General features: G+C 45.0%; 54 protein-coding genes and 1 pseudogene (1 of these 55 running past the window's edge). 37 read left to right on the forward strand and 18 right to left on the reverse strand.

Annotated elements, in window-relative coordinates; all coding sequences use genetic code 11:
- Window positions 1–40 precede the first annotated feature (40 nt).
- Window positions 41–304, reverse strand: coding sequence for a DUF370 domain-containing protein (locus H6G17_RS03200; RefSeq protein ID WP_015153886.1), 264 nt, complete (start codon window positions 302–304; stop codon window positions 41–43).
- A 339-nt stretch (window positions 305–643) separates the two neighbouring features.
- Here H6G17_RS03200 and H6G17_RS03205 point away from each other — a divergent pair, with 339 nt between their 5' ends.
- From H6G17_RS03205 to H6G17_RS03215, 3 genes are all read left to right on the forward strand, one after another.
- On the forward strand, window positions 644–2,386 hold the full coding sequence (locus tag H6G17_RS03205) for an NFACT RNA binding domain-containing protein (protein ID WP_192154077.1): 1,743 nt from the start codon (window positions 644–646) through the stop codon (window positions 2,384–2,386).
- Between the two features lie 12 nt (window positions 2,387–2,398).
- Complete coding sequence (locus tag H6G17_RS03210; RefSeq protein ID WP_192154079.1) at window positions 2,399–2,668, forward strand: hypothetical protein; 270 nt, start codon at window positions 2,399–2,401, stop codon at window positions 2,666–2,668.
- Window positions 2,669–2,819: 151 nt separating this feature from the next.
- Window positions 2,820–3,353 (forward strand): DUF5331 domain-containing protein, encoded by a 534-nt coding sequence (locus H6G17_RS03215; RefSeq protein WP_192154081.1) that lies wholly within the window; start codon window positions 2,820–2,822, stop codon window positions 3,351–3,353.
- A 2-nt stretch (window positions 3,354–3,355) separates the two neighbouring features.
- Here the strand turns inward: H6G17_RS03215 and H6G17_RS03220 are convergent, their stop codons facing one another.
- The 4 genes from H6G17_RS03220 to H6G17_RS03235 form a co-directional block, all read right to left on the reverse strand.
- Window positions 3,356–5,011, reverse strand: a complete 1,656-nt coding sequence (locus H6G17_RS03220) for an iron uptake porin (RefSeq protein WP_192154083.1) — start codon at window positions 5,009–5,011, stop codon at window positions 3,356–3,358.
- Between the two features lie 691 nt (window positions 5,012–5,702).
- Complete coding sequence (locus H6G17_RS03225; protein ID WP_192154085.1) at window positions 5,703–9,212, reverse strand: PAS domain S-box protein; 3,510 nt, start codon at window positions 9,210–9,212, stop codon at window positions 5,703–5,705.
- 224 nt (window positions 9,213–9,436) lie between these two features.
- Entirely contained in the window at window positions 9,437–9,601 is a 165-nt protein-coding gene (locus H6G17_RS03230; RefSeq protein ID WP_192154087.1) for a hypothetical protein, read from the reverse strand.
- Entirely contained in the window at window positions 9,598–11,094 is a 1,497-nt protein-coding gene (locus H6G17_RS03235; RefSeq protein WP_192154089.1) for an FGGY family carbohydrate kinase, read from the reverse strand. The genes H6G17_RS03230 and H6G17_RS03235 overlap by 4 nt, the downstream gene beginning before the upstream one ends.
- Between H6G17_RS03235 and H6G17_RS33870 the strand changes: the two genes are divergently transcribed.
- The 3 genes from H6G17_RS33870 to H6G17_RS03245 all read left to right on the forward strand — a co-directional run bounded on the left by H6G17_RS33870 (window position 11,093) and on the right by H6G17_RS03245 (window position 12,446).
- The gene (locus H6G17_RS33870; RefSeq protein ID WP_277875921.1) at window positions 11,093–11,221 is read left to right on the forward strand and encodes a hypothetical protein; all 129 of its coding nucleotides are present in this window, start codon (window positions 11,093–11,095) and stop codon (window positions 11,219–11,221) included. The genes H6G17_RS03235 and H6G17_RS33870 overlap by 2 nt on opposite strands.
- Window positions 11,222–11,327: 106 nt before the next feature.
- Window positions 11,328–11,780 carry an aminoglycoside 6'-N-acetyltransferase gene (gene aac(6') / locus H6G17_RS03240; RefSeq protein ID WP_192154091.1) on the forward strand — a complete coding sequence of 151 codons (453 nt, stop codon included), beginning with the start codon at window positions 11,328–11,330 and terminating at the stop codon, window positions 11,778–11,780.
- 78 nt (window positions 11,781–11,858) lie between these two features.
- Window positions 11,859–12,446, forward strand: coding sequence for a Uma2 family endonuclease (locus H6G17_RS03245; RefSeq protein ID WP_192154093.1), 588 nt, complete (start codon window positions 11,859–11,861; stop codon window positions 12,444–12,446).
- A 36-nt stretch (window positions 12,447–12,482) separates the two neighbouring features.
- Here the strand turns inward: H6G17_RS03245 and H6G17_RS03250 are convergent, their stop codons facing one another.
- Window positions 12,483–13,829: a gluconate:H+ symporter gene (locus H6G17_RS03250; protein WP_192154095.1), complete on the reverse strand. Its 1,347-nt coding sequence runs from the start codon at window positions 13,827–13,829 to the stop codon at window positions 12,483–12,485.
- Between the two features lie 1,004 nt (window positions 13,830–14,833).
- Between H6G17_RS03250 and H6G17_RS03255 the strand changes: the two genes are divergently transcribed.
- The 4 genes from H6G17_RS03255 (at window position 14,834) to H6G17_RS03270 (ending at window position 19,129) form a co-directional block, all read left to right on the forward strand.
- Window positions 14,834–16,084, forward strand: coding sequence for an ABC transporter substrate-binding protein (locus H6G17_RS03255; protein ID WP_347276405.1), 1,251 nt, complete (start codon window positions 14,834–14,836; stop codon window positions 16,082–16,084).
- 91 nt (window positions 16,085–16,175) lie between these two features.
- Complete coding sequence (locus H6G17_RS03260) at window positions 16,176–17,084, forward strand: sugar ABC transporter permease (RefSeq protein ID WP_192154099.1); 909 nt, start codon at window positions 16,176–16,178, stop codon at window positions 17,082–17,084.
- Window positions 17,085–17,086: 2 nt separating this feature from the next.
- Window positions 17,087–17,953, forward strand: a complete 867-nt coding sequence (locus H6G17_RS03265) for a carbohydrate ABC transporter permease (RefSeq protein ID WP_015153875.1) — start codon at window positions 17,087–17,089, stop codon at window positions 17,951–17,953.
- Window positions 17,954–18,025: 72 nt separating this feature from the next.
- Window positions 18,026–19,129, forward strand: a complete 1,104-nt coding sequence (locus H6G17_RS03270) for an ABC transporter ATP-binding protein (protein ID WP_192154102.1) — start codon at window positions 18,026–18,028, stop codon at window positions 19,127–19,129.
- A 44-nt stretch (window positions 19,130–19,173) separates the two neighbouring features.
- Here H6G17_RS03270 and H6G17_RS03275 read toward each other — a convergent pair whose 3' ends face one another.
- Window positions 19,174–20,076, reverse strand: a complete 903-nt coding sequence (locus H6G17_RS03275) for a S1 RNA-binding domain-containing protein (protein WP_192154104.1) — start codon at window positions 20,074–20,076, stop codon at window positions 19,174–19,176.
- Window positions 20,077–20,193: 117 nt separating this feature from the next.
- Complete coding sequence (locus tag H6G17_RS03280; RefSeq protein ID WP_192154106.1) at window positions 20,194–20,934, reverse strand: dienelactone hydrolase family protein; 741 nt, start codon at window positions 20,932–20,934, stop codon at window positions 20,194–20,196.
- Window positions 20,935–21,097: 163 nt separating this feature from the next.
- Here H6G17_RS03280 and H6G17_RS03285 point away from each other — a divergent pair, with 163 nt between their 5' ends.
- A complete protein-coding gene (locus tag H6G17_RS03285; protein WP_192154108.1) occupies window positions 21,098–22,081 on the forward strand; it encodes a GntR family transcriptional regulator in 984 nt (327 codons plus the stop codon).
- Between the two features lie 121 nt (window positions 22,082–22,202).
- The gene (locus tag H6G17_RS03290) at window positions 22,203–22,871 is read left to right on the forward strand and encodes a nitroreductase family protein (protein WP_192154110.1); all 669 of its coding nucleotides are present in this window, start codon (window positions 22,203–22,205) and stop codon (window positions 22,869–22,871) included.
- 88 nt (window positions 22,872–22,959) lie between these two features.
- Here H6G17_RS03290 and H6G17_RS03295 read toward each other — a convergent pair whose 3' ends face one another.
- The 5 genes from H6G17_RS03295 to H6G17_RS03315 all read right to left on the reverse strand — a co-directional run bounded on the left by H6G17_RS03295 (window position 22,960) and on the right by H6G17_RS03315 (window position 27,957).
- Window positions 22,960–23,880, reverse strand: coding sequence for an alpha/beta hydrolase (locus H6G17_RS03295; protein ID WP_192154112.1), 921 nt, complete (start codon window positions 23,878–23,880; stop codon window positions 22,960–22,962).
- Window positions 23,881–24,017: 137 nt separating this feature from the next.
- Window positions 24,018–25,358, reverse strand: a complete 1,341-nt coding sequence (gene clpX / locus H6G17_RS03300; RefSeq protein WP_192154114.1) for an ATP-dependent protease ATP-binding subunit ClpX — start codon at window positions 25,356–25,358, stop codon at window positions 24,018–24,020.
- Window positions 25,359–25,368: 10 nt separating this feature from the next.
- Window positions 25,369–26,067: an ATP-dependent Clp endopeptidase proteolytic subunit ClpP gene (clpP, locus tag H6G17_RS03305; RefSeq protein WP_192154116.1), complete on the reverse strand. Its 699-nt coding sequence runs from the start codon at window positions 26,065–26,067 to the stop codon at window positions 25,369–25,371.
- Window positions 26,068–26,272: 205 nt separating this feature from the next.
- Complete coding sequence (tig, locus tag H6G17_RS03310) at window positions 26,273–27,733, reverse strand: trigger factor (RefSeq protein WP_192154118.1); 1,461 nt, start codon at window positions 27,731–27,733, stop codon at window positions 26,273–26,275.
- A 74-nt stretch (window positions 27,734–27,807) separates the two neighbouring features.
- The gene (locus tag H6G17_RS03315; protein ID WP_192154120.1) at window positions 27,808–27,957 is read right to left on the reverse strand and encodes a hypothetical protein; all 150 of its coding nucleotides are present in this window, start codon (window positions 27,955–27,957) and stop codon (window positions 27,808–27,810) included.
- A gap of 420 nt (window positions 27,958–28,377) precedes the next feature.
- Here H6G17_RS03315 and H6G17_RS03320 point away from each other — a divergent pair, with 420 nt between their 5' ends.
- From H6G17_RS03320 to H6G17_RS03330, 3 genes are all read left to right on the forward strand, one after another.
- Complete coding sequence (locus tag H6G17_RS03320) at window positions 28,378–29,418, forward strand: aspartate-semialdehyde dehydrogenase (RefSeq protein ID WP_192154125.1); 1,041 nt, start codon at window positions 28,378–28,380, stop codon at window positions 29,416–29,418.
- An 88-nt stretch (window positions 29,419–29,506) separates the two neighbouring features.
- Window positions 29,507–30,391, forward strand: coding sequence for a 4-hydroxy-tetrahydrodipicolinate synthase (dapA, locus tag H6G17_RS03325; RefSeq protein WP_192154127.1), 885 nt, complete (start codon window positions 29,507–29,509; stop codon window positions 30,389–30,391).
- Window positions 30,392–30,578: 187 nt separating this feature from the next.
- A complete protein-coding gene (locus H6G17_RS03330) occupies window positions 30,579–32,348 on the forward strand; it encodes a ribonuclease J (RefSeq protein ID WP_192154129.1) in 1,770 nt (589 codons plus the stop codon).
- An 89-nt stretch (window positions 32,349–32,437) separates the two neighbouring features.
- On the opposite strand, the gene H6G17_RS03335 is transcribed toward H6G17_RS03330, so the two are convergent.
- Window positions 32,438–32,596 carry a hypothetical protein gene (locus H6G17_RS03335; protein ID WP_192154131.1) on the reverse strand — a complete coding sequence of 53 codons (159 nt, stop codon included), beginning with the start codon at window positions 32,594–32,596 and terminating at the stop codon, window positions 32,438–32,440.
- 580 nt (window positions 32,597–33,176) lie between these two features.
- Here H6G17_RS03335 and H6G17_RS03340 point away from each other — a divergent pair.
- The 4 genes from H6G17_RS03340 to H6G17_RS03355 all read left to right on the forward strand — a co-directional run bounded on the left by H6G17_RS03340 (window position 33,177) and on the right by H6G17_RS03355 (window position 35,818).
- On the forward strand, window positions 33,177–33,560 hold the full coding sequence (locus H6G17_RS03340; protein WP_106167527.1) for a Mo-dependent nitrogenase C-terminal domain-containing protein: 384 nt from the start codon (window positions 33,177–33,179) through the stop codon (window positions 33,558–33,560).
- A 215-nt stretch (window positions 33,561–33,775) separates the two neighbouring features.
- The gene (locus tag H6G17_RS03345) at window positions 33,776–34,744 is read left to right on the forward strand and encodes a hypothetical protein (RefSeq protein WP_192154133.1); all 969 of its coding nucleotides are present in this window, start codon (window positions 33,776–33,778) and stop codon (window positions 34,742–34,744) included.
- A gap of 159 nt (window positions 34,745–34,903) precedes the next feature.
- The gene (gene rpmF / locus H6G17_RS03350) at window positions 34,904–35,083 is read left to right on the forward strand and encodes a 50S ribosomal protein L32 (RefSeq protein WP_015153860.1); all 180 of its coding nucleotides are present in this window, start codon (window positions 34,904–34,906) and stop codon (window positions 35,081–35,083) included.
- A gap of 135 nt (window positions 35,084–35,218) precedes the next feature.
- Window positions 35,219–35,818: a sulfite oxidase-like oxidoreductase gene (locus H6G17_RS03355; protein WP_192154135.1), complete on the forward strand. Its 600-nt coding sequence runs from the start codon at window positions 35,219–35,221 to the stop codon at window positions 35,816–35,818.
- 120 nt (window positions 35,819–35,938) lie between these two features.
- Here the strand turns inward: H6G17_RS03355 and H6G17_RS03360 are convergent, their stop codons facing one another.
- Entirely contained in the window at window positions 35,939–36,310 is a 372-nt protein-coding gene (locus H6G17_RS03360; protein ID WP_192154136.1) for a DUF6335 family protein, read from the reverse strand.
- 254 nt (window positions 36,311–36,564) lie between these two features.
- On the opposite strand from H6G17_RS03360, the gene H6G17_RS03365 reads away from it, so the two are divergent.
- The 12 genes and pseudogenes from H6G17_RS03365 to H6G17_RS03420 all read left to right on the forward strand — a co-directional run bounded on the left by H6G17_RS03365 (window position 36,565) and on the right by H6G17_RS03420 (window position 48,589).
- Window positions 36,565–36,972, forward strand: coding sequence for a DUF2267 domain-containing protein (locus H6G17_RS03365; protein ID WP_192154137.1), 408 nt, complete (start codon window positions 36,565–36,567; stop codon window positions 36,970–36,972).
- Between the two features lie 51 nt (window positions 36,973–37,023).
- Window positions 37,024–38,118, forward strand: a complete 1,095-nt coding sequence (locus tag H6G17_RS03370; protein ID WP_192154138.1) for a DJ-1/PfpI/YhbO family deglycase/protease — start codon at window positions 37,024–37,026, stop codon at window positions 38,116–38,118.
- A 99-nt stretch (window positions 38,119–38,217) separates the two neighbouring features.
- On the forward strand, window positions 38,218–38,898 hold the full coding sequence (locus H6G17_RS03375; RefSeq protein WP_192154139.1) for an SRPBCC family protein: 681 nt from the start codon (window positions 38,218–38,220) through the stop codon (window positions 38,896–38,898).
- A gap of 54 nt (window positions 38,899–38,952) precedes the next feature.
- Window positions 38,953–40,122: a zinc-dependent alcohol dehydrogenase gene (locus H6G17_RS03380; protein WP_192154141.1), complete on the forward strand. Its 1,170-nt coding sequence runs from the start codon at window positions 38,953–38,955 to the stop codon at window positions 40,120–40,122.
- Between the two features lie 68 nt (window positions 40,123–40,190).
- Window positions 40,191–40,538: a hypothetical protein gene (locus tag H6G17_RS03385; RefSeq protein ID WP_192154143.1), complete on the forward strand. Its 348-nt coding sequence runs from the start codon at window positions 40,191–40,193 to the stop codon at window positions 40,536–40,538.
- 115 nt (window positions 40,539–40,653) lie between these two features.
- Window positions 40,654–41,823: a zinc-dependent alcohol dehydrogenase gene (locus tag H6G17_RS03390; RefSeq protein ID WP_192154145.1), complete on the forward strand. Its 1,170-nt coding sequence runs from the start codon at window positions 40,654–40,656 to the stop codon at window positions 41,821–41,823.
- A gap of 82 nt (window positions 41,824–41,905) precedes the next feature.
- Window positions 41,906–43,075: an L-dopachrome tautomerase-related protein gene (locus H6G17_RS03395; RefSeq protein ID WP_192154147.1), complete on the forward strand. Its 1,170-nt coding sequence runs from the start codon at window positions 41,906–41,908 to the stop codon at window positions 43,073–43,075.
- 58 nt (window positions 43,076–43,133) lie between these two features.
- Window positions 43,134–44,312, forward strand: coding sequence for a Gfo/Idh/MocA family oxidoreductase (locus tag H6G17_RS03400; protein WP_192154149.1), 1,179 nt, complete (start codon window positions 43,134–43,136; stop codon window positions 44,310–44,312).
- A 196-nt stretch (window positions 44,313–44,508) separates the two neighbouring features.
- The gene (locus tag H6G17_RS03405) at window positions 44,509–44,847 is read left to right on the forward strand and encodes a cupin domain-containing protein (RefSeq protein WP_192154151.1); all 339 of its coding nucleotides are present in this window, start codon (window positions 44,509–44,511) and stop codon (window positions 44,845–44,847) included.
- 470 nt (window positions 44,848–45,317) lie between these two features.
- Window positions 45,318–46,289: a manganese catalase family protein gene (locus H6G17_RS03410; RefSeq protein ID WP_192154153.1), complete on the forward strand. Its 972-nt coding sequence runs from the start codon at window positions 45,318–45,320 to the stop codon at window positions 46,287–46,289.
- A gap of 295 nt (window positions 46,290–46,584) precedes the next feature.
- Window positions 46,585–47,774, forward strand: a pseudogene (locus H6G17_RS34505) (nucleotide disphospho-sugar-binding domain-containing protein).
- A 53-nt stretch (window positions 47,775–47,827) separates the two neighbouring features.
- The gene (locus H6G17_RS03420; protein ID WP_192154155.1) at window positions 47,828–48,589 is read left to right on the forward strand and encodes a phytanoyl-CoA dioxygenase family protein; all 762 of its coding nucleotides are present in this window, start codon (window positions 47,828–47,830) and stop codon (window positions 48,587–48,589) included.
- Between the two features lie 129 nt (window positions 48,590–48,718).
- Here H6G17_RS03420 and H6G17_RS03425 read toward each other — a convergent pair whose 3' ends face one another.
- Window positions 48,719–49,513, reverse strand: coding sequence for a TIGR01548 family HAD-type hydrolase (locus H6G17_RS03425; protein ID WP_192154157.1), 795 nt, complete (start codon window positions 49,511–49,513; stop codon window positions 48,719–48,721).
- A gap of 88 nt (window positions 49,514–49,601) precedes the next feature.
- Between H6G17_RS03425 and H6G17_RS03430 the strand changes: the two genes are divergently transcribed.
- The 5 genes from H6G17_RS03430 (at window position 49,602) to H6G17_RS03450 (ending at window position 55,202) form a co-directional block, all read left to right on the forward strand.
- Complete coding sequence (locus H6G17_RS03430; RefSeq protein WP_071925429.1) at window positions 49,602–49,940, forward strand: 30S ribosomal protein PSRP-3; 339 nt, start codon at window positions 49,602–49,604, stop codon at window positions 49,938–49,940.
- Window positions 49,941–50,166: 226 nt separating this feature from the next.
- On the forward strand, window positions 50,167–50,841 hold the full coding sequence (locus tag H6G17_RS03435) for a response regulator transcription factor (RefSeq protein ID WP_192154159.1): 675 nt from the start codon (window positions 50,167–50,169) through the stop codon (window positions 50,839–50,841).
- Window positions 50,831–52,240: an ATP-binding protein gene (locus H6G17_RS03440; RefSeq protein WP_199316442.1), complete on the forward strand. Its 1,410-nt coding sequence runs from the start codon at window positions 50,831–50,833 to the stop codon at window positions 52,238–52,240. Before H6G17_RS03435 ends, H6G17_RS03440 begins: the two co-directional genes overlap by 11 nt.
- A 101-nt stretch (window positions 52,241–52,341) precedes the next feature.
- Complete coding sequence (locus H6G17_RS03445) at window positions 52,342–54,072, forward strand: ABC transporter ATP-binding protein/permease (RefSeq protein ID WP_192154161.1); 1,731 nt, start codon at window positions 52,342–52,344, stop codon at window positions 54,070–54,072.
- A 596-nt stretch (window positions 54,073–54,668) separates the two neighbouring features.
- Entirely contained in the window at window positions 54,669–55,202 is a 534-nt protein-coding gene (locus tag H6G17_RS03450; RefSeq protein ID WP_192154163.1) for a hypothetical protein, read from the forward strand.
- Between the two features lie 432 nt (window positions 55,203–55,634).
- On the opposite strand, the gene atpC is transcribed toward H6G17_RS03450, so the two are convergent.
- Window positions 55,635–56,054, reverse strand: coding sequence for an ATP synthase F1 subunit epsilon (gene atpC / locus H6G17_RS03455; RefSeq protein ID WP_192154166.1), 420 nt, complete (start codon window positions 56,052–56,054; stop codon window positions 55,635–55,637).
- Window positions 56,055–56,177: 123 nt separating this feature from the next.
- On the reverse strand, window positions 56,178–57,626 hold the full coding sequence (gene atpD / locus H6G17_RS03460) for a F0F1 ATP synthase subunit beta (protein WP_192154168.1): 1,449 nt from the start codon (window positions 57,624–57,626) through the stop codon (window positions 56,178–56,180).
- On the opposite strand from atpD, the gene H6G17_RS03465 reads away from it, so the two are divergent.
- Window positions 57,619–57,671 carry the 5' portion of a hypothetical protein gene (locus H6G17_RS03465; protein WP_192154170.1) on the forward strand. It continues 253 nt past the right edge of the window, so only the first 53 of its 306 coding nucleotides appear in the window; the start codon lies at window positions 57,619–57,621; its stop codon lies off the right edge, out of view. The genes atpD and H6G17_RS03465 overlap by 8 nt on opposite strands.

The raw sequence follows: 57,671 nt of genomic DNA on the forward strand, positions 1-57,671 counted from the left end.
AAACGAAATGGTTTATTTCACATACTACTGCTTCTCCAGCTCAATTGTCTCCATGATGGTCGCGACCGATCACAAATCGATTCGCCACTGTTTCCGGTTGGATTGCTGAGAGAATCACATGGCTGGAATCAGTTACGATCACAGCCCGCGTCCGCCGACCGTAGGTCGCATCGATTAGCTGTCCTCGATCCCGTGCGTCAGTAATGATACGCTTGATAGGTGCGGATTCTGGACTGACAATGGCAACGACTCGGTTAGCAGATACAATGTTGCCAAAACCGATGTTGATTAACTGAATGTCCATGATAAATTGACGCAAAAAATGCGGCGCGAGAGGCAAATAAATATCTACTTTTCATGGTATCTATAAAAATTTGGAGTTACAAGGCTAAAATCACCCAAAAACCAGGCTTTTTATTTAGTTCGAGCGCATTTTTATCCAATATCTATCTTTAGATATCCTTCAAAAGACAGAGAAAAGAAAAATTAGTTATTAGTTATCAGTTATCAGTTATCGGTAATCTGACTTCTGACACCTGTACGGGCGAGTTTACCAATAGTCTTTGACTCTGACCAGGATTTCTGGTGAACCCGCCCCTACAATTTTTGACTTCTGTTCATCCCTTACCCCTAGATCCCTCAATTGCAACCAGTTGACTTCACGACACTTACTGCTGCTTGTAGCGAGTTGAGTAAAGATTGGATTCCAGCTCGTTTGGAACAGGTTTATCAACGCGATCGCTACACGATTTTGCTAGCGCTACGGACACTCGATCGGCGTGGATGGCTAGAAATATCTTGGCATCCCCAAGCAGCCCACATTTGCATCGGTACTCCACCACCACGACAACCAGATACTTTTACTTTTAGCCAACAATTACTGCACCAACTTAATGGTTTAGCTCTCATTTCTTGTAGTCCCGTCGTACCTTGGGAACGAGTTGTCGATTTACAGTTTGCCCGTCGTCCAGGGGAACCCGTACTTTGGCACGTATACGTGGAAATTATAGGCAAATATAGTAATGTCGTCCTGACAAATGTAGCAAACGAGATTACTACAGCTGCACATCAAGTCAGTCCCCAGAAATCGAGCGTGCGTCCAATTCAGACTGGGCAAAGTTACGAACTACCACCTGCACTGACGGGAACAGCTCCAGCTTTAGATGAGCCGTTTTCGCGCTGGCAAGAACGGGTAAGCCTCGTACCGTCGGCTTTAAAACGCTGTTTGCTCAAAAGCTATCGCGGTATCAGTCCTACTTTAATAGAGGCGATCGCCCAAGCAGCTGATTTAGATCCAGAGCAATCTACAGATAGCTTGACAGCAGAAGATTGGCAGCAGCTATTTCATTACTGGCAAGCGTGGCTGCAAACATTAGCAACAGCCCAATTTTTTCCTGGTTGGACGGCAACGGGATACACGGTTTTAAAATGGAATGCCATTCAGCCTGTAGCAAGCGTTCAAGAGTTACTTAACCAATATTATACAAATCAACTCAATAGACAAGAATTCAGCCAACTCCAATATCAGTTAAGTCAAAAAATTCAGAGCCTATTGGCAAAATTACAGCAAAAGATCGATAGCTTTAAAGCACGTTTGCAGCAATCCGATCGCGCCGATAGCTATCGCCAACAAGCAGACTTGTTGATGGCTCACCTCCAAGAATGGCTGCCAGGGATGAAGTCAATTACGCTAGCAGACTTTGAAACGGGAGAGCCAATAGCGATCGCCCTCAATCCCGAAAAAAATGCGATTCAGAATGCCCAAGGTTTATACAAGCAAGCGGGTAAACTCAAACGAGCAAGAGGTGCAGTAGAACCGCTACTAGCCGAGGTAGAACAGGAACGCGATTATCTAGAGCAAGTCGAAGCCGCAGTTGCTCAAGTCGATCGGTATCAATCTACAGAAGACTTGGAAGCTTTAAAAGAAATTCGCGAGGAGTTAATCCAACAGAAATATCTCAAAGCACCAGATTACGGACGGCGAAATGCAAATGAAGATTCCAGCGTTAATTTTCATCGCTATTCTACTCCCAGTGGCTTTGAACTGCTCGTCGGACGCAACAACCGCCAAAACGACCAATTGACTTTTCGCGTTGCCGGAGATTACGATCTGTGGTTTCATGCTCAAGAAATTCCTGGCAGTCACGTTTTGATGCGGGTTACACCTGGGGCTGCACCAGAGGAAGCAGACTTACAGTTTGCAGCTGACTTTGCTGCCTACTACAGCCGCGCCCGTCAAAGCGATCGCGTCCCAGTTGTATATACAGAGCCAAAATACGTCTACAAGCCGAAGGGGGCAAAGCCTGGAATTGCGATTTACAAACAAGAGCAGGTAATTTGGGGGCAACCCTTGCAAGCAGAGCAATATCTGCAACAATCGAACTAGTTACACGCACGGATGTTGAAGTCTGATGCCGCTCGCAGAAGTAAAAATTTACTCCTCTCCACTCAGGGCATGGCGATCGAACTTAGCAATTACTTCAAATTATTGCCTTGCAACATCTACCTTCTGGCTCAGTTAAGTCAAGAATTTGTGAATTTTGTTAAAAAAGTCTGTGTTTCTCGTTACAATATCAGTTGGGAGGAAAAGCTTTTGCCCGCTGTAGCGATGGGAACGCACAGTTTTGGTATTCCTCGATATCGTAGCCGACAACGTAATATAAATTGACTGGACTAGCTATGGGAAGCTGGTCTTTTTTTTGAGAGGGTAGAATTCGGAAGTTAAATGAAACAATAAGAAAGGTTAGCGATCGCATCTTGACTTAGGTGCAAGACTTAGCCATGCTGTTTTGTTGTTTGAACTGCGATTGAGGTAGGTCGTGAACATTCAGCAACTACGCCACGCTCTTAAGGTTAAATGGCTGATTTACTATCAGCAGAATCGACCTTGGTTGACTAAAATTCGGATTTGGGGAACGTTTGATGGCAAGCGTCGCCCTTGTTCTAGTTTCATTTTGGCAGTCGTAACCAACTTAGAGCCAAAACTAATTGAGGTGCTGCCTTTCGTCGCCCAGTTAAATAGCGACCCCGATCGAATTGTAGCGGCTTTAGGGCTAAACTTTAATCCAGACGAGGAGTTGAAAGCTTCAAAAACATCGACAAAGCTACAGATAAGCTCAGCTAGTAACGGTGTTGTTTCGCCTATGCAGGCAGCACCATATCAAAATGGTAACGACAATGGTAACGGGCATGGCAATGGCAGAGCGCAACCGACTCAAGTGCCAGTACAATCACCTGTAAGCTCAAGTTACAAACCAGAGGATCGAGTTCCGCCACGATTGCCCGTCACAAATTTGCCAAATTGGGTGGACGAATCATGTAAGGGGGTAGGACGCAATCCTACCCAGATTTAGTCCTAGAACCGAAACACAGTTCTAATTGCACCGATGATGATGTCGTCATTATCGGCATTGTGGTCTGGTGCAGTTAACCAAATAATTGCCGGAGTCACTTGGATGTTATCTGTGAGTGCATACTTGTAAAACGCCTCCAGATGCAGAGAGGTATCGCGATCGGGGCTACCGAGATTGCTATCAAGTTCTGTTAGTCTCGGTTCCATGCCGACTATAATACCGCCTACGCTACCTTCTTTGCCTAAGTCAGGAAAGTTCAAGCTAGCTGCCCAAGTCCACATACTCCCATCTCCCCTACCGATATAACGATGGTTGGCATGTCCCACCCAACCGCTAATGGCTAGACCCGGGCTAAGCCTAAACGTACCCGAAAAACCATAGGCATTGACGCTGACGGGTCTACCAAAGCTGCTATTCGATAGGTTGCTACCAGTACTCGTACCAAAAGGCGTTAATTCGGTATTTGGCTCTACATCAGGATCGTCGCCTCCAGCGGGGGAGTAGGAGTTGATATAAGACAGACCGAACCTAGAGTTGTCGCTGAGATTGAAGATGATCTGCGCTAATCCAGCATACGTACCATCGAACAGACCGTTCTGTGGGAAGGGGTTACTAGCGTTATTGGTAGGAACCAAATAACCTAAATTGAGTTCAATTTGGTCGTTGAAAAAGTGTCTGACTGCCAAACCAGTACCAGCACTGTAGTTATAGATTGGGTTGCGTAAACCGAACAATGATACGGCATTGCCATCTAAGAAGGGAGTCAACTGGTAGGAAGCATCGACATCGACAAAACCATTACCCGCTGCCGCTAAGTAAATGTTGGTGCGATCGCCCACCGGAAAGCGATAGCGCAGTAACCCTATCTGAGCTTGTCCGCCTGTATCGCCATCAAATTCGATCCGCCCTTCGTTTGTCAGTGTTTCACCGCTATTTGTAGTGCCTAGAGGAACGACGTTACCAATTTGAAAACGAGTTGTTAATTGATCTTGACCCGTAAAGCTGGTTTGAAAATTCAAACGCACCCTGTAACTCGCAGTTGGGTTAGTGTCTACTGGTTCGCCAGCAGCATTGTCGCCCTCAATCAGACTAATGAGGGCAAAGATCACTTCTCCTTCCAACTTAGTTGTCGTCGAAAACTGGTTGGCTTCTAGTTCTGCCGTCGTTGCTTCTAACGTGTCAACCCGACCGCGAAGAGTTGCAAGTTCGGGAGCAAATTCTTGCTGTAATCTTTGTATTGTTGCTAAATCGTCTTTACTAACAGTGTCGGCGTTACCTGTGGCAATTAATTCGTTAATTCTATCTAAAGCTGCATTTAATCCAGCTGCAAATTCATAGCGAGTCATTGCCCGATTACCGCGAAAAGTGCCATCGGGATAACCCGCAATGACTCCGTATCTTTCTACTAAAGATTGCAATGCCTGAAACGCCCAATCAGTAGGTTGCACGTCTGATAATTGCGAGACAGATGTAACTTGGGCTAGCGAGTTTTCTGCTAGACTTTGTACTTTAGTTTCTTCAGTCGAATTAAGATCGGAGGCGATCGCCCGATCTGACGTTGATATATTTGTTTGCGCTGCTAATAAATTGATACCTGCAAACGGAGCAATTAGGATGCTAAGTATCAACAAGAAGATATGTTTTGTAAATCTTTGCATTTTTCACCACACTCAAAAGTTTTTTATTTGTCATTTGGAATTCAGGCATAACAATGGAACGAGCAAGCATTTCAAAAACTGCTCGTAACTGTTATAGGCAGCTAAAACAGCTAGAACTTGAGAAAAATTGATTTTATCAGGAGTTACGCACTTGAAAGCTAAGATCTCGATCTCCCCTGGTTCCCCCCTTAGAAAGGGGGACTCAAAGCCCCCTTTCTAAGGGGGTTGGGGGATCGACTGCGTAAGTCCTGTTTATGTCTGGTTGAGACTGATTCTTCCATAGGAAATTCAACCGCAAATATCTACGGTTAAATCTATCTATGGAAGAGCTTTTACAGCTATTGTTTTGACTAGCAGATCAAACTCCGATGTTTCTGCCAGCTTTCTTTCGTTCGATCTTCTCCCGCTCGAAATAAAATGTTGGTTATCTTTAAAAGATCTACCATTTCCTCAATTTAACTAGTAGAAAAAAGGCGAACATCCATCTCTAGAAATAGTTAAAAATACTACTTTTTCTTGGATTAAAGTAATTAATAATTAAAAATGGTTGTTAAAAAATATTACCGACTTGCTATTATTTTTCAGTTTGTGAGTTTTGCGATCGCCGAAACAAAAAGCGTTTGTGGGGAAATCAACTCAGAGGAAATGAACTAAATTTAATCAACTTCAATATTATTTTGACTGAGAATCATCAACTTTGAATGAGATCGGCGATCGCGGCGACTAACTCTGCTACGACCACAGGTTTAGCGAGATGACGCTGAAAACCAGCCGCGATCGCGCTTTGACGGTCTGACTCTCTAGCAAAAGCAGTCAGAGCGATCGCGGGAATTGGTTCGCCTCCTCTGGCTGCTGTTTGCGATCGCACCTGACGTAGCAGAGAGTAGCCATCCTCTTCTGGCATTCCAATATCGCTGATAATTACATTTGGTTGAAATTGGTTCAAGACTTCTAGTGCTTCTTTAGCCGATCTCGCTACCTTGACTTCCGCCTCCTCTAGGGTCAAAGCAAAATGCAAAAATTCCCGCGCATCTGCATCATCATCAACCACAAGTATTCTGATACCCTGGAAGGGCAAATCTCCCTTGTCTTCCTTGTCCTTCTTGTCTTCCCCATGCTCCTGTCTAGTTTCCAGTAAAGGTATCGTGACAGTAAAAGTCGCCCCCTGCCCTTCTCCTAAACTTGCAGCCGCGATCGTTCCCCCGTGCAATTCAACTAAATGACGGGCGATCGCCAATCCCAATCCCAAGCCATCTTTCGAGCGCGTTGTCACATCATCAGCTTGCCGAAAGCGCTCGAAAATATAAGGTAGAAATTCAGGGCTGATACCTTGACCTGTATCGGTGACTTGGATTTGAGCAAATTTTGGATAATTGGTAATTGGTAGTTGGTAGTTGGTTGTTAGTTGTTGGTTGTTGGTTGTTGGTAATTGGTGGTTGGTTGTCGCTCCTCTGCTCCTCTGCCCCTCAGCTCCTCTACTCCCCTGCTCCCTGCTCTCTGCTCCCTGCTCAAATCGTTTGAGCGAAATCTCAACTCGTCCGCCTTTGGGGGTGAATTTAATTGCGTTCGTCAGTAGGTTGGTGACAATTTGCTGGAGGCGATGAAGATCGCCAGAAACCATGAAGGGAGAATTCGGAATTCGCAATTCTAGATTGATGTTTTTTGCTTGGGCTGCTAGTTTCAAGCTCGTTACGGTTGATTCGACGACATTCAAGAGATTAACAGGAGCAAGGGTGAGGCGGAGGTTTCCCCGAATCATGCGCGAGACATCTAGCAAGTCTTCGAGCAGTTGAGATTGTGCTTGAGCGTTGCGCTCGATCGTTTCTAAAGCACGGGCAGCTACTTGAGGATCGTATTTGCGGGTACGCAGCAGTTTTGCCCAGCCGAGAATGGAATTGAGGGGCGATCGCAATTCATGGGAAACCATTGCCAAAAATTCATCTTTGCTGCGATCGGCTCGTTCTGCTTCCTGGCGGGCTAGCTGTTCTTTGGCTAAAAGTGCTTCCCGTTCTCGTTCCCATCGCTTTTTCTCGCTGATATCTAAGACAAAGGCAACACCGCGATCGCGATATCCCGGCAGAAAAGCCCAGCCAAGTAAAATTGGAATGCGACTACCATCTTTACAAATGTATTCTTTCTCAAATGGGGTATATTTACCTGTTGTTTGTAAAATCTCAAACTGTTGAGCGTCAGATGTATGGTATTCAGGCGGTGTTATCTCGTTGTATCTGATTTGTCCAGCTTGCATCTCTTGTCGTGAATAGCCAGTCATGCGACAAAAAGTATCGTTAGCATCGGTAATATGTCCTGCGGTGTTCCAAAAGAGAATTCCGATAAAATCGGATTCAAACATACCTCGGAAGAGTGCTTCGCTTTGACGCAAAGCTGCTTCGGCTTGTTTGCGTTGTGTGATATCTCGAATCAACCAACGCCAACCGACTAAATTCTTTTGACTATTGGCGATCGCCGCTAGCGAAACTTCAGCAGGAAAAGGCTTGCCTCTGAATGCTTTTAGGTTCAATTCCCAAGTTTGAATTAGCTGCTCGGATGCAGAACGATGCACTTTTACTGTAAGTTGATTTAACTGACTCCGAAAAACTTGTCTTTCTTGCGGCTCGACAAAGACACTTAAAGGTTTGCCAATTAACTGTTGTTGGTCGATTGCTAGCAAGCTCGTTATCGCTCTGTTTGCTTCTTGAATTATGCCTTGGCAATTGGTAACTAAATATCCATCTGGGGCAAAGTTGAATAAATCTTGATACCGTTGGGTTTGTATTTCGCTTAAATTACGAGCCTGGATCAGTTCTTCGTTTTGTTGGTTAAGTTCCTCTTGAGAAATTTGGAGTTCCTCTAACGCTACCTGCAAATTCTGATTGCTCTGTGTTAATGCGGCTGCGCGTTGCTCTAATTGAGCGTAAACATCTCGTAGGGTTGCTTCAGCTTGTTTTTTGTCGCTAATATCTCGCCCTTCAGGAATAAGCAACACGACTTGTCCGGTTTCATCAAACACTGGTTTGAGGGAAAAATCAATCGTTGCTAACCTGTCACCTGCACTCAATACATCCACTTCATATCGAACAAATTCCCCCGCCGCCGCTTGCTCGATCGCTTCTCGTAACCGTGCTTGAATTTCGGGTGAAATCGTCCACCATTTGGTTTCCCAAAACGGGCGATCGATAACTTCTTCTTTTGCCACTCCTGCAAAATCTAGAGCAGTTTGATTCACTTCGAGTAAAATTCCTTCAGGGGAGAGCGATCCAATCATCTGAAATGTGGAATTGAAGATGGCGCGAAAACGGCGATCGCTCTCTCGCAGTTTTGCCGCTAACAAACGGTATTGCTGTTTATTTCTTTCTGCCGCCTCCCGCACTTGTTTTTCTTGAGCTAATATTTGTTCTCGCTCGATTTCTGCCTGTTTGCGTGCGGTGACATCTCGCCAAGCCGCAACAAACCCATCATTTAATTTACTAATCCGAATGTCGTAAGCTCGGTTTAAGCAGCGATCGCCATAAACATCTGTATAATCTAGAGCTTCTTTAATCAGCGGCTTGCCTGTTTCTACGACTTGGCAATATTCCTCAAACAAACCACTGTCCTTGTGAGCGGGAAGTAACTCGCAAAGTCTTCTCCCAATTTGCTGTTCTTGCGTCATGCAATTCTGTTCGCAAGCCGCTGCATTGACGTATTCAACTTGAAAGTCTACGATGCATCCAGATTCATCACGAATACTTGAATAAATGCCAAAACAATCGAGTAAATTTTCTACAGATGTTTGAAACCGTTGTTCGCTAGCTTGCAGTTTTTGTCGTAGTTGAGTATTGGCGATCGCACTACCTACCGCTTGCCGCAATTCATCAGCTGTGGCTTGCCCTTTCACGAGATAATCGACTGCACCATTTTTCAGTGCTTTGACTGCGATCGCCTCACTCCCATAACCTGTCACCATGACTACGGGAGGGCAATCTTCACCTGCTTGCTGTCTCAGCCTAGTTATAAATACCAAACCATCTAAATCTGGCAGTTGATATTCTAATAAAATTCCATCAATCGATCGCGATTGACACAGCCATAAACCACTTTGTCCCGATTCCGCCTCTAGAATTTTATACTCAACTTCTTGCTCTGCTAAAAGATACTCTCGATAAATTTCTCGCTCTGGCGCACAACAATCAACAATTAGAACTGTGCGGTGCTGTGTCATAGATCTTATCTATAGATGCAGTACTTTACGGGCGATCGAGAAAGGCAGAGAGCAGAGGACAAAAGGTAGAAAGAAGTTTGACTACCAGTAATAGAATATACTCAATTACTGAGCCTATTACTAATACATTTTCACATCCTATCTTTCGATACTTTGAAGCAATTCTCCTCCTTAAGACATCTATCTAAAAGTAGATTGCTTTTTGGCTAGTCATTTGTTGTTGGTTAACAGTAGACGTTAAACGGTAAACGTGGCGCTACACTCCGTGAAGACGGTTGTTGGTTGTTGGTTGTTATTGCACCTCTGCTCCCCTGCACCTCTGCTCCCCTGCACCTCTGCTCCCCTGCACCTCTGCTCCCCTGCACCTCTGCTCCCCTGCTAACTGTCAAAACTCTGCCTCTAGCTGCCGATATAAACGTTGATAGCGAGAGAATAACTGATGATAGGTGCGTGTCAAGTCGAGATTAGGCGAAATGCGATCGCGAATTTTAATTGTCGGTTGCACCTCAGATAAATCGGCGATCGCACCTACGGCGTACATTGCTAATACTGCTGCTCCGTATCCACTGGCTTCGTAAACTTCTGGTATTGCTACCACCATACCAAATGCATCTGCCATCATTTGCAACCATGCATGAGAACGGGCAAAACCGCCAGAGGCGCGAATTTCTCCTGTAGTTCCAGCGATCTCTTGAATTGCCACGTTGATGCTGTAGACGGCAAAGATAATTCCTTCCATCGCTGCCCTAATTGTATGCGATCGCGTGTGGTTGAAATTCAATCCGAAGAAGACACCCCGAGCTTTAGGGTTCCAGTAAGGGGCGCGTTCTCCCGATAAATATGGTAAACAGATCAATCCTTCTGCGCCTGCGGGTATTTCCATCGCCGCTTGAATCATCACGTCATACGGATCGATACCTAATCGTTTCGCCTCTTCTACTTCTGGATGACAAAAGCGATCGCGCAACCATCGTAAAACAATTCCACCATTATTGGTCGGTCCCCCGATAACCCAATGTTTCTCGGTGAGGGCATAACAAAAAGTTCGCATCTGCGGATCGGTAATCGGTGCGGGGGCTACAGTCCTTACTGCGCCACTCGTACCAATGGTAATGGCAAATTCACCCGGGGCGATCGCGCCTACGCCTAAGTTTGCCAATACGCCGTCGTTTGCACCAATGACGACAGGTGTATGCGGATCTAGTCCCATTGCTTCTGCATACTCAGTTTGCATCTCGCGTAAGATGTGGGTGGTAGGGACTAATTCGCTTAATTGTTCTGGTTTTATTCCTGCTATTGTTAAAGCTTCTGCATCCCAATTTAGGTGTTGTAAGTTAAATAACCCTGTTGCAGAAGCAATAGAATAATCTACTACATAACGTTGAAAAAGTCTGAAGAAAATATACTCTTTAATTGAAATAAATTTTGCTGCTTTATGGAAAATCTCTGGCGCTTTTTCCCGCAGCCACATGAGTTTAGTAACGACAGAGACGGGATGAATCGGACTTCCCGTTCGCAGATATAAGTTATGAGTAATCTTATCTTGGTTCAATCTTTCTGTTTGATCGACACTGCGATTATCCGCCCAAATAATGATATTTGATAAGGGTTTATTGTTCCCATCTACTGGTAACAAGCTATGAGTTGCCGTACTAAAACCAACTGCGGCGATTTCCTGTTTAGAGATACCAGTATCCATTGCTTGACGCACGGATGTAATGACTGCATTAAACAGCGCTTCTGGATCTTGTTCTGCCCAAGTTGGATGCGGGACGATAATTTCATATCCCTGACTGCCCTTAGCTTTAATAGCACCATCATGGGAAAATGCGATCGCTTTGGTGCTGGTTGTGCCGATGTCTACGCCGAGGAAGTAAGTCATGATGGGAAGGGATAAGGGGGACAAGGGAGACAAGGGGGACAAGGGGGACAAGGGGGACAGAGAAAAATTATTTATAAAATCAATTTTAGGTTTTTGTGTGAGAGAAAGTGCGATTGCTTTAACTTAAATAACAGTTTCTTCTAAGTTGCGATCGCCGTTTGGGTTGTAGCTGACATTTGTAAGACCATTACATCAGCATAAACAAAAAATATTTAAGAGGTAAAACGCAACAGGTGAAAATTGTTGAAGTTAATCAAGAAAATTTCAATGAGTGGCTGGATTTAGCGTTAAAACTTTGGTCAGATGAATCAGTTGAAGAAATGCAAAGAAGTCTGACAAATATTTTCCACTCTCCTCGGGAAGCAGGATTTTTAGTCAAAGATGATAACGACAAAGCAATTGGATTTATGAATCTTTCGCTGCGCTACGACTATGTACCAGGTGCGACTCAGAGTCCTGTTGCTTATGTAGAAGGAATTTATGTAGAAGATGAATATCGCAAACAAGGTATAGGGACAAAATTAATTCAATTTGCTCAACAGTGGGCAATTGAACGTGGATGTATGGAGCTTGCTTCAGATGCTTTATTGGACAACACGACAAGTTATGAGTTTCATACAAAAGCAGGGTTTCAAGAAGTAGAAAGAGTTGTCACTTTCATTAAGCAAATATCACCTTCTAACTGATGCTGCTATTATAGGTAAGCGATCGCTACTCCTTGGCAAATTTTATTTTGTTTTTCTAGAGCGGGATGAAATTACGTCATGACACAAGCACTCGAACGACAAATTTACACGGTAGAAGAGTATCTCGAACTCGAAGTTGCGTCCGAAACCCGCAACGAATACCGTAATGGAGCAATTACCCCAATGGCAGGAGGTACACCCGCACACAACCGCATCAGTGGAAATCTTTACATCGCTTTGAGCGTCGCTATGAGACGTAAGCCTTACGAAACATTTCATACCGCTCAACGGCTTTGGATTGGCGATCGCAACTTATACACATACCCTGATGTTATGGTAAATGAAAAGCCTCTCCAATTTAAAGAGGGACGTTCAGATACATTAGTCAATCCATGTTTTATTGCCGAAGTCTTATCTAAATCTACGCAAGATTACGACCGTGGTGAAAAGTTTGTAGCTTACCGTACTATTAATAATTTTCAAGAATATTTACTAATTGACCAATACAGGATTCATGTAGAACATTATGTCAAAACTGCTGTTAATCAATGGCTGCTCTCAGAATATAACGATCCTAATGTGACGCTATCTTTTAGAGTTTTTGAGTTTCAAATTCAAATTGCAGCTTTTTACGAGAATATTGATTTTTTAGCTTCTAATTCATAAAATCCTAGCAAACAATATACAATTTTTTAAGTTTTTCTACACGAAGAAACTAATAATAAACACAACCAAAAATCCCACGCAACCAACGATTGTTTCCATTACCGTCCACGCCCGCAAAGTTTCTTTTTCTGATAATCCTAAATAACGACTGACTAACCAAAAACCAGAATCATTAACGTGGGAAAGTACGGTTGCACCAGAGGCGATCGCAATTGTTATCAAGCCTACCATAGGCGGCGAATATTTCCCCGCTTCAATTGCTGGAGCCATGATTCCTGCTGCTGTCACCATCGATACTGTAGCTGAACCTTGGGAGACTCGCACGGCAGTTGCAATGAGAAATGCTAGCAGAATTATTGGTAAATTTGAGGCTGACATTGCCCTAGCTAAAACATCCCCAACACCACTGGCGACTAAAACTCTACCGAATACACCCCCAGCACCCGTGACTAAAATAATTAATCCTACTGGTTCTAGCGATTTAGTAGCAATTTGTTGCACTTCATCGAGGGAATATCCGCGTTTAATTCCTAAAATATAAAAGGAAAGTAGGGCAGCAATCATTAAAGCTGTAAATGGGTGTCCTAAAAAGGTAAGGAAGTTTCGCAAAAAGTTTCCTTCTGGCAAAATGACTGTAGAAACAGTATTGAGCAGAATTAAGACTAAGGGAATGGCAATAATAGAAACTACCGTACCAAAGCGAGGTGGTTCTTTGCCGAGTTCGTGCTTTGGTGCTTCAATTTCCATGTATTCTGGAACTGTAGCGTGAATTTTCCCTGCTATATATTTACCGAAAAATACACCACCGAAAATCGTAGCAGGAATCCCCGCGATCGCCCCAAATAAAATTACCCAACCTAAGTCTGCATTAATTAACGAGGCGACTGCAACTGGACCAGGAGTGGGGGGAATGTAACTATGACCGATCGCCAATCCAGCTGTCAGAGGTATAGCATAATATAACAATGACTTCCCCGTGCGTTTCGCTAAACCGTACACTAAGGGGATGAGAATAATTAGCCCGACATCAAAAAAAACGGGAATCGCTACGATTAAACCTGTTAAACTCAAAGCCCATTGAGCTTTATCTTGACCAAATTTTTTCACTAACGTAGCTGCTAGCACTTCCGCGCCGCCAGATACCCGCAGCATTTCACCAAACATCGTCCCTAAGCCTACCACGATCGCGATAAAGCCCAGGGTACTGCCCATCCCCTGCTGGATCGTTTCGGCTATTTTATCTAACGGTATACCCGCTGCTATGGCAACAAACAGACTCGTCAATAACAGGGCAACAAATGCTTGCAAGCGCACGCCAATGACGAGAACTAAAAGGAGGGCGACACCTAGCATCGCCACAAAAATTAATGCACCAGGAGACATAATTCAGTTATCAGTGACCAGTGACCAGTGACCAGTTAATTTTGACTTTTGACTTGTAACTTTTGACTAGCTATCAGTTGACCAATGACCAATTTGAAAATCTAATTTTGTTTATTTTCGGAGATTAAGAGTTTTTTTACTTCTATCTTGAGATTCATTCTTAGCTTGGCAATTTTAGTTACATCATAGCTAGATTAATAAGTATTTTTAGTCAAGATAAATTTAATAGTTTTTAATTTATCCAAGAGAATTAATATATACAAAAATTAATGTTTGAGTTTTAGCAGCGATCGCCGTCAAACAATTTATTTTTTTTCATATTATAGACACGCTATATAAACTTATTAGCAATATTTCTTAAATTATTTTGAATGTAAAAATATATATAAAAGTTAATATTTAAAGCAAGCAGTTTTACTAGAAGCGATCGCCTAACGAGCGTTTATCAGCTAAATTTATATGTACTTTACAGAATTTAACTCTAAATAGGGTTGAAATGAAAAGAAATACTCATCAGCGGCAAGACTATCACTTGATTCGAGTAAGAAGCATACGCCCTGAGACAGTTTATTGCGATCGCCTCCCTATATCTTGAGAGAGTTGTAGTCTTAATTACAATTAGATTATTTTATAAGTTGCGGGATAATTGCCGCTAATACCATAAGTAATTTTAACTAGAAAATTGCGAGTTAGAACGGGATTGAAGTCATACTCAATCTAAGCAAGAATAAACTGGTAAAATCGTTTCATGTTGGTTTAGTACAACATAGTTGTTGATTTACTTCAACACCAATAGCAAAATTTCTACTAGATTGAGTGCTTGAATATACTCAGTCTAAAACGGTGCGCGATCGCCGATCGCGATTTTAATTAACTAAACGATCAATTTTCAATTCAATAACATTTCAATTCACATCGATCGAACTCTTAACATCACAATGGCTCGTCAGTCAAACAACAAACTGCATACTCTCCATCAAAAGCTGAAAAAGTGGTATCGATGGATGCTGCTCTTCGTGCTGTCCCTTAGTATTATCCTGACAGCATGGATAGCGATCGCACAGCAACCAGTTGTCTTGAATACCTTAATTCTTGCACCCGATGTTAAAGATCTACGAGCAGGAATGTTTCAAGACTTTGAGAAAGAAAATCCAGGGATTCGCATCAACGTCATTGAAGGACCAAATGCGGCTAATTTAATTGAAGATCTTTACTCTTCAGCTTTTCTCTTAGGTGAATCTCCTTACGACTTAGTACTTTTAGATATCATTTGGACACCAAAATTTGCGGCGGCTGGATGGTTGATGGACTTACAAAATCGGGTAAATCAAGAGGAATTAAAAGCATTTACAGCCCAAGATATCGAAGCAGGAAGATACAGGGATGGCTTATATCGCATCCCAATCCGTGCAGATGTTGGCATACTTTACTACCGCGAAGATTTACTCAAAGCAGCAGGATTAAAACCGCCAGAAACCTTCCAAGATTTAATTCAAGCATCCCAAACTTTACAAAAACAAGATAAAGTCGATTGGGGTTATGTCTGGCAAGGACGGCAATATGAAGGACTATCAGCAATGTTCGTTGAAGTTCTTGAAGGTCATGGCGGATTTTGGGTAAATTCAGATACGCAGGAAGTTGGGCTAGACAAACCAGAGGCAATTCAAGCAGTCCAGTTTCTCCGCAGTACGATTGAAAAGGGTATTTCTCCACCAGGGGTAACAACATACATTGAAGAGGACACTCGCCGCCTATTTCAAAGCGGTCAAGTTGCCTTTTTAAGAAACTGGCCCTATGTCTTACCTTTAGTAAATGAGAAAGGTTCTCAACTCAGAAATCGAGTGGCTATGAAACCAATGGTTCACGCCCCTGGAGAAACAAGCGGTGCTTGTTTAGGAGGCTGGGGTTTTGGTATTTCGAGTAACTCGACTCATAAAGAAGAGGCTTGGAAAGCCCTGCAATACTTTATGAGTCGGGAAGCGCAAAAGACATTTATCTTAGGGGCGGGATACGTACCCAGCCGGAAGGAATTATTTACCGACCCAGATGTTGTGGCAAAATATCCTTACTTTCCAGAGTTGCTACAAATTGCCGAAAAAGCAGTTCTGCGTCCGGCAATTCCCCAATACGCGCAAGCTTCTGATATTTTGCAACGTTACCTCAGTGCTGCCCTTTCCAACCGTATGAGTCCCGAACAAGCAATGGAAGCGGCTGCTAACGAAACCCGCACTTTATTAGGTCGAAATCAAGCTTAAGAAATGGGTAATGGGTAATGGGAAATTGAAATGAATCACTAATTACCAACTCCCAATTATCAATTACCAACTATCAATTATCAAATCAAATATGAAACTCGATGTCGTACAAAAAAGAGAACAGAAAACTGGATGGATCTTACTCTTACCAGCACTAATTGTCATGTTGGTAGTGTATGCCTATCCAATTTTACGAGCGTTTTGGCTGAGCGTCTTTACTCAAAACCTGGGAACTGAGTTAGAACTGGTGTTTTCCGGTTTGAGTAATTACGGGCGGATGGTTAGCGACGGGCGATTTTGGCAAAGCTTGTGGAACACCACCGTGTTTACAACCGCTTCCGTGTTGTCAGAATTAATTTTAGGTATTGGTGTCGCTTTGGTACTCAACCAAGCCTTTAAAGGACGGGGAATTGTGCGGACAATTACCCTAATTCCTTGGGCTTTACCAACAGCAGTCATGGGGGTTGCGTGGGCGTGGATTTTTAACGATCAATATGGTGTAGTTAACGATATATTACGCCGCTTGGGATTAATTGAAACGGGGATTAGTTGGCTAGGAAATCCGACGCTAGCAATGATTGCGGTGATTTTAGCTGACGTGTGGAAGACAACACCATTTATTGCATTGCTGTTGTTGGCGGGGTTGCAGTCAATTCCCGGCGACTTGTACGAAGCGCATTCTTTAGATGGTGCGACTCCGTGGCAGAGTTTTTGGAAGATTACCGTCCCCTTGTTAATGCCGCAAATAATTGTTTCTTTGTTGTTCCGTTTTGCTCAAGCTTTCGCTATCTTCGACTTAATTCAAGTTATGACTGGCGGTGGTCCTGGTGGGGCAACGGAAACGGTTTCAATATATATCTACAGTACAGTGATGCGTTATTTAGATTTCGGCTACGGTTCGGCGTTGATTGTCGTGACATTTTTGATTTTAGTCATTGCTGTTGCGATCGCATCCTTACTCTTAACCAGAGCGCGGGCTAATGCCGCAGGAGTACGTTAATTATGGCAATTGCACAATCGCGATCGCAAGCCAAAGCAGGGATAAATTGGCGAGCCATTTGGCTACCAATTGCAGTAGCTTTAGTTGTCATATTCTTTCTCGCCCCCGTGCTGTGGCAGGTATTAACTTCCGTAAAAGTTAACGAAGACATCTCAGCCGTTCCAACAGTTTACTTTCCCACTCGCTTCACCTTCGAGCATTATGCATCTCTATTTACCCGTCGTCCATTTGGACTTTACATTTTAAATAGTGCCTTTGTTTCTATTACCTCTACCCTACTGTGTCTAGCTTTTGGCGCACCAGCAGCTTATGTTTTGGCACGGTTGCGATTAGTGGGTAAGGAAGTTATTCTCGCGATCGTCCTAATTGTTACCTTATTTCCCACGGTATTACTATTTCTAGGACTCTTGGAAATCGTTCAAGTCACCAATTTAGCCAACAACTTTTTAGCGCTAATAATTCCCTACACGGCGATTAATTTACCTCTAACAATTTTGGTAATGCGCAGTTTTTTCCAACAACTACCTAAAGATTTGGAAGATTCAGCGCGAGTAGATGGATACAACACATTTCAATTACTATGGAAGATTCTATTACCCATGACTCTTCCGGCTTTAGTGACGACAGGAATTCTGACTTTTATTGCTGCTTGGAATGAGTTCATTTTTGCCCTAACATTTATTTCGCGAGAATCCATGAAAACCATACCCGTAGCAACCGCTCAATTGAGTGGGGCTTCGGTATTTGAAATTCCCTACGGACCCATCGCTGCTGCAACCATTTTAGGCACTCTACCTTTAATTCTCCTCGTACTCTTCTTCCAGCGCAAGATCGTTCAAGGTCTGACTGCTGGCGCTGTTAAGGGGTGATTGAAAAGTCAAAAGTCAAAAGTCAAAAGTCAAAATTAAACACTCGCCACTACTCATTATTCACTTTTAACAATGGCTAAACTCGAACTCAGAAATTTAAATAAAACTTATGCTCCTAAAGTTGTCCCAGTTAAAGATGTGAGTTTGACTGTGGATGATGGAGAATTTTTGACGTTACTCGGTCCTAGTGGCTGTGGTAAGTCTACAGTGTTGCGGATGATTGCAGGGTTAGATGCCCCAACTCGCGGACGCATCTTTTTGGGTGGAGAAGATATCACTTCCAAACGACCAGGCGATCGCAATATGGCGATGGTGTTTCAAAGCTATGCTCTCTACCCGCACATGACAGTGAGCGAAAACCTCGCTTCTGGACTGAAGCTGAAAAAAGTTTCTCGCGCCGACATTGAACAACGGGTAGCGGAAGTTAGCAGACTATTGGGACTGGATGAGTTAATGAACCGCAAACCAGGACAGCTATCTGGCGGACAAAGACAACGGGTCGCTGTCGGTCGGGCGCTGGTACGTCAAGCTCAGGTATTCTTGTTAGACGAACCCCTAAGTAACCTTGATGCGTTATTGCGGGAACGAGTCCGCGCCGATCTCAAGCGCATATTCGCCGCCCAAAAAGCCCCTGTAGTCTACGTCACCCACGACCAAACTGAAGCAATGACGCTTTCTACTAAGGTGGCTTTGCTCAATGATGGGTACTTACAGCAACTCGACTCGCCCGATCGGATTTACAATCATCCGGCAAATCGATTTGTAGCAGGATTTGTTGGCAGTCCGCAAATGAATTTGCTTACCCTACCCTGTAAAGGTAGATCGGCAATGCTGGGAGATTTCCAAATTCCCCTACCTGACTTGCCCACCGTACCACCAGAAATTATTTTGGGTATCCGTCCTGAAAACGTTGGCATTGCTCGACCTGGTGACACTAGCTTTGTCCGAGGACGAGTCAATGTTGTAGAAAACTTGGGAATGAACTTTTTGGTCAGTACACGGGTCGAAAGTCACAGCGCCCCAACGCAGATTGTGCGGGCGTTGCTACCCACAGACCGTCGTTGGAATGAAGAGGAAGAAATTGCTCTTACCCTACCACCGCAACACCTGCACTGGTTTGATGTTCAATCTGGAGATGCTTTAATTGGGCGGCAAATGGCAGGAGTTTATTCATAATTTGTAAATGTAGAGATGTTACATGTAACGTCTCTACATTTATGTTATTCTTCGTTAACTAATTTCCTCGCCTTATTCGCCCTTGCTTCGGCATTTGTCATCACTTCGTCCATTTTCTCTTGAATTTCCCCTGGATAGTTTTCTAAAACTTTTGTGGAAAGGGAAATTCTGCCTCTACCCTCATCCAAATCGATAATTACTGCTTTAATTTCCTGCCCAATTTTAAACAGGGCGGGTAGAGAAGCGGTATAGTTTTGGCTGACTTGCTTGATGTGGAGTAAACCACTGACTCCATTGAGATCGACAAACACACCAAAAGGCTGAATGCTGGAAATTTTACCCGTAGCGAGTTGACCGATCTCCAATTGGCTGAAGCTACTGGCGCGAGTCGCTAAGCGATTGGAAAGAACGAGTTTTTTATTGTCGTAATCGACTTCCAGAAAACTAGCTGTCAGGGTTTGACCCTTGAGCGATTCCATGTTTTCTTTTTCAACTAAATGCGATCGCGGAATAAAACCTCTCAAACCCAGCACGTCTACTGTCACGCCACCCTTATTTGCTCCTGTCACTCGTACCTGTACTGTCTGGCGATTCTCTTGCATCTGCTCGATGCGCTCCCAAATGTGCTGAATTTCTAACTGACGGCGCGACAAAGTGACCTGTCCATCTGCATCTTGATCGCGGATAATCAGAAACTCTAGTTCCTCTTGCAAAGGTAGTATGGTAGACAAATCCGTAACTTGTTGTAGGGAAGCTTGATCTGCTGGAAGAAAAGCAGCGGACTTACCACCAATATCGACATAAGCGCCGTTGCTGTCGTATTGAAAAACTTTACCGCGTACTGTTTGCCCTTTCTGGAACTGATAGTCATGTTGTTCCAGTGCTTTAGCAAAATCCTCCATCGAGAACGATGAGCTAGATACAGATGGGGTCGAATCAGATTTCATAGGAATACAAAAAGGGAGTCGAGAGTGGGAGGACAAGGGAGACAAGGGGGACAAGGGAGACAAGGGAGTAATTAAGATTTGTATTCTTCTGACTCCTGACTCCTGACTTCTGACTCCTCACAAAGTTTCAAACAGTTGTTTCACTTGCTCCCAGGCATCAGCTGTAGCTTCTGGATTATAGCTTGCGCGGCGATCGCAGAAGAAGCCGTGACCTGCTCCATGATAGCGAAAGATTTTATGAGATATGTGGTATTTCGTCAGCTCGGCTTCAATTTGGTTTATATGCTCGGTAGGGATGCTCCCATCCTCCAAGCCAAAAAAAGCATAAATTGTGCCGGAAATCTCGGATGTACGAGATAGGGTAGGAGAACCACCACCAGGAGTACGGTTAGGAATGCCAGCACCATAAAAAGCCGCAGTCGCTTTAATATCTGGTAAAGTGCCAGCTAGATAAGCAACGTGACCCCCAAAACAAAAGCCGATGCAACCAATTGCGTTTGGTTTGACTTGAGGTAAAGCTTTCAAGTAGTCGATCGCAGCTTGGATATCGCTTAACAGTTCTGACGCTTTGGTTTGCTCCCAAGCATATTTTCTACCCACTTCCAATTCTTCTGGAGTATAGCCAGTTTCAAAACCTGGTGCGAGGCGTTGAAATAACGCGGGAGCGATCGCCACATATCCTAGCTTGGCAATTCTTTCCGTAATATCCCGGATGTGGGAATTAACGCCAAATACTTCTTGTAACACCACAATTCCAGGATACGTCCCATCTATTGTTGGTGCTGCTAGGTATGTATCAATATCCAAACCGTCAACCGAAATTTTGACGTGATTTGTCTGAATTTCTTTATCTGTCATGATGGTATAAATTCAGTTAACAGGGAGTGGTATGTGGTGAGTGGTGCCTAGTACGTGGGCAAAATGCGGAATTCGGAATTAATGCGTGAATTTTGAATTTTGACTTGCTCCCTCAGCCTTCTTCCCCTGATTCTCGACTCCCGACTCCCGACTCCCTAAAAAAATGGTTCAATTCCACATTCAGCCAGATAGCGATATTCCTGCTTCTACTCAACTTTACAATCAAATTCTTTATGCGATCGCCTCTAGACAGTTTCCACCTGGACAGCGTTTACCCAGTACGAGAGCTTTAGCAATCCAGACTGGTTTGCATCGCAACACTATTAGTAAAGTTTATCGTCAACTGGAGGAAGATGGTTTAGTCGAAAGTTTGGCAGGTTCGGGCATCTACGTCCGCGCTCAAGCTCATAATAGCAGCCCCCGCTCGTCTTCCCCCGTGATAGAAAAGTATCCCGCAGCAGAAAAGATTGTCCGACGCAGTTTAGAGGAATTACTCAAGTTAGGCTGTTCGCTCAACGAAGCACGGGAAGTATTTATCGCTGAAATTGATTGGCGATTGCGTAGTAGCGCTCAAGTCTTGGTGACGGTTCCAAGTGATGATATCGGTGCAGGTAAGCTGATGATGGATGAATTGCAAAAAGCATTAGGTGTAAGTGTTCAGCTAGTTCCGATTGAGGAATTAGCAGCAATTCTAGAGCAAACACCTTCGGGTACGGTGGTGACGAGTCGCTATTTTATCGGCGTTGCAGAAGCGATCGCTTCACCCAAAGGAGTGCGCGTCATCCCTGTAGATGTCTACGATTACAGTCAAGAAATTCACACTTTGAAAAAATTACCAAAGGGTAACTGTGTAGGAATCGTCAGCCTCAGCTCTGGTTTGTTAAGAGCTGCTGAAGTAATTATTTATAGCCTGCGGGGAAGCGAACTACTAGTACGAACAGCCCAAACAGGAGATAGTTATAAGCTTAATGGCATTGTCAAAAGCGCCCACTTAATTATTAGCGATCGCGCCAGTTATGCTGCTGTTAGAGCCGCCGTTCAAGCTGCGAGAGAAAACATTATTCGTCCGCCCCAACTCGTTTGTTGCGAAAATTATATTGCCACTGACTCAATTGATTCTCTCAAACGAGAATTGGGGATCGATTAGAAGAGTTAATGGTTGTTGGTTGCTGGTAATGGGTAATAGGTCGCTGACAACTGATAACTGTTTAAACTTAAATCATTTATACTTAAAACATTAGATTAATACTCAGCATTTAGTAAACAAAATGACTGTAGACATTCATCCTTCCACTGGTTTGAAAGAAGCGATCGAGCAGCGCCGTGCGGCTAGAGCGTTTCGTTCCAATCCAATTCCCGAAGCAATTCTAGAAGCAATTTTTCAGATAGGATTACGCGCTCCCTCCGGCTTTAATCTCCAGCCTTGGCGGTTCATCATCGTGCAAGAACAACAAAATCGCGACAAACTCAAAGCCTGTGCCTCTAACCAGTGCCAAGTAGGGGAAGCTCCAGTTGTATTAATTTGTTGTGGCGATCGCGCCAGTGCTGAAATGGAAAATATTGAAGCTGTCATCGCCTTGGGTTCTGAAGCAGGGGCGATGAACGATGACTTGGCTAACTATATGCGATCGCAAATTCCGTCTTTCTTTGAAAATCACCCCAGTTTCGAGTCGATGGAAGCTTGGACGAACCGCCACACCATGCTAGCTGTCGCCCATCTGATGTTAGTTGCTAAAAGTTTTGGTGTTGATAGTTGCCCGATGGAAGGCTTTTCTACAGCACAAGTCAAGGAAGCCTTTCATATTCCACCCCATGTCGATGTTTGCTGTTTAGTCGCTCTCGGCTACGCCGCCGAACCTTTCAAACAATACGGCGGACGCTTCAAAAGCGATCGCGTTTGCTTCAGTGAAACTTACGGCGAACCAATTCAACTGTAAAGCTCAACTAGTAAGAAGCGTTTTCCTCGCCTCCTACAAATTAGCTTGTATTCCCTTTGCGCCTTTGCGTCTTTGCGTGACATTAAAATTAAATTGCCTTCACCCCAAACACCGGAAGCACCAAAAACTCCCGTACTCGCTGAAGGTAACTCTGAGGATCTTCCAGCATCGGAAAGTGAGCCGTATTGGGAATCATCACAAACTCCACGCGATCGCTCAATGCGGCTGCCTGCTTCCCCATCGCCGCCGGAATAATTTTGTCATACTCCCCAGAAATTAATAACGTCGGCACTTTCAGACGGGTAAACTCCTGCGGCATCACTTCTGCTGCTGTCTTGCTGACGGAAGTAAAAATCGTTCCCAAAGCTGCTTCGTAATCCGCTACCAAAAAATCTTCTAGAAAAGCTTGGCGTTCGGCAGCAGGAATCGAACGATGCAGAAACCGCGCCATAAACATGCGATCGACAAATGGTATTTTCTTCAACCACTGGGGACGAAACTTGACAACATAACCGCCAAACTTATGAAAGGCAGCAAAAGCCTTCTCGTCATATTCAAAGATCCCGCTACAAGTAAGAATCGCTTTTTCTACCCGTGCTGGATAGCGATTGAGAAAAAATGTTGCTACCGACGCTCCCATCGAATGAGCGTTAAGGTATACCCGATGTAATTCCATTCGATCTAGCAATCCTGCAAGATCTTCGGCGTACTCTTCTAGCTCGTAACTTAACTCAGCGATCGCCTCAGCTTGTGCTTGCGGTGACTCTGCCTCAGCTACATCAACGTTAGCAGCAGATAGGGCAGGTTTCCCGCGCGATCGCCCAAATCCCCGCATGTCATATAACAAGCAATCAAACTGTTCTGACAGTGCTTGTGCCGTACTACGCCAATAACGAGCTGAACCAGCCCAGCCATGCAGAAATACCATTACAGGCTTATCTTGTTTGGCTTCCGGTTTCCGAATCCACTCGTAGTAATGCTCAACGCCACGAACTGAAATATAAGCCATCTATTGTTTGTCCTTTGTCATTTGTCATTTATCATTTGTTAGTGGCTTGGGGCAAATGACAAATGACGTAGGGCGTAGACACCCGAAGGGTGGCTTCTCGAAGAATAGCCCTTCCCGTAGGGTATGACCAACGACCATCAAGCCGATTCCGGTTTGGGCAAGGAAGACGGATGCAGCAGCAGTTCGGCGGTAGAGCGTTTCTCTACCATTTCCCGCGTCACCGCACAACGAGTTAGATCTTTGCGCGATGGCAACTCGTACATCAACTCCAACATGAGTTCTTCTACAATTCCTCGCAGCGCCCGCGCCCCTGTCTTGCGACGATAGGCTTCTTGGGCGATCGCCCGCAGGGCTTCAGGTTTGAACTCTAGTTGAACGTTATCCATCTTCAGCAGTTTTTGATACTGCTTGACTAACGCGCTCTTCGGCTGAGTCAGAATTGCCACTAACGCTTCTTCATCCAATGGTTCGACCACAGCTACCATTGGCACGCGCCCGATAAATTCGGGAATCATGCCAAATTTTACCAGATCGTCTGGCTCTAAGTGGACGAGAATATCTGCCGTCCGCTTTTCTCGCGATAGCCCTTCCCCTGGCTGAATGAACCCTATTGACTTTTTACCAATTCTCTGCTCCACCACTTTTTCTAGACCGACAAAAGCCCCACCGCAGATAAATAGAATGTTGCTAGTATCGATTTGGATGCAGTCTTGATATGGGTGTTTTCGTCCCCCTTGGGGTGGAACGTTCGCCACCGTGCCTTCCAGCATTTTTAGCAGCGCTTGTTGTACGCCCTCTCCCGAAACGTCCCTGGTAATTGAGGGGTTTTCACTCTTGCGGGCAATTTTATCAATCTCATCAATGTAGATAATGCCTCTTTGAGCTTCTTCTACATCTAAATCGGCAACTTGCAATAATCTGAGCAAGATGTTTTCTACATCCTCGCCAACGTAACCCGCCTCTGTAAGCGTCGTGGCATCGGCAACCGCAAAGGGTACGTCAAGAATCTGCGCTAAAGTTTGCGCCAGTAGAGTTTTGCCGCAACCAGTCGGACCAATTAACAAAATATTAGATTTTTGTAACTCTACGATATCTTCTGCACCAGCTTTACCGCTACTATTTTTCGACTGTACTAAGCTCAGGCGCTTGTAGTGGTTGTAAACTGCTACCGATAAAACTTTTTTCGCCTCATCTTGACCGATAACGTGTTCGTCGAGATGTGCTTTAATCTCGCGGGGTTTGGGAATTTGGTTGAGCGAGATCCCCCCAGTTCGACTGCGCCGCTTTGGTGGTGGTTCTGGACGAGGCTGTTGGGGTGCAGCAGTAGTTGAGTCTAATAACTCCTCATCCAAAATTTCATTGCACAAATCTACACATTCATCGCAGATATAGACTCCCGGTCCGGCAATCAATTTCCGTACCTGCTCTTGCGATTTGCCGCAAAATGAACACTTTAAATGGGAGTCGTACTTAGACATAAGAAGCCTCTTACTTCACTGATGTGACTGCTTCGCCCGCTTTGGGGAGATTTTGCTTAGAGATCGTTTGGTCGATCAACCCGTAATCTTTTGCCTCTGCTGCCGACATGAAAAAGTCGCGTTCCGTATCGGCTTCGATTCTCTCCAATGGTTTACCTGTGTGGTAGGCGAGGATTTCATTTAATCGCCGCTTGTGGTAGAGGATCTCTTTGGCTTGGATTTCAATGTCAACTGCTTGTCCTTGAGCGCCACCGAGGGGTTGATGGATCATGATTCGCGCGCTGGGTAGAGACATCCGTTTTCCGGCTGCTCCGGCTGCGAGCAAAAACGCTCCCATACTAGCTGCTAATCCGAAACAAATAGTAGCAACATCAGAGCGAATCTGCTGCATTGTGTCATAAATCGCCATACCAGCCGTGACAGAGCCGCCTGGAGAATTAATGTAAAGATGGATGTCTTTTTCTGGGTCTTCAGCTTCTAAGAATAACAACTGAGCCACGATCGAATCAGCAACAGCATCATCGACTGGAGTGCCCAAAAAAACAATCCGCTCTCTGAGCAATCTAGAGTAAATATCAAAGGCACGTTCTCCCATGCCTGATTGCTCTACCACCATTGGCACGATGTTGCTAGGAACCATCATAGAGTTTAGCTCTAGATGTTTGTGGCTGCTAATGAGTGGATAGTATGAGGACTGAGATACAAGCATAGATAATTGTTCCAGAAGTAGAGCCAGATGCAGTGCATTTAACTGGCGCTGAAGGCGATCGCACTTTTCACCAGTGGCTTTGCTATCTGTTGACTATTATGCCTCATGAACTAGGGGTTAGGAGTTAGGGTCTAAAGGAAGAAAGAGAGACAAGGGAGATTTGGGGACAAGGAGGCAATGCTAGCCACTAGTCACCAGCCACCAGTCACTCACCCGACTCCCGATTCTCGGATCGTTCTACTTCAGTTGCTTCTACTGTTATAGTCGCTTCTGACGCTTCTGGCTGGGTCGATTCTTCTATAATTTCCGCATCATCATCCATTTCATCCTCTTCATCGTCCTGTAAAGAGCCTTCTGGTACGAGTTCGATCGCGGAATGTTCTTCTAACCAAGCAAAAATCTTGTCCGTTAGCAGTTCTTCTTGAACGACTTCTTTGAGCCTGTCTCGATCGATATCTTGACCGGAGTATTCAGCCATTAGCTCTTTGACCCGTGCTTCCACGGCAGCTGGCTCGACTTCAATTGATTCTTTTTTCGCGACTTCCTGTAAAGCTAGCGATCGCTCCAATCGATCGATCGCTTCTGGACGCGATCGCTGTCTTAGCTGCGGCACTGTATCTTTAGTAAACAGTTTCTTGACATCAATTCCTTGTTTTTGGAGCTGCATCGCCGTTTGCGTCAACACCGAATCGACTTCTTGCTCGATCATCGTCTCCGGTAAATCGGCTTCTAGATGCTCGATCAGATCGTCCAACAATGCCTGTTGCTTATTTGTCTTAGTTTTCTTTTCTGCTTCTTCGCGAAAACGAGTTTCTAGCGTCGAGCGCAGTTCTGCTAAAGTCTCAAATTCACTAATTTCTTGAGCAAAATCGTCATTCAGCTCCGGCAACTCTTTCTCTTTTAACTCTTTCACCGTTACCGTAAACTTTGCTGGCTTGCCTGCTATTTCTTGCTGAGGATATCCTTCGGGAAACTGCGCCGATATTTCCTTTGTTTCCCCTAGACTCATACCGACGATGCCATCTACAAAGCCTTCAATAAATCTTCCTGGTGATAGCTCTGTTTCAAAATCCGTGGCTGAGGCTCCTTCGATCTCCTGTGGTTCTTCGCCTTCTGCTTCCGGTACGAGATAGCCCTTGAAGTCTATAATGACTACATCTCCCATTTGCGCCGCCCGCCCTTCTACAGGAATTAAGGTAGCTCGTTCCTGACGATTTTCTTCTAAAACTTTTTCTACCCTTTCTGGGTCATATTTGACTTCCTCTGCCTTAACTTGTAAGCCACTGTACTGCTTCAGCTCAATTTCCGGCAGTACATCCACCGCAGCGGAGAATGTCAGGGGCTTTCCTGGCTCGAACGCACCAATCAAATCCTCAAAAGAGGAACGCAACTGAGGTTGACCGATCGCTTCTATTTCTGCTTGCTTAATGGCTTCCGTAATCCCACTTTGAATTAACTCTTCTAATGCTGCTGCCTTGATCCGCGTTGTCCCTAGCCGTTGCAATAAGATTTGGCGCGGCACTTTACCTTTACGGAACCCAGGAATGTTGGCGGCGCGGGTGAAGTTTTGAATTACCTGCTCGTAACTCTGTTGAGACTTGTCGGCGGGAATTTCTATTTCTAGACCAATTTGACTGGCGGGAAGCTTTTCCTGGGTGACTTTCATTTTGATAGAGGATATGTAACTGATTGTTTTTACCTGCTGAAGTACCACACTAGCACTAGTCCTACCCCGAGCGTCTAATGCCATAAATTAGCGGCTGTGACCGACATTGCTTGCCTTGAGTGAGGACGACTTCTAAAGCGTTTTAGCTTTTCTGTTTGCTTGGCTCTCGACTTGCTCGGACAAATAACTGCTTTGAGGTCTAGTTGCTCGACGTAACTAGTCATCTATAGACTATACTGCTGGAACACCTGTTATGAACTGAATGCATTCTCCTCAATTTTCTGATAATATGCCAGCTTATATGTGATGATAATTGTTAAAATCATTGGAACTTTTTGCGACCATCCGCCCCAAGCCACCAGCGATCGGCGAAAGCTGAAGGTCAACTGAATTGTTAAAATTACTTAAGTAGGGAGATAGAAAACGGCAGATAAGAGGCAGAATAGTGAATCCTTAAATCTATAGATAGAGTTTTTATCTTTTTCGTTCTAACAACACAATTATTAAGTTCATCATCATTGAATCCCGAACGCTAATGGTCGCGATCGTCAAGGCGAATTTGAATTTTTTAAAACTTTAAAGTATAACCCCAAACTTTTAAAAAAACTCGTTTCAGTTTATTGCAATATTAGGAGGCAGAAATTTTGAGCAAATCCTATTCAGTTGCCATCTTGGGGGCAACGGGAGCTGTTGGGACAGAATTACTAAGTTTACTAGAAGAACGCCACTTTCCTGTCGCCCAATTGCGGCTACTCGCATCGCCTCGTAGTGCTGGTACGATCGTGACATTTGCAGGAGAAAATATTCCGGTAGAGCCAGTAAGCGATCGCTCCTTCGACAACATAGATATTGTCCTAGCTTCAGCTGGTGGTTCCACTTCTAAGGCATATGCTACCAAAGCCGTAGCAGCAGGGGCTGTTTTTATCGACAACTCCAGCGCCTTTCGGATGCACCCAGACGTTCCCCTCGTCGTTCCAGAAGTGAATCCCCAAGCAGCAGCTACCCACAAAGGGATTATTGCCAATCCCAACTGCACCACCATTTTGATGAACGTTGCTGTTTATCCCCTCCATCAAGTCAGTCCAGTAAAACGGATCGTTGCCGCGACCTATCAATCAGCGAGCGGTGCTGGTGCTAGGGCAATGGAAGAAGTCAAAGCTCAAGCTCAAGCGATTTTAGCAGGCAACACCCCCATAACTGAGATCTTCCCCTACCCTCTGGCGTTTAATCTCTTCCCTCACAACACCCCGTTAAACGACCAAGGGTACTGTGAGGAAGAAATGAAAATGGTGAACGAAACCCGCAAGATTTTTGCCGAACCTCAGTTGCAAATTACGGCAACCTGCGTGCGGGTTCCCGTACTCAGAGCGCATTCAGAAGCGATTAATCTAGAATTCGAGCAGTCTTTAAGCGTTGCCGAAGCAAAGGAAATTTTGTCACAAGCTCCTGGCGTACGTGTAGTCGAAGACTTCGCTGCTAACTATTTTCCCATGCCCATTGATGCCTCCGGTCGCGATGAAGTACTCGTAGGTCGCATTCGCCAAGACATTTCCCATCCCCGAGGCTTAGAACTATGGCTGTGTGGCGACCAAATCCGTAAAGGTGCGGCATTAAATGCCGTGCAAATTGCAGAATTATTGGTAGCCAAAAACTTACTTCAGCCCTCCGAAGTAGCAGCAGTGTAGGCAGATTGAGTGCAAGCAGATTTTTTACAGTTCTTACAGCTGAGCGCTTTGGCAAAGAATGCCGACAGCTAAAAATTAGGAGTCAAGCGTGGTAGATTTTGGCAGAGTAGTGACCGCAATGGTCACGCCATTTCAAGCAGACGGTAGCGTAAATTATGCAGTAGCAGAACAACTAGCAGCGCATTTGGTGGCACAAGGAAGTGACGCTTTGGTTGTTTGTGGTACGACAGGAGAGTCTCCCACTTTGAGTTGGGACGAGGAGTACCAGCTATTCCAAGTCGTGATTAAAGCTGTTGCAGGTAAGGCGCTAGTCATTGCGGGAACGGGTTCTAATTCTACTCAAGAAGCGATCGCGGCTACCCAAAAAGCAGCTAAAATAGGAGTACATGGTTCTTTACAAGTAGTCCCATACTATAATAAGCCTCCACAAGCAGGGTTATTTAGCCATTTTCAGGCGATCGCACAAGCATGTCCCGATCTGCCAGTGGTGTTATATAACATTCCCGGTCGCACGGGTCAAAATCTCTTGCCGCAAACAGTGGCGCGGTTGTCAGCAATAGATAACATTGTCGGAATTAAAGAAGCGACGGGTAGCCTCGACCAAGCTAGTGAAATTAGTCGCATGACACCGCCAGAATTTAAAATCTACTCTGGTGACGATTCCCTCGCATTACCTTTACTGGCAATCGGTGGTTATGGTGTCATTAGCGTGGCAAGTCATTTAGTTGGCAAGCAGCTACAACAAATGATTCAAGCCTTTGCCACAGGACAAGTTCAAACGGCAACTCAAATTCACCTCCAACTACTCCCTCTATTCAAAAGTCTGTTCCTGTCAACAAATCCCATTCCCGTAAAAGCAGCCCTCAGACTTCAAGGCTGGGATGTAGGTTCAACTCGTCTACCGTTAGAAGACGACCAAAATGGATTAGCACAGAAACTCAAGCCAGTACTAGCAGAGTTAAACCTGATATAGGTATAGAGCTTTCAGACAACTGAATAATTCGTGCAAGATACTTCCAAGTCGTTATCGCGATCGCTCGGATTGAAAATAATTGCCCCTATTGACAACTCTTATCTATCGCAAAACCACCTGACTTTGTTTTATCTAACTCAAACAACAAACGTGAATCTAAAAAAACAACTGTAAATGAAGGATACCAATGAGTAACAACGGAACGACAGCCGCCGTCAAAATTATTCCCCTTGGCGGTTTACACGAAATTGGCAAAAACACTTGCGTTTTTGAATACAACGATGAAATTTTCCTCCTTGATGCAGGGTTGGCATTTCCCACCGACGAAATGCATGGGGTAAACATCGTTTTGCCAGATGTCAGCTACCTACGTGAAAATCGGCATAAGATTAAGGGCATGATCGTCACCCACGGTCATGAAGATCATATTGGTGGCATCGCCTTTCATTTAAAGCAATTTGATATTCCGGTAATTTACGGTCCCCGCTTGGCGATGGCAATGCTAGAGGGGAAACTAGAAGAAGCAGGAGTCCGCGATCGCACGGAGTTAAGATCGGTACGTCCCCGCGAACTCGTCCGTATTGGTTCCTCTTTTATTGTTGAATTTATCCGCAACACCCACTCAATCGCTGATAGCTTCACCGTCGCCATTCACACCCCCCTCGGCGTAATTATCCACACGGGGGATTTTAAATTCGACCATACTCCAGTTGATGGCGAACATTACGACATCCAACGACTGGCAGAACATGGAGAAAAAGGCGTATTGTGCCTAATCAGTGATTCTACTAATTCCGAAGTCCCAGGGCATACCCCTTCAGAACGATCGGTATACCCTAACTTAGATCGTATTTTCATGCAAGCTAAGGGCAGAGTCCTCGTCACTACCTTTGCTTCCTCCGTACACCGGATCAACATGATTCTGGAATTAGCACAAAAACACAATCGTGTCGTCTCAGTCGTCGGGCGATCGATGTTAAACGTCATTGCTCACGCTCGAAATTTAGGCTACATCAAATGTCCAGATAACCTGTTGCAGCCGCTACACGCCATTCGCCAACTTCCCGATGAAAATGTTTTGATTCTCACCACTGGTTCTCAAGGCGAACCGATGTCAGCCATGACAAGAATTTCTCGCGGCGCACATCCCCATCTCAAAATCCGCGAGGGAGATACGGTAGTATTTTCAGCGAACCCGATCCCAGGTAATACGATCGCCGTAGTCAACACGATCGATCGCTTGATGATGCAAGGTGCTAAAGTCATCTACGGTCGGGAACAGGGCATTCACGTTTCTGGACATGGTTGCCAAGAAGACCAAAAACTGATGATTGCCTTAACTCGTCCCAAGTTTTTCTTGCCCGTGCATGGCGAACATCGGATGCTAGTGAAGCACTCTCAAACAGCACAAAGCATAGGGATTCCGGCTGAGAATATGGTCATCATCCAAAATGGTGACGTAGTAGGACTATCAACAGAGGAAATTAAGGTAGTTGGGAAAGTGCCAGCGGGGATCGAACTGGTAGATACCTCTGGTTCTGGTATTGTCAGCGGTAAAGTCTTGCAAGAACGCCAGCAAATGGCAGCAGATGGCATCGTTACCATCGCCGTCGCGATCGATTGGAATGGGAAGTTAATGACCAAGCCAGACATTCACCTACGGGGCGTAGTCACCACGATTAACCGCGATTTGCTGCAAAAGTGGGTACAAGAACAGATCGAGCAAATATTAAGCGCTCGCTGGACGGATTTCGCTCGATCCTTTGACGGACAAGAAGTTGATATTGATTGGGCGGGATTGCAAGTACAGCTAGAAAAAGACTTACAACGGGCAATTCGGCGCGAGTTACAATGTCAACCCACTGTCACCCTACTCATGCCTATCCCTGAAGAACCTGTCAAGGCAGCTGACGGTAGAAGACGGCGACGCACTGCTGCTGCACCAGTCGCCTCGTGAATAGCGACCAGCAACCAGTAACCGGTTGTCAGTGACAGATAGGGTTTCTATCTAAATGGCTCAATACGTAAAATCCCTCCGATGCGCCTTCAAAAGGCGATGACGGGGGATTTTATGTTGTCAGCGATTGGTGTAGAAGTCTGATAGCGCTTTTCAATTGGATGCAATATACGTCTGGTAGGGGCGCACAGCTGTGCGCCCCTACCCATGTCATCCACACAATCGAGAATTGCTATGACATGTGACATCACTTATAGAGTGACTAACAACCATCAACTATCAACTATCAACTCTCCATCAACTATAAAGAAAATCTAACGAAATTAGCTTGACAAATCGTCAAACATCAGTAAACATACGGAAGCTGCTTTTAATTATTTCTTTATTATTTTAAAAACTTCCGTATTGTTGCTCATACATCACGTAGGAATTTTAGGCAGAATCAAAGCGATTCCTATTAGAGAGGTAGAACAAAAATTGTGTTTGAAACTACAAATAATAAATTTGTATTTTTGAATACGAAATTGATGTAGATGTGATTCGTGCATCGCTTGAATGTTTGTTCTACATGCACTTCCAGTCAAATTCGCTAAACTTCACTAAAGTTTTATATAGGTCAAATTTCAGAAAAATCTCTCTAGTAACCTACCAGTTCTGCCAAATCGTTAGTTAACGTGGGGTAGTGATAAATAGGTTCCTGAAATTGAGAGAAAATCATCTAGAAATTTTTAATTGATTTAGGAAACATTATTCCGGTAAAGATCGTTGAGACATTGTATGTGTTCTATAGCAAGCTCAAGTTGCTTCATACAGTACGAGGAGTGAATCATGAATGCTTCCCCATATACATCCCAAGACATTGCCCTAGCCAGTTGGATCTGGATCGACCAAACTCAACAATCTCCAGAAATACCCATTGCAGCTAGTCCGTTACAGCAACCCAAACAGCGCAAATTAGACTTGTTGTTACCTCTGCGCCGCTGGCTGGATAGCGTCGAAGTTCGCAATCCTCAGTTAGCACATCGTTTATGTCAACTTATTCCTTCCCAGTGTCCGTTTGAACGGGATGTCGTTCTATTCGGTCGCAAGCTGTTCCACATTCCACCAATGTGCAAGCTCAACCCGCTATACGAAGAAGTTGTAGGCTTGCGTTTCCGCGCCTTATGCTACCTAGCCGACGAATGTGGTGAAGACGTAACCCCTTACTGTTAACAGTTATCAGTGAAGAAAGCGAGCAGGGAGCAACTATCAAGTCACAAATCGCTCTTTCGCAAGTCGCCATGAAATTCACGCACCACGACTGATGTGACGATCGCTTGACATGGAGTTATACTGAGGCTGAGCTGCAACAACCTACAAAGAAGGAGATCGCGGCTATCGGCGCTCAATATTCAATATAACTACCAAATTAGAAGTGTTAAGCGACTATGGGGAGATACTTCTTTCACCAATGGTTAGATCTAGCAGCCAAAGCGACTAAAATTGCTGTTGTTTCATTCAGTTCCCTGGGGCTAGCAAGCAGTTTCTGGCTGGTAATAGAGTATCAAGTACCACAAATTGCCCGCACCCAAACAGTCAATGCTGACGTGACACTCGACCGTCGCCCCGACGAAACCTACGAAGCATTACGCAGTCGGGCTATAACAGCGGCTAGAACAGCAGCAACACAGAATTTAGCAATCAATCGACAAGCTACAGATATCACCGTTACGGTAGTTATCCGCGATCGCGGGCAAATTGCACCTATACTCTCGCTGACAGCAAATCGCACTGAAGGAATTGACCCCGATCCCCGGCAAGGAATTAAATATTTCGACCAAGCGCGATCGCTACTTCGATTTGACGACAATGACGTAGCAACAAACGATGCCAATAGCGCGCCTCGAAGATCGTTTCCGAATCCGACTCCCTCCTCATCGAGAACGCCAGCTAACTCGAATTCTAACAACACAAGAGGTAGTGGACAAGGAACGTTTTCCCAGCCAGGGCGCTTGATTCCACCTACATCGGAACAGCCTGCTAACACCACTCCCTTTAGTCAGCCAGGTACGACAAACTCAACCAATACACCTGACGGTCAAACACAACCAGGTACGGGCTTAGTCCCTCAATCGTTGCCAGACACAACTCCCAATTCCATAACCCCCAATTCATCAAACACGCCGACAAACCAACAAACCACATTTCCTGCTTCATCACCAGATACATCAACCAGTCCGTCTACAACAACTCCTGCTTCATCTTCTGACACGGGCATAACTCCAGCATCGCCTGCTACTCCTTCGGGACTCACACCAAGTCAACCCCTGACTCCATCAACCTCACCCGTACCAGGAACGAGTTCTACTCCCACAACTTCACCTTTTGGAACCACTACGCCGACAACACAACCTTGAGGTCAGTTGTCAGTTATCAGGGAGCAGAGAGCAGGGACGAGCTGGGAGCTGGGAGCAGAGGGGTAAAGGGAGCAACTACCAACTACCAATTACTCATTCCCACTCAATAAATATTTGGCTTACAATGGAAAGGTTGTGAAAAATTAAGTCTGTGTCGTCATGGCTGTTCCAAAGAAGAAAACGTCTAAGTCTAAAAGAGATAAGCGCCGAGCCACTTGGAGAGGAAAAGCTGCAATAGAAGCACAAAAAGCCCTGTCTTTAGGTAAGTCTATTCTCAGCGGACGCTCTAAGTTTGTCTATCCCAATCCTGAAGAAGAGGAAGAAGATACGGAATCATAGGTTGTGGTGCGCTTAGGCATCTATCGCTCGTGGATCTGCCTAGAAGTGTTGTAAGAGATCGGTGAGTTGCGCTAAAGATCTAAGTAAAGGTTGTTTAACCTTTGAATGCAACAATAACCTATACGTCTACACCGCATGGTAGGAAAATTTTTTCAGAAACCAGGAGCAGAACAAAACGATCGCGTCCCTCCTGGTCAATACTTAACCAAGGGGTTTCCCGTACTAACCTATGGCGATACTCCTCGGGTTAATCGAGAACAATGGCAATTTAAGGTTTGGGGTCTGGCACAACCGAAGACTCTGACTTGGCAAGATTTTATGGCGCTACCGCAGCATGACTTTACTGCGGATTTTCATTGCGTCACTCGCTGGTCTAAATTGGATGTCAAATGGACTGGCGTGAAAGTGATAGATTTCATGAAGCTGATTGAAATAGATCCTAAAGCTGCTTATGTGATGGAACATTGCTATGGCGGCTACACGACAAATATTCCTTTAGAAGACTTTCTACGGGAAGAAAACTTTTTTGCCCATACTGTTTTTGACGAACCTCTTCCTGCCGAACACGGTGGACCAATGCGGTTAGTCGTACCTCACCTTTATGCTTGGAAAAGCGCCAAGTGGATCAATGGTCTGGAGTTTTTAGAACAAGATGAATTAGGCTTCTGGGAACGGAACGGTTATCACCGTCGAGGCGAACCTTGGGCAGAGGAACGCTACAGCGAAGGATTTTAGGTTCAATGCTAATGATTTAGACAACAGGACTTTCTAGTAGGGTGGGCAATGCCCACCCTACTAGAAAGTCCAAAACCTGCGGACGATCGCCTGTACCATTCATCGTAGCGAGCATTCGCTTCAATCGCGGCGTTCTTGGTAGTCGTCAGAAGATTTGGGATCTAATTCCCAACGGCGATCGTCTCGGTCTTCTAAAATGTCTTGAGTGCGTAAAAAACTGCGATCGTCCATTTCTAGACCAACAGCTGCTTCAATCTCTTCAGTTACGTCTTGGTCGGGAGTAGCGACAGTACCACCAACAGCTTCATCCCCTTCTTCTGCTGATGTTTGCCACGATGCATCGACATCTCCGCCAGTCAATTCTGGACTAGTATTGGTGTATTCTCCTGTTTCTCTACCAGCGTTCGTCCTTGGGTCATCGTGAACGCCAGTACCAAAAGATTCAGTAATTTCTTCCGGTAGTTCTTGTTCTCTATTTTTGCGATCGCTCATAACTTAGTGAGTGGTTAGTAGCTGGTGGCTGGTGGAACCAGATGCTTAGTTTCGGTCTAGCCACTAGTCACTAGTCACCAGTCACTGATAACTAACTTCAAGATATCGCTTCCCAGCAGTTTACACCTATTCCTAGAGTTATATCCCTGTGGATAAATAGAATCCATACCCTTTGGAGGAAGAGGATTTGGGGTACGGCTGCATAGGCTTGGTACTGGAGCAAAGAAGTTTTACTAAGTTTGAGGACATACAGAGTGAAGTATGACGAGTTCATCAAACACGTTCAGACAGTGGCACAGATGGATTCCCGTGAAGATGCACAACGGGCGACACAAGCAACTTTAGAAACTATTAGAGAAAGGATTGTCGGTAATGAAGCCAAAGATTTAGCTTCGCAATTACCGCAACAATTCTGTGAATATTTGCGTGGAAGAGAGGGTGAAGACGGTCAGCCTTTCTCAATGGAAGAATTTCTACAGCGCGTCAGTGCAAAAGAGCAAGTAGAACCAACAGTCGCAGCTAACCACGTTCGGGCTGTATTTGCAGTGTTGCAGAATGCAGTGACACCTGGAGAATTTACCGATTTCAAAGCTAACTTTTCGGACGACTATATCGACTTATTCGCCACAGGATCGAATTTAGGAGCGTCTGCTGCTTCGTAGCGATCGCTATTTTCGGCTCTCAAGAAAACTTACAAAGTAGGAGGGATATTTATGACACAAGCTAACGGTAATCTCGGTAAAAAAAGAGTTGCCATTCTGATTGAGAATGGTGTGGAAGACGCGGAATTCAAAATTCCTTATCAAGCCTTGAAAATGGCGGGAATCGAAACTGTAGTTCTCGGTTCTCGAACAAACGAAACATATAAAGGTAAGCAAGGTAAGGTCTCGCAATCGGCTGACGGCACGACAACTGAAGCAATGGCATCAGAGTTTGATGCCGTGGTTATTCCTGGTGGGATGGCTCCCGATAAAATGCGTGTCAACCCCAACACCGTGCGCTTTGTCCAAGAAGCAACGCAGCAAGGAAAATTAGTTGCTGCTGTCTGTCATGGACCCCAAGTTTTAATTGAAGGCGATTTGCTGAAAGGCAAGCAAGCCACAGGATTTATTGCCGTGCGCAAGGACATGATCAATGCGGGTGCAAATTATGTTGATCAGCCACTGGTAATTGATGGTAATTTAATCACCTCCCGTCAGCCCGGAGACTTGGCAATCTTCACCACAGCTATCCTCAGCCGTCTAGGTTACGGTGGCAAAGAAGCTGCTTTACCAGATGTGCAAGATGTCAATGCAGAATGGTGGAAACTAGCTGATGCTTGGGGTGGTTCTACTAAAGGAGAAATTGTCAAAGGGCTAAATACTGCTTTAGCTGGTGAAAAGTACGCTCAAGAGGCGTTTGGGCAGTATATAGAGAAAGCATCTGACCCTCAATTTAAGGCATTGTTGCTAGAGATTGTTGCTAATAAGCAGCAACACATCGAGCGGCTTGAAGCACGACTGTCAGCTTTAGGCGAGAAACCATCACTGACGGCAAATGTGGCTGATAAGTATGCCAAAGTCAAGACTGCGTTACAAGGTAGCGACGATCGCGATTTAATGCGACGGGCTTTGGGAGATATTCAGACAGGTGTGGTAGATGCGCACAATCTGTTTGTTCAATTTACAGATCCCGTATCAACAGCCTTATTTAAGCAGATCGAGCAAGATGGAGCGCTGTACGAACGCCATATGGCAGAACTCTATCGCTCGCATGTAGGAACGACACAGCCTGGGAAGCCGACGACTGGGGCGGCGGTAACTATGTAGGAAGATCTCCCCACCCCCCCTTAAAAAGGGGGGCTAAGAGATCCCTGCAATCTCCACTTTTAAGAGGGGATATCTATTCAGAAAAGGGAGACAGAGAAGGTGGCTTCGACGGTAGAGAATCAGCAAGGACAGGGAGATAGTAACGAAATCGGGCGCTGGGCATCGCTGATTGGTGGTGGTGCAATGGTACTGATGGGGTTACAACAGCGATCGCTACGGGGTGCTTTGTTGGCGATCGCAGGTGGTGGATTGGCATATAAAGCAGCAACGGAAAAGGGCGATATGCAACAAGCATTGGGTTTAAACCAAGCAATTAAGGTAGAAAAGACGGTAACGATAAATAAGCCTGCTGATGAGCTGTATCGTTACTGGCATAATTTTGAATATTTGCCGACATTCATGAAGCACCTTAAATCTGTTACGGTGCAAGATAATAAGCGATCGCATTGGGTAGCAAATGCACCTTTAGGTGCAAGTGTTGAATGGGATGCAGAAATTATTGAAGACCGCGAAAACGAATTTATTTCCTGGACTTCGGTAGAAGGGGCAGATGTAGAAAATTCTGGTTTTGTCAGATTTAAGCCAGCACCAGGAAATCGCGGTACAGAAGTAAAAGTAGTTATTGAATACGCGCCACCAGGCGGAGTTGTAGCATCGGCGATCGCCAAACTCTTTGGTGAGGAACCGGAACAACAAATTGGTGACGACCTGCGCCGCTTCAAAATGCTGATGGAAGCAGGTGAAATTGCTACCACTGAAGGACAACCAAAAGGCGGTTGATAGTCAACCATCAACCATCAGCTATCAACCAACAACCAACAACTAAAAGTGAGTATGAAAGCAGTTTGCTGGCACGGCGCAAATGATGTGCGGGTTGAATCCGTACCCGATCCGAAAATTCTCAATCCTCGCGATGTGATTTTAAAGATTACCTCTACTGCAATTTGCGGTTCTGACTTGCACATTTACGGCGGCTACATTCCCACCGTGCAACCAGGTGACATTATCGGTCACGAATTTATGGGGGAAGTGGTCGAAGTTGGTAGAGGAATTAACAACTTAAAAATCGGCGATCGCGTTGTCGTTCCTTCTACAATCGGTTGTGGTGGTTGCTATTATTGCCAGCACGATATGTGGTCGCTGTGCGATAACTCTAACCCTAACGGTTGGGTTGAAGAGAAGTTGTTTGGCAACATCACCTCAGCGATTTACGGATACTCCCATGCTTTCGGTGGATATGCTGGGGCGCAAGCAGAGTACGTGCGCGTGCCATTTGCCGATGTAGATGTGGTCAAAGTCCCTAAGGACATACCAGACGAAAAGTTACTATTTATCTCTGATGCGATCCCTACAGGTTACATGGGAGCTGAGTTATGCGACATTCAACCTGGGGATACAGTAGCAGTGTGGGGCTGCGGTGCAGTCGGGCAATTTGCCATGATTAGCGCCTACATGATGGGTGCAGAAAAAGTGATTGCGATCGATCGCTTCCCCGAACGCTTGGAATTAGCCAAAAATTTCGCTAAAGCAGAAGTAATTAACTACGAAGAAGTAGATGCAGGCGAAGCTTTGAGAGAAATGACGGGGGGTATGGGTCCCGACGCTTGTATTGATGCTGTAGGCTTGGAAGCGCACGGAGTTGGCTTTGAAGACTTTTACGACCAGACTAAGCAGAAATTAAAGCTAGAAACCGACCGTCCGCATGTTTTGCGACAAATGATTCTATCTTGTCGTAAAGGTGGAACTCTTTCAATTATGGGTGTTTACGGTGGCTTTGTAGATAAGATGCCTTTTGGTGCAGCTTTCAATAAAGCTTTAACTTTCAGAATGGGACAAATGCACGGACAAAAATATATGCATTTGTTGCTCAAGATGATTCTGGAAGAGAAATTCGATCCCTCCCGCGTGGTCACGCATCAATTACCGCTAGAACAAGCTGCCCACGGCTACGACATTTTTCAACAAAAGAAAGATAACTGTATCAAAGTTGTACTGAGACCGTAGATGGTTAATTGGTAATCGGTAATCGGCAATTGTAATTAACACTTGAAAAGTAAAAGTAGAGGATGACAATGAAGAAATTAATTTCCCTTTTCCGTCAGGTAACAATTGTTTTTTTGGTAGGGCTGACTGTTTCTATACTGCAATTTGGCTACAACAGTAATTTGTCTGCTAGAGCTGAAACAGTAACACCTGAAGCTAGAGCATATCAAGCAAACCAGCCTGGAACTGAAATGAATCGAGGAAATCCGCTTGACAAGGCTAAGGAAAGCCTCAAAGAAACTGCTGAAAATGTTCGAGAAAAGCTTAATTTAGATGAGCCACTCGATCCGGGTACGAAAGAAGTTTTGAATTCTGCTCAGAAAAACGTGGAAAAAACAGTTAAGCCCGTCACTGGAAAAGAGCAAGGTTCTTATTAGCAAAATATGAATTAAGCCGTAAGTCGTAAGTTGTAAGTAAGAAACGTATTACCAATTGACTTACGACTAATGACAAATGACAAATAAAAAACTACTTCCTACTCACTAATTAATTATGAAAGCAGTTTGCTGGCACGGGGAAAAGAATGTCAAGGTAGATACAGTCCCCGATCCTAAAATTGCAAATCCCCGCGATGCAATTGTCAAAATTACGTCAACAGCAATCTGCGGTTCTGATTTGCATCTTTATAATGGCTTTATCCCCACTATGGAGAAAGGGGATATACTCGGTCACGAATTTATGGGAGAAGTGGTTGAGGTTGGGAGTGCGGTTAAGAATGTAAAAGTAGGCGATCGCGTCGTCGTTCCGTTTACAATTTCTTGCGGTAACTGCTTTTTCTGCAATCGCGATCTGTGGTCGTTGTGCGATAATTCTAACCCCAACGGTTGGATGGCAGAGAAGCTGATGGGACATTCGCCAGCTGGTTTATTTGGCTACTCTCATATCTTCGGTGGTTATGCTGGCGGACAAGCGGAGTACGCGCGAGTCCCATTTGCTGATGTCGGATTGTTCAAAATTCCCGATGGGCTGACAGACGAGCAAGTATTATTCTTAACCGATATCTTTCCCACTGGCTACATGGCAGCAGAGAATTGTCATATTAAGCCTGGTAATATCGTGGCTGTCTGGGGTTGTGGTCCGGTAGGACAGTTCGCGATTAAGAGTGCGTATCTGCTGGGTGCGGAAAAAGTTATCGCGATCGATCGCATCCCCGAACGCTTGCAAATGGCTAAGGAACAGGGCAAAGCCGACGTACTTAACTACGAAGAAGTGGATGTTGGGGAAGCTTTAAAAGAAATGACTGGCGGGCGCGGTCCCGATGCGGTAATTGATGCCGTAGGATTAGAGGCGCACGGTACTGATTTTATGAACTTGTTCGATAAAGCAAAACAAGCCGTGCGGTTGGAAACAGACAGACCTACAGCCTTACGTAACGCGATCGTTGCTTGCGGGAAAGCAGGTCATGTCTCTATTGCTGGGGCGTATGGTGGTTTCCTCGATAAAATCCCAATGGGTGCGGCAATGAACAAAGGTTTGACATTCAAGATGGGACAAACCCACGTTCATCGCTATTTAAAACCACTACTAGAACACATTCAAAACGGTGATATAGATCCGACGTTCATCATCACTCATACTCTTCCCTTAGAACAAGCACCCCACGCTTACGATATCTTCAAGCATAAAAAAGATAATTGTATCAAAGTTGTGTTGAAGCCTTGAAATTGGTAATAGGTAATAGGTAATTGGTAATTGGTAGTTGCGACTTGCCAATTACCAACCAGTAACTACCAAAGAAAAAACTATGTTTTGGCACAGCTTGCGACAAAAATTCTTCTGTCTGCTTTTATCGAGTTTATTGTTTCTTGCTTTTGTTCCTCCGGCTTATGCCTTACCGCAGGAAAAGACTGTGGGCAAGATTGAATCGGTAGCATCGTTTAACGGTGCTATGCCGACCGGAGTAACAGTATCTCAAAGGGGAAGAATTTTTGTTAACTTCCCTCGCTGGGGAGACAAAGTAGATTATACGGTAGCGGAAATAGTTAGGGGTAAAGCCGTAGCTTATCCCAACGCCAAATTCAATCGCCCTCAAAAAGACCAATCGAAGTCACTCGTTTCTGTTCAAAGTGTAGTTGTCGATCCTTTAGACCGTTTGTGGATCTTGGATACTGGCAGCATTCAGTTTGCACCTACTGCTTATGGGGGACCGAAATTAATCGGGATAAATCTGAAACAAAATCGAATTTTTAAGACTATCTTGTTTCCCCAAGATGTAGCGCTACCGACTACCTATTTGAACGATATCCGCTTCGATTTACGGCGCGGTAAAGCAGGGATGGCTTTTATTACCGATTCTTCCGGTAACGGTGCTAATGCCATTATTGTTGTCGATTTAGATTCTGGTAAAAGTTGGCGGCGGCTGAACGACCATCCTTCTACGAAAGCAGAACCGAATTTTCTACCAGTGGTGGAGGGACAACCGTTGATGAACCGTCCGCCAGACAAGCCACCTAGCCCAATTACAATTGGTGCGGATGGAATCGCAATTAGTGCCGATGGGAGACAGTTATTTTACTGTACTTTAGCTGGAAGAAGGCTATATAGTGTCAGCGTTGATGCTTTAGTCGATGAGAAATTAAGCGACAAAGAAGTAGCAGTGACTGTAAAAGATTTGGGCGATAAAGGCGGTGCATCTGATGGCTTAGAGTCGGATGCCCAAAATCGAGTTTATCTGACCAACTACGAGCATAATGCAATTTTGCAGCGATCGCCTGATGGGATGTATGAAACTGTAGTTCACGATCCTCGCGTTTTATGGGCTGATACGCTGTCTGTCGCCAATGACGGCTACCTCTATTTCATTGCCAATCAACTTCACCGTCAGCCCCAGTTCCATCAGAAGAAAGATTTGCGCGAAAAACCATACAGTCTGTTTCGTACCCGCATTAATGCGAAACCAGTGCTGTTGCGATAACAATCTGTAGGGGCGCACAGCTGTGCGCCACTACTAACAATTACAGGGCAAAAAATATATGTTGAATGCAGTCAAAAATCTCCTCACTCGCAGGCAAATAATTGGTTCTGGGATGGGAATTTTGGGTGTAGGAGTGGCGGGGGTGGTAACGCGAAATTCACCTGCGATCGCCCAGCCCGCTTATAAACCAGCTAAAGAACCACCAATACCCGACGAAAAGAAACTCGGTTGGGCTGTTGTCGGGTTGGGTAAATTTGCTACGCAACAAATTATTCCTTCATTTTCTCAGTGCAAGCAGTCAAAATTAGTGGCGCTGGTGAGTGGCGATCGCGCTAAAGCTGAAAATTATGCGCGGCAATATAATGTCAATCCTAAAAATATTTACAATTACGAAAATTACGATTCCATTCGGAATAATCCAGAAGTAGACATTATCTATATAGTTCTACCCAACGGCTTACACGCTGAATATACTATCCGTGGCGCACAAGCAGGAAAGCATATTTTATGTGAAAAGCCGATGGCAAATACGGTAGAAGAGTGTCAGGCGATGATTGCTGCTTGTAATCAAGCAAACCGCAAATTGATGATAGCTTACCGCGCCCAATACGAACCTTTCAACTTAGAGGCGATCGCGATCGCGCAGAAAAAACAACTCGGTCAACTCAAGGCGATCGTCGCCGACCACGGGCGCAATCTCGACCCCAAAGACCCAGCGGATGTCTGGCGGATGAATAAGAAACTGGCTGGTGGTGGTTCGCTATTTGATATTGGGATCTACAGCTTACAGGCTGCGCGTTACATTACAGGCGAAGAACCTACAGAAGTCTGTGCTATGACCTACAGCACTCCCAACGACCCTCGCTTCAAGGAAGTGGAGGAGAACGTTAACTTTATTTTGCGTTTCCCCAGTGGCGTACTAGCCAACTGTACTTCTAGTTATGGCTACTCTGACACCAAACGCTTTCAGGTATTTGGTAGCAATGGTACGCTTGAACTCGACCCTGCTACAGATTACTATCGGCATCAATTAACTGTAAAACGGGAGAAGGTACAAGAAGAACGCCAGATTCAGGAACAAAATCAATTTGCCCTAGAGATGGATCATCTTTCTGAATCGGTCATGCAAGATCGGCAACCGAAAACTCCTGGTGAAGAAGGCTTACAGGATGTGAGATTGATGTTAGCAATTTACGAAGCAGCACGCACAGGTCGCACGATATCAGTTAATAGTTAACAGTTGTCGTAGGGGTGGGTTTAGCAAACAATCCATGCCTATGACCAGAAATCTACCTGCAAAACCCGCCCTTACAGAGGTTATTGCGAATTGTGAATTGCTAATTACCAATTAAGGATGATGCGCTAAAGCAGAAATCGAGATGGGATGGAAAAGAACAGGCAGTGCAATCGCAAATTCTATGGGAGACGAAAATATGAGCGATACCAGTGTTAAAAAGGTAGATTCTAGTAGTTCCCCTCATGGTAAGCAGGGACAGAAGTATTTAGCTTCCGGTAAGTCTCTTTCGATGCGTTTGTGGGAAAACGAACAACCAACAGAAGCTAAATCTCCCACGACAAGAGACTATGAAACCGTTGGCTATGTAATTAACGGTAAGGCAGAGTTACATCTTGAAGGTCAAATGGTGTTACTAGAACCAGGAGATTCTTGGGTTGTACCTAAAGGTGCATCTCATACTTATAAAATTTTGGAACCTTTTACTGCTGTCGAAGCTACTAGTCCTCCGTCACAGGTTCACGGAAGAGATGAATAAGATTTGTTAGTGAGGAATAAAGCTTTCAGCCGCTATCAAATATTAGCGGCTGTATTATTTAATAGAGCGTATTTTACAGTAATTTTAGTTTATTTTCTTGAGTTCGCCACCGTAAATTCTATTCGATCGCCAGATTGCTGTATCGGCAGATGAAATTTAACACTATCTTTAAAGCATAGCAGTCTTACTTAATATGTGAAATTGAGATGTAGAGGGGATAGTATCCACCCTGCAAGGAAACTTTGTTCGATAAAAAATTTCTAATTTTCAGAAAAGAATTGAGCAACTAAACCTAAATAATAATACCTATCTCTTTCAGTTGAATTTTGTCATTCTGTCTGTAGGTTGAGGAAAAAAAAGTGAGTCAGTAGTTTCCTAGATAGGGTAATACAACAAAATTTCGCCAGTCAAAATATAGATCGCACTACAACCGATCGCGCCGATTAGTAAAATGTTTTCAGGAGATTTTCATGTTTTATCACAAGAAGCAGCTACAGTACTTCACTCCACCAGCAAAACCCGATGCTGCCTATGCAAAAAAGCTTCAAGAACTAATTGGCGGTTCTTTTGGCGAAATGACGGTGATGATGCAGTACCTATTCCAAGGCTGGAACTGCCGAGGACCCGCTAAGTACCGCGATATGCTGTTGGATATTGGAACTGAGGAAATCGGTCACGTTGAAATGCTAGCAACGATGGTTGCTCATTTGTTGGATAAAGCACCAGTCAATATGCAAGAAGATGGAGCAAAAGATCCAGTCGTTGGTGCGGTCATGGGTGGCGTTCGTCCGCGAGATGTGATTATGGCAGCAGCAATGAATCCTCAACACGCCACTGTTTCGGGTGGGGGGGCAATGCCAGCGGATAGTGTAGGTTTTCCTTGGAACGGACGCTTTATTGTTGCTAGTGGCAACTTGTTGGCAGACTTCCGCTCTAATCTTCACGCCGAATCTCAGGGTCTTTTACAGGCTGTACGGTTGTACGACATGACAGACGACCCAGGTGTAAGAGACATGCTCAGTTTCAATATTGCCCGCGACACCATGCATCAAAACCAGTGGTTAGCCGCAATTGAAGATCTCAAGAGCGAAGGATTTGAGGAAACAGTTGTTCCCAAGATCGCGTATGAATATGGGAAGAAAGAGAACGCTTATCAGTTCTGGAATCACTCTGAGGGAGAAGAAAGCGCCCAAGGTCGTTGGGCAAAAGGTGCTTCAATCGACGGTAAAGGTCAGTTTGAGTATGTAGCAAATCCGCAGCCCATAGGACCAGAACCAAATCTTCCTCAACCCGATCCAAAACTTCACGGTACGATGAAATCACCTCAAGCTCAACAGATGCAAGAGGGTAGTGTTGTATCTAAGGCAGTCCAGGGTGTAGCTGATGCAGTTGAAGGTACGGCTAATACCATTAATAAAATTACTGGTGGAGACGGACAGTAAGTTAGTGCGAGATAGCAGGAGAGGACAATGCTTGTAGCATTAGCTCGGGGCATTTTCTCGACTGTATAGCTGCCAATCAAAACAAATTAACATTGCAGAGACGCGAAATTTCGCGTCTCTTGCTATTTGAGGCATGAATTAGCCTCAGTGAATCGGCGGCTGTTAAAAAATTGTCACAATTGAAGTAATAAGACTGTTGTGGGTTGGAGTTAAATACAAAGGGAGTTGTTGGTGATGCGATCGCATTGCTCAATAACTCAGCCAAAGCTATACAACTTAATCTACGCAGTAGCTTATGACTCATTTTGGCATGCTCTGCCCCGCAGAAACGGACATCTCAATACAGTGCTACCTTTGGGCTGCGAACTGCAATCGCGGGGTCATGAGGTAAGTTGGATTGGAATACTTGACGGTCAACCTAAAGTATGGATTGACAGCACTGCGCCAGACTGGAAATGTACTGAAGCAATCAGCGAATTGGCTACTACGAGATGCCCCAGGAGTCATTAAAAAAGCTGGTGTAGAAGCATTAATAATTGACCAAGTAACCGCATCGCCAGGAGGGACTTTAGCGCAATTTCTCGATCTTCCCTATGTGAACGTGTGTAGTGCTTTAGTACTGAACTACGAAGACAGCATTCCCCCATGTTTCAGCACCTGGAGATATAATCCCACAGGATGGGCGCGTTTGCGCAATCGTGCAGGTTATGTTGTGATGAGCCGCGTCACGCAGCCGATTCGGCAAGTAGTAAGCGGTACCGCCAGCAGTGGCAGTTACCGCCTTACTCTAAATCTGACGAACTATACTCAAAACTAGCAATTATTAGCCAGCAACCTGCTCAGTTAGAATATCCCCGTAGTAATCTACCACCTTGGTTTCACTTTACCTGACCTTATCACAGTTCTAGTGGCAGAAAACCTGTTGATTTTCCGTTTGAAAAGTTAACTGGACAACCTTTGATTTATGCTTCGATGGGAACCCTACAAAATCGGTTGCAGTATGTATTACGCTACATAGCAGAAGCTTGTCATGGATTGGACGCTCAATTAGTAATTTCACTGGGAGGTTCTGCCGAACCAGAGTCGTTACATAACTTACCTGGAAATCCTTTAATTGTTAAATATGCACCTCAGTTAGATTTGTTGAAAAAAGCGAGTTTGACGATTACTCATGCAGGGTTAAATACAACTTTAGAATCTTTAAGTAATAGCGTACCACTAGTAGCAATTTCAGTGACAAACGACCAATCAGGTGTAGCAGCGCGTATAGCTTGGACTGGAGTAGGAGAATTTGTCCCATTGTCTCGCTTGAGCGTGCCTAATTTAAGAGCAGTAGTCCAAAAAGTCCTGACAGAAAATTCTTACAAACAAAATGCAATAAAACTGCAACAGGCGATTCAAAGATCTGGTGGCGTGACTCGCGCTGCTGACATTATCGAACAAGCTATATCTACAGGTCAACCTGTCCTTGCTAATGTTAGTTAAAACGTAAAATTTCCCATTTAACCAAATTACAGTGCGATCGGGAGAAATTTGATATGGCAGTTGCAAGTTTGGTAGACGAAATTATTAACGGGAAAGGTTATGTTGTGATTCCCGATCTTCTGAGTAAAGCACAAGCAGATTTAGCTCGTTCAACTGTCCTTAAGCTAGCAGAAGAAGAGAGAGAACGGGGGCAGATATTAAGTGAAGGGCAGCGAGAACGAGTATATGGTTTAGTCTACAAGGGTGACATCTTTGAGTTAATGGTACAACACCCAATAGCAATTGAAATCGTCGAAGCTATTGTGGGTACAGACATGACACTTGGTGGTTTTTCTGCTCATATCCTTCATCCTGGCGCAACAAGCATGGGTATCCATGTAGATTATCCCTATTGGGCGATGCAACCACCTTTCCCTACTTATCCGGCGTTAGAAGTACAAGCAATTTGGATGGTTGAAGACTTTACAACGGAAAACGGTGCGCCAGTTTTTGCCCCTGGTAGTCAGAAGTTGGGGAAATTACCTAACTTTGAGCATTTTTCTAAAACGGCTGAAAAAATAACCGGAAAGGCTGGTTCGCTGGTTTTGTCTCACGGTCTTTGCTGGCACGATACCTCTGTTAACTCCACTCAAAAGCCCAGAGTATCAATTCTTGGCAATTACGCACCTAAGTTCGTGCGTCCGCTAGAAGATCCGTTGCATGGCTTGCAACAGGAAGTTATAGACCGTGCAACACCTAAACTGAGGCAACTGCTGGGATACGAATTTAAATCGGCACTTTTCAAAGATATCCAAAGACTGCGCGCGCAAAGGTAATACAGACTAGTGCAATATAGCAAAAGAATCTTTACAATTGAATAATGCGATCGTCTTATTACGCCTGTCAGCATGATTTTCTTCTAGCTTCTGCTTTCTGCCTCCTGCCTTCTTGCACTAAATCATTACTCAAACTGGTAGCAATGCCTGAATTTGTGCTGGTATGAGTTCCTCAACATTGCCAAAAACGATCGTCGCACCCGCAGATTTGAGAGTTTCCGTATAATTGTGGCAGCGATCGCTTGTAGCTTGGACGTGAGGCGGTAAAATACCCACTCCAATCCATTGACGTTGAGGTTGCAGTGCTGCGGCTTTGATGACGGTATACATATCCGCTACTGTGTCTCCTGCATACAAAACTGGGGTTGTTGCTGGTAGCTGATGTTGGACTTCTAACTGACGCACGACAGCTAGCAATCCTGTCGGATCGGGTTTACCTGGTGCATCTTCCATTGCAATTAAGGCTGGAGATACTATACCAAGACGTTCTAAGACATATTTCGCCTCGTCGCGAGTCGCACCACTGAAAAAACCCCAAGGAATACCAGCCGCACTCAATTGTTCGAGATACGTAGGTTGCACTAGCAGCGTTTCATTGCAGATATAACCCGTCCAGTTTTGCGGGTCAGTACCTTGATACAGAGATTGAAAATAGGCGACTAGAGTAGGATAGTCTAGATCGAGCTGCGATCGCCCCTTTCCCCGTGTCTCAAAGTGGCGATAAACCAACTCCTGGGATGCTTCCCAATCGTTATTCCAAATTCCTTCCGACTTCAAGCGGTCAATATCAGTCTGGGTGGGACGATAAGCACCTGCCGTAAAATACTCTACAGTATCCGCGATCGCCCGCCGATAGGAAGCGCTCACATCGCGCACAACACCATCAATATCAAAAACTGCGATCGCTCGAATTTGTGAATTCAATTTATTATCTCCTAAATTTCATACTTCTTCTGACTTCTTCAGCAGTTTATTTTTTATAGATACTAAGGTATAGTAATAGATTGCACGTATTTGTAGTTTTGCCGAATCGGAACGAGCGGAGGTTGGATTGACAAAGTTTATCTTAAAAGTTTTGTGGTTAGAAGAAAACGTTGCTTTAGCAGTCGATCAGGTTGTGGGCAAAGGCACAAGTCCCTTAACTAAATACTTTTTCTGGCCTCGCAATGATGCTTGGGAGGAATTGAAAAAGGAATTAGAATCAAAAAGCTGGATCACCGAGCAAGAGCGCGTGGAGTTACTCAATAAATCCACGGAAGTGATCAACTACTGGCAAGAGGAAGGCAGGCGGCGACCTCTAGGCGAAGCTCAGTCAAAATTTCCTGAAGTTACTTTTACAGGTAGCGCTTGATCGTAGACATAACCTAATAGCAGTTTTTAATTGGGTAAAATATACATCTGTAGGGGCGCACAGCTGTGCGCCCCTACTTGTATCACGCAGGCAATTGAGAATTGCGATGAAATATCATAGATATGACTTTTTTTGGTTTTGAGTCGGATCGCAACAACCGATCGCGTAAAAGCGTATCAGAGGTAAATCCAAAATCGTAAATCCAAAATCCAAAATTGTTTGGCTCATGCGCGTCCTAGTGATAGAAGATGAACCTGGTATTGCTCAATTCATTCGGCAGGGATTAAACGAAGCTGGTTATGCTGTAGATGTAGCCAGCGACGGTCAAGCGGGACTAGATTATGCCCTCGCAGCCGAGTATGACGTTATCGTGCTAGATATCATGCTGCCACAATTGGACGGTTTACAAGTATTGCGCCAAATGCGATCGCGCATCAAAACTCCCGTGCTGCTTTTGACTGCTCGCGATACTGTGGAAGATAGAGTTAAAGGGCTGGATGCAGGAGCAGATGACTACTTATTCAAGCCTTTTGCTTTTCCAGAACTGCTAGCGCGATTGCGTGCCTTACTCCGCCGCCCACCCCTACAACTAGATACAATACTGCAAGTCGCCGATCTAGAGATGGACGTGGCGAATCGGGAAGTCCGCCGCGCTGGAAGGTCGATCGAGCTTAGCCCCCGCGAGTTTAGCTTACTAGAATATTTGATGCGCCATCCTCGCCAAGTGCTAACTCGTAGCCAAATTACTGAGCGGATTTGGAATTTTGATTTCTATGGAGACTCCAACGTAGTCGATGTTTACATTGGCTATCTGCGGCGCAAGATAGACAACGGTTTCGATCGCCCCTTACTGCATACGGTGCGCGGTGTTGGCTATCGCCTGAGTGCCGATGATGGTTAGTCTCAAGTGGATCGATCGCATTCCCTTGCGGGTGAAGTTAACTGTCTGGTATGTCCTACTGTTGGGACTCACTCTAGGCGGTTTCACGGGATACTTATATTTTCGGTTAGAGCGCAAGCTCATAGATAAGGTAGATACTGCCCTTCAGATTGCTGCTTCTCAGTTCCTAGTCGATTTGGCTAATGAAGGTAGTTCCTTAAGGTTTCAAAATACGCCAATCCAAAGAAGTATATCGCGGCGGTTGCGTCAAGTGGGATTTGCGGTGCGCTTGATTACATTAGATGGCAAAGTTGTAGATGGTTTTGGTCGATACCGAGAATTGCCAGTAGAAGTCCCGACCGAGAAAGGACACATTACCCGATCGCGGGACGGAGTAGAATGGCGGGCGATCGACCAGCCAGTACGCCGCAACGGTCAAATAGTGGGATGGTTGCAAGTAGCGCAGTCGCTGGAGCCATTAGAAGAGATTTCCGAAGAACTCCCAATGGAGGTTTTATTCAGTTTGCCTGTGGTACTGCTCTTAGCTGCTTGTGGGGGGCTATTTCTCTCGAATCGAGCCTTGCGTCCGATTAAACGAATTAATCGAACTGCGCAGGCGATCGCAGCTACAGACGATCTAAATCGGCGCGTCAACTACTGGGGTGCAGCAGATGAAGTCGGACAACTAGCAACTACATTTGACCAAATGTTAGATCGCTTGCAAGCGGCATTCGAGCGAGAACAGCAATTTACTGCTAATGCAGCCCATGAGTTGCGCACGCCATTAGCTGTAATCAAAGGACGCATCGGTGTAACTCGTACTCGCCTGCGTACCGTTGCTGAATACGATAAAACACTACAAGACTTAGAACAAGAGGTAGACCGCTTAATTCGCTTGAGCAATGGCTTACTCTTACTTGCCAGGATCGATCGCGGACAGTTTCCGTTTAATTTGCTGTCGGTAGATTTAAGCAGTTTGCTAGAAGTCATTGTAGAGCAAATACAACCACTAGCAGAACAGCAGCAGATTGCGATCGCGAATCATCTACCTGCTGAATTACAAGTTCAAGGCGATCCTGATTGTTTGACCAACCTATTTCTCAATTTGCTAGATAATGCTGTTAAATACACCCCAGCAGGAGGAATTATACGTCTGTGGGTCAAAGAGCGAGACAGCGAGGAGAAAATGGTAGAAGTGGCTGTAAGCAACACGGGAGCGAGTATTCCTCCCGAACATTTGCCACATTTATTTGAGCGATTTTACCGCGCCGAGTCTGCACATGGTAGTAAAAATGGCGCTGGGTTAGGGTTAGCGATCGCTTCTGAGATCGTCCGCTTGCACGGTGGCGCGATCGTTGTTGAAAGTAACCCTGGACAAGAAACGACTTTCACGGTAAATTTGCCTGCAAGCGACAAATGATAACTAACAACTGAAAATGTGTTTCTCATCAATTTCTTAATTTATCTCGATAGTTTGAGGTTATCTTATTTGATTCATTTAACCTTTATTTGATGACGAGAATGACAACAAACAGAGAGAATCGATTGAACCGTCAATTGTGGGCAAAATTTTGGGCGATCGCCAAACCCTACTGGTTTTCCGAACAGAAGTGGAAAGCCAGAGGATTGCTAATTTTATTACTTGTCTTGTCATTTGCTGTTAATGCAATTAATGTCAGCATTAGTTTTATTTTTAGAAATATCGATACAGCCTTAGCAACTTTTCCTCAAACTAGAGAGACTTCAACTTTTTGGCGATTTATTGCAGTCTATGTTGGTCTATTAGTAATTGGTACGCCAATTGTCGTTATATTTGCTTATCTTCGAGATAAGCTAGGGCTATACTGGCGTGAGTGGTTGACCAAGCGTATTCTCAACAAATATCTCCAAAATCGTGCTTATTATCTGCTCAATTTTAATGAAGAAATTGATAACCCCGACCAGCGAATTTCCGAAGACATTAGAGCATTCACTCGCACTAGTCTAACATTTCTATTGTTAATTCTAACGTCAGTTATTACTTTAATTTCTTTTACTGGGGTTTTGTTATCCATTTCTGTATCTCTATCATTTGCACTTTTAGCTTATGCAATTATTGGAACAATTATTACTGTTTGGATTGGGCGAAGATTAATTAAAATTAATTTCGAACAGCTTAAAAAAGAAGCTGATTTTCGCTATGGTTTGATCCACGTTCGCGACAACGCAGAATCGATCGCATTCTATCAAGGTGAAGCCGAAGAATCTATAGGTCTGCAACAGCGTTTTCTCATAGCAATCCGTAACTTTGACTTGCTAATTAGTTGGCAGCGAAATCTTGGTTTTTTTACTACCAGCTACAACTATTTTGTTGCCGCATTGCCTTATCTAGTAGTTGCACCGATCTACTTTGCTGGAAATACAGAATTTGGTACGTTTACCCAAGCCGCGATCGCATTTCGACAAATTTTCAATGCTTTATCTATTGTCGTAGATCAGTTTGAAAGCTTGACAGCTTTTGCAGCCGGAGTCGATCGTCTCAGCGACCTCACCGATAGCTTAGAAACTTCCTCTCAACCGCAACCTGGACTGACCACAATCGACGTGACAGAAGCCGCCTCACTATCCCTACAGCGCATCACCCTACTGACTCCCAACTATCAAAGAACTTTAGTTGAAGATTTGTCCCTCAGCTTGGAGTCAGGAGAAGGAATAGTTTTAGTCGGACATAGCGGTAGTGGAAAAAGTTCGATTTTACGGGCGATCGCGGGGTTATGGAATGCGGGTACGGGTCATCTCACCCGTCCGCCGCTCAAAGAAATGCTGTTTCTGCCCCAACGCCCCTACATGGTGCTGGGTTCCCTGCGCAGCCAGCTGCTCTATCCTCACACCGATCTCCATATCGACGAGCAGCAGTTGCGTCAAGTATTAGAGCAAGTCAACCTGACAGATTTACCTGAGAGAGTGGGAGGATTTGAAGCCCAACTAGATTGGGCAAACGTGTTGTCTCTAGGAGAGCAACAGCGACTTGCTTTTGCGCGGCTGTTGCTGGCTCAGCCTACCTACGCGATCTTGGATGAAGCGACAAGTGCGTTAGATCTGGGGAACGAAAAACGCCTTTACCAACAACTCAAAGCGATGAAAACTACAACGGTTAGCGTCGGACACCGTGCCAGTTTGTTGCAGTACCATAAGTATGTCTTGAAGTTGGAAGGAGATTCTTGCTGGCAATTAATGCTGACAGATGAATACACGGCAGATGCAACAAGTTGAAGCGCTCGGTTTAGAAGACTAGCATCAACATACCGATTATGCTTCCCCAGAAAAAAATAGCGAAAAGCAGACCATACAAAACTCCCCGTGTAGCGTATGGATAACAGTCAATCTGCATCCAATCGATAGAAGTTTCTTCGGCTGTATATGCAATTGACTCAAATGAAGTTGTCTCAGGTCTAACTTTGCTTAACATCACAATTTAACTCTACTTTTATTAAAATCTTAGTTAATCAATCGTTCGAGCTAGGCAAACTTGGCGATCGCACTTGTGTTGTCCGCCTCTATTTTTAGAATACAAACCGAGATTAAGAAAACAATGAGAACCAAAACTTAAACTATAAGATTTTTCAATGCTAAGAGTTAGCATTAGGCATTGCAGACCGGAAGATTCAAATCTCGATCCCCGCAACCCCCGGCACTTTGCGCACTTCAAGGACACTTTTGCACTTCAATATCTTTGCAGCACTAACCGAAAAGTTCTGGTTTCGCGATCGCAACTGCGATTCTCATGATTTTCTTAATTTTTCCTCATAAGTTGAAAGTACAGGCAATTTTGATTTGCCAAAAACTGCGATCGCTTTCAACAGAGAAATATGACTCAATACCTACGAAACTACAGAGTTTGGATCGGAACGATTTTTAGTGGCATATGGATAAGCCTATGGATAATACCGATAGCAGCAGCCGCACCCACAACCCCAACTAACAAACCCAGTATTTTTAACGAACCGCCTTACAACCGCAGGCGGGATAGTATTACTAAACCTCTTTCTCAGCCGATTACACCGCCTCTGCCAGAAAGCCAACCAGCAAGTGCTACGGTTGTCCCCGTGGATGGGAAAGTCAATATTAAACTGACAAACCATACTAACGCAGCGATTTCCTATCAGATCGTCGGACATACCGACCAACGCACGCTTGTGGGGCGAGAAAATATCACCCTACAAGCTTTGCCTATACCTGTAGCTGTAACCTTCCGACGCGAGGATAAAGGACTGCTTCAGGTTCAACCGCAAGTATCGTCCCAACCTGGACTGCTAGAAATTGCTTTTGATGAATCGACTGACTTCAAGGCGGATAGAGTGGCGATGAGAATTGAAAAAACGGGTGATGTGTTCTTGAAGTAGCTGTATGACTCTATCTACCAAAACAACTCCACACCCATATCTTTAGTCATAAAAATCTAGTTTCATAGCAATTCTCGATTGCGTGCGCGATCGGGATAGCGGCGCACGGCTATGCGCCCCTACGAAGCTATATTTTACCCAATTGAAAACCGCTATCAGATGTCATTCACAAACTTGACGGTCAATCGATCGCGGAAGCTGACGCGATCCGACAGGCAGTAGAAAATAGTGCCATTGGCAAGGATATACGCCTAGAATTGCGTCGTCAGGGACGAAATCTCAACTTGGCTGTACGTCCTGGTGCTTTTCCCACAGCTCAGGCAGAATAATCTTGAAGCAGTCCACGCGATCGCTCAAAAAACAAAAACTCTTTCAGCGTTCATACTGAAAGAGTTTTTCACGATTGCAAGAAAATTGCCAAAAGAGTATTGGCTAAACTGTAACCATACCACCTGCGGCTTGAAACCTAGCCCGAGCGCGTTTAAACGCTTGATTTGCTTGGATCTGCTCTTGACGAGAAGCACCTTGAACTTGGTTGAGCTTAGTTTGGGCTTCGTTGTATGCAGCGCGGGCGGCTTCCATCTCGATTTTGTCGCCACGTTCTGCACCGTTGACAAGAATTGTCACCTCATCGCTCTCGACTTCGGCAAATCCACCCATGAGGGCGATCGCCACCCAACTTTGCCCTTTGTCAGGACGGACGCGCATCACGGCAGTATCGAGGGCAGTTAATAAAGGAGCATGTCCGCTGAGAATACCTAGTTGTCCAGTGGTACTAGGTAAAATCACTTCTTCAGCTGGAGCATCCCAAACAGTCTTGTCTGGGGAAATTACACGAACTGTCAATGTCATAGAAAAGTGAGTAGTGAGTAGTAAATAGTGAGTAGGGGCGCACAGCTGTGCGCCCGTACAGGAGTAGCGAGCAGTGGTTAGTGGTTAGTCTTTTTCTAGCCACCAGCCACTAGCCACTAGCCACTAACCTTTCATTTTTTCTGCTTTGGCAACTGCTTCTTCAATGCTGCCCACCATGTAGAAAGCCTGTTCTGGAAGGCTGTCTAATTCTCCAGACAGAATTGACTTGAAGCCTTTAATTGTTTCTTCTAGCTTCACGTACTTACCCGGAGAACCAGTGAAAACTTCAGCTACAAAGAACGGCTGGGAGAGGAAGCGCTCGATCTTCCGCGCCCGTGCTACTATCAGTCTGTCTTCTTCCGACAATTCATCTAAGCCCAGAATGGCGATGATGTCTTGCAGTTCTTTGTAACGCTGGAGGATGGCTTGAACGGCGCGAGCTGTACCGTAGTGATCGTCACCGACGATATTGGGTTGCAACATGGTGGAAGTAGAACCCAGTGGATCTACAGCAGGGTAAATGCCCTTAGCTGCCAAGCCGCGAGACAACAATGTAGTACCGTCTAGGTGGGCGAAGGTAGTTGCTGGTGCGGGGTCGGTAAAGTCGTCCGCTGGAACGTAAACGGCTTGAATGGAGGTAATAGAACCTTCTGTAGTCGAGGTGATCCGCTCTTGCAGTTCGCCTACGTCCGTACCCAGAGTGGGTTGGTATCCTACCGCTGAAGGCATCCGTCCTAGTAGTGCGGATACTTCCGAACCTGCTTGGACGAAACGGAAGATGTTGTCGATAAACAGCAATACGTCTTGCTTGTTGACATCGCGGAAATACTCAGCCATTGTCAACGCTGATAGTCCGACCCGCATTCTGGCTCCTGGTGGTTCGTTCATCTGACCGTACACCAGAGCAATTTTCGACTCGTTGAGGTCATCTTTGTTGATTACCCCAGATTCGATCATTTCGTTGTAAAGGTCGTTTCCTTCGCGGGTGCGTTCGCCCACGCCACCAAATACCGAAACACCACCGTGTTGAGCCGCAATGTTGTTGATCAACTCCATCATGATTACGGTTTTGCCGACACCAGCACCACCGAACAGACCGATCTTGCCACCACGTCGATAGGGTGTGAGTAGGTCAACCACTTTGATCCCCGTTTCAAACACGGAAGGTTTGGTTTCCAAATCTACGAGTTTGGGCGCTTCGCGGTGGATGGGGAATTTTTCTTCTGTGTTAACAGGTCCTCTGTTATCTACGGGTTCGCCCAAGACGTTGAAAATTCGACCCAAGGTAGCCTTACCTACTGGTACGGAAATGGGAGCGCCTGTATCAACCGCTTCCATCCCGCGAACTAGACCATCGGTGGAACTCATAGAAACTGTACGCACCTGTTGATCGCCCATAAGTTGCTGCACTTCACAGGTGACAGAAACTTCTTGTCCAGCTTCATTGGTGCTTTTGATAGTTAGAGCGTTGTAGATCGCTGGCAGTTTGCCTTCTGGGAATTTTACGTCTACAACAGGACCAATGATTTGTGTAATGTATCCAATACCTGTTTTTTCTGCGGTGGTGACCATTCTCTCGCCTAAGTTCGATTTCAGCTATGTTTTAGATCCGGTCGG

The sequence above is a fragment of the Chroococcidiopsis sp. [FACHB-1243] genome (assembly GCF_014696895.1).
Taxonomy (GTDB): domain Bacteria; phylum Cyanobacteriota; class Cyanobacteriia; order Cyanobacteriales; family Chroococcidiopsidaceae; genus Chroococcidiopsis.

Coding starts and splice junctions, on each gene's coding strand:
- H6G17_RS03225 (WP_192154085.1), bottom strand. CDS start 9,212: ATGACACAGCACCGCACAGTTCTAATTGTTGATTGTTGTGCGCCAGAG.
- H6G17_RS03210 (WP_192154079.1), top strand. CDS start 2,399: ATGTTGAAGTCTGATGCCGCTCGCAGAAGTAAAAATTTACTCCTCTCC.
- H6G17_RS03290 (WP_192154110.1), top strand. CDS start 22,203: ATGACTGTAGACATTCATCCTTCCACTGGTTTGAAAGAAGCGATCGAG.
- H6G17_RS03235 (WP_192154089.1), bottom strand. CDS start 11,094: ATGACTTACTTCCTCGGCGTAGACATCGGCACAACCAGCACCAAAGCG.
- H6G17_RS03330 (WP_192154129.1), top strand. CDS start 30,579: ATGAGTAACAACGGAACGACAGCCGCCGTCAAAATTATTCCCCTTGGC.
- H6G17_RS03360 (WP_192154136.1), bottom strand. CDS start 36,310: ATGAGCGATCGCAAAAATAGAGAACAAGAACTACCGGAAGAAATTACT.
- H6G17_RS03245 (WP_192154093.1), top strand. CDS start 11,859: ATGACACAAGCACTCGAACGACAAATTTACACGGTAGAAGAGTATCTC.
- H6G17_RS03440 (WP_199316442.1), top strand. CDS start 50,831: ATGATGGTTAGTCTCAAGTGGATCGATCGCATTCCCTTGCGGGTGAAG.
- clpP (WP_192154116.1), bottom strand. CDS start 26,067: ATGCTTGTATCTCAGTCCTCATACTATCCACTCATTAGCAGCCACAAA.
- H6G17_RS03280 (WP_192154106.1), bottom strand. CDS start 20,934: ATGACAGATAAAGAAATTCAGACAAATCACGTCAAAATTTCGGTTGAC.
- H6G17_RS03395 (WP_192154147.1), top strand. CDS start 41,906: ATGTTTTGGCACAGCTTGCGACAAAAATTCTTCTGTCTGCTTTTATCG.
- H6G17_RS03405 (WP_192154151.1), top strand. CDS start 44,509: ATGAGCGATACCAGTGTTAAAAAGGTAGATTCTAGTAGTTCCCCTCAT.
- H6G17_RS03420 (WP_192154155.1), top strand. CDS start 47,828: ATGGCAGTTGCAAGTTTGGTAGACGAAATTATTAACGGGAAAGGTTAT.
- tig (WP_192154118.1), bottom strand. CDS start 27,733: ATGAAAGTCACCCAGGAAAAGCTTCCCGCCAGTCAAATTGGTCTAGAA.
- H6G17_RS03390 (WP_192154145.1), top strand. CDS start 40,654: ATGAAAGCAGTTTGCTGGCACGGGGAAAAGAATGTCAAGGTAGATACA.
- H6G17_RS03255 (WP_347276405.1), top strand. CDS start 14,834: ATGCTGCTCTTCGTGCTGTCCCTTAGTATTATCCTGACAGCATGGATA.
- H6G17_RS03260 (WP_192154099.1), top strand. CDS start 16,176: ATGAAACTCGATGTCGTACAAAAAAGAGAACAGAAAACTGGATGGATC.
- H6G17_RS03200 (WP_015153886.1), bottom strand. CDS start 304: ATGGACATTCAGTTAATCAACATCGGTTTTGGCAACATTGTATCTGCT.
- atpC (WP_192154166.1), bottom strand. CDS start 56,054: ATGACATTGACAGTTCGTGTAATTTCCCCAGACAAGACTGTTTGGGAT.
- H6G17_RS03380 (WP_192154141.1), top strand. CDS start 38,953: ATGAAAGCAGTTTGCTGGCACGGCGCAAATGATGTGCGGGTTGAATCC.
- H6G17_RS03220 (WP_192154083.1), bottom strand. CDS start 5,011: ATGCAAAGATTTACAAAACATATCTTCTTGTTGATACTTAGCATCCTA.
- H6G17_RS03450 (WP_192154163.1), top strand. CDS start 54,669: ATGACTCAATACCTACGAAACTACAGAGTTTGGATCGGAACGATTTTT.
- H6G17_RS03315 (WP_192154120.1), bottom strand. CDS start 27,957: ATGACTAGTTACGTCGAGCAACTAGACCTCAAAGCAGTTATTTGTCCG.
- H6G17_RS03445 (WP_192154161.1), top strand. CDS start 52,342: ATGACAACAAACAGAGAGAATCGATTGAACCGTCAATTGTGGGCAAAA.
- H6G17_RS03345 (WP_192154133.1), top strand. CDS start 33,776: ATGGGGAGATACTTCTTTCACCAATGGTTAGATCTAGCAGCCAAAGCG.
- H6G17_RS03410 (WP_192154153.1), top strand. CDS start 45,318: ATGTTTTATCACAAGAAGCAGCTACAGTACTTCACTCCACCAGCAAAA.
- atpD (WP_192154168.1), bottom strand. CDS start 57,626: ATGGTCACCACCGCAGAAAAAACAGGTATTGGATACATTACACAAATC.
- H6G17_RS03335 (WP_192154131.1), bottom strand. CDS start 32,596: ATGTCACATGTCATAGCAATTCTCGATTGTGTGGATGACATGGGTAGG.
- H6G17_RS03340 (WP_106167527.1), top strand. CDS start 33,177: ATGAATGCTTCCCCATATACATCCCAAGACATTGCCCTAGCCAGTTGG.
- rpmF (WP_015153860.1), top strand. CDS start 34,904: ATGGCTGTTCCAAAGAAGAAAACGTCTAAGTCTAAAAGAGATAAGCGC.
- H6G17_RS03285 (WP_192154108.1), top strand. CDS start 21,098: ATGGTTCAATTCCACATTCAGCCAGATAGCGATATTCCTGCTTCTACT.
- H6G17_RS03275 (WP_192154104.1), bottom strand. CDS start 20,076: ATGAAATCTGATTCGACCCCATCTGTATCTAGCTCATCGTTCTCGATG.
- H6G17_RS03270 (WP_192154102.1), top strand. CDS start 18,026: ATGGCTAAACTCGAACTCAGAAATTTAAATAAAACTTATGCTCCTAAA.
- H6G17_RS03435 (WP_192154159.1), top strand. CDS start 50,167: ATGCGCGTCCTAGTGATAGAAGATGAACCTGGTATTGCTCAATTCATT.
- H6G17_RS33870 (WP_277875921.1), top strand. CDS start 11,093: ATGATGGGAAGGGATAAGGGGGACAAGGGAGACAAGGGGGACAAGGGG.
- H6G17_RS03400 (WP_192154149.1), top strand. CDS start 43,134: ATGTTGAATGCAGTCAAAAATCTCCTCACTCGCAGGCAAATAATTGGT.
- H6G17_RS03355 (WP_192154135.1), top strand. CDS start 35,219: ATGGTAGGAAAATTTTTTCAGAAACCAGGAGCAGAACAAAACGATCGC.
- H6G17_RS03265 (WP_015153875.1), top strand. CDS start 17,087: ATGGCAATTGCACAATCGCGATCGCAAGCCAAAGCAGGGATAAATTGG.
- clpX (WP_192154114.1), bottom strand. CDS start 25,358: ATGTCTAAGTACGACTCCCATTTAAAGTGTTCATTTTGCGGCAAATCG.
- H6G17_RS03385 (WP_192154143.1), top strand. CDS start 40,191: ATGAAGAAATTAATTTCCCTTTTCCGTCAGGTAACAATTGTTTTTTTG.
- H6G17_RS03295 (WP_192154112.1), bottom strand. CDS start 23,880: ATGGCTTATATTTCAGTTCGTGGCGTTGAGCATTACTACGAGTGGATT.
- H6G17_RS03250 (WP_192154095.1), bottom strand. CDS start 13,829: ATGTCTCCTGGTGCATTAATTTTTGTGGCGATGCTAGGTGTCGCCCTC.
- H6G17_RS03370 (WP_192154138.1), top strand. CDS start 37,024: ATGACACAAGCTAACGGTAATCTCGGTAAAAAAAGAGTTGCCATTCTG.